We start from the raw sequence: 55,907 nt of genomic DNA, 5'->3' as shown, positions 1-55,907 counted from the left end.
TCCAGCAGGTTGTTGATGTTCAGCTGGGCGCTGAAGTTCTCGTTGAAGCGGTAGCCGCCGGCGAGGTTGACCAGGTAGAACGCGTCCTGGGTGATCCTGGCCTTGCTGCGGTCGGGTTTGGTGCTGGTGTTCCAGATGCTGCTCTGCCAGGTCACGCCACCACCCAGCCAGAAGCGGCCGTCGATACCGCCAGGGCGCCAGCTGGTGTTGAGCCGGAAGGTATCCTGCGGGGCGGTGGTCCGCTGCAGCACGCCGTCCTTGTTGCGGATGACGGTGTGGGCGAAACCGGTCGAGACGTTCCACTGCTCGCCGATGCTGCCCTGGGTTTCGATCTCCCAGCCCTTGACCTTGTTGCCCTTGCCGGTGGAGCGGTAGGCCTGGCTGCCGTCGGGCAGCGAGTTCACCGGCACCGAATCATCGATCTCGGCGACGTTGTCCTGCTTGCCCTCGAACACGGCGGCCGAGGCATTGAGCAGGCCGCCGAAGAACTCGGCCTTGACGCCTGCTTCGTACATGTTGCCGACCACCGGCTCCAGGTAGTTGCCATTGCGGTCGCGGTAGTTCTGCGGCTTGAAGATGTCGGTGTAGCTGACATAGCCGCTGAAGATCGAATTGAAGTCGAAGACCAGGCCGGCATACGGGGTGAGCATGTCGTCCGGCCTGTAGCCGGTGCGGGTGGTGCGATTGCGGTTGCCATTGGCATCGTAGCCATAGGCCCAGCTGCGGGTTTCCCAGCTGCCGTAGCGCGCGCCTGCCACCGCCAGCAGCGGGTCGGCCAGGCGCAGCCGCGCGGCAACGTAGGCTGCGCGCTGGCGCAGTTCATTCTGCGAAGACAGCCTGCCCAGGCGGGTCACCGGCAGCACCGGCACATTGCCGGTCCAGTGGCGCCAGTCCGGCACCACGGCATAGGCATCGTCGTAGTCGAAGTCCATGCCTTCCGACTCGCCCTTGCGCACCGACTGGCCCAGGCCGAACACCAGTTCGTGCTCGCGACCGAACAGCTGGAACGGGCCGCCGACGTTGACGTCGAACACGTCCATCGTGCTGTGCTCGTTGAAGTGAGAGATGTAGGCGGTGACGCCGGTTCCATCGGCACGCGGATTGCCGGCGGCGCCGTACCAGACGCTGCCGTCGGTATCACGCACGGCGTGGCTGATATTGCCCTTCACCGACCAGCCGTTGCCGAGCTGCTGCTCCAGCCGCGCGAAGCTGGTCTTCTCCACGATCGGCCAGGCGCTCCACGAGGCCGACAGGTTGGTCGAGCGAGGCAGGTTGGCTGGCGTGCCATCGGCGCCCCAGTACGGCACCACGCCCCAGGTCACGCCGGTGGTACGCGGCGACTGGTATTCGTAGCCCACTTCGAACAGCGTGCTGTCGCTCAGGTCGGCCTGCACGATGCCGTAGAACACATCCTTGTCGAGCGAATAGACATCACGGAATGAATCGCTCTGCTGCTTGGCCGCGACCACGCGCGCACGGATGCGGCCGTCCCAGGCAACCGGACCACCGAGATCGGCTTCCAGGCGGCGGTTGCCCCAGCGTCCCACGGTGAGGTTGGCGCCCATCTGGAAGGTGTCGGTGGGGCGCTTGCGGATCATGCTGATGGTGCCGGAGGGATCGCCGGCGCCGGTGGTCAGGCCGGTGGCGCCACGGATCACCTCGATACGCTCGTAGATCACGCTGTCGGTGTTGGTCTTGACCGAGCCACCGAACGTGTTGAGCATGCCGTCGATCTGGAAATTGTCGATGGTGTAGCCGCGCGAAACATAGTTGATGCGCTCGCTGTCGGTGACCGACACGCTGACGCCGGTCACCTGGCCCATCACGTCCGACAGCGAGAACAGGCCCATGTCGTCCAGGCGCTGGCGGGTGATCACGGTCACCGACTGTGGCGTCTCGCGCAACGACAGGTCCAGCCTGGTCGCGCTGCGCGCGTTCTTCACCGTGTAGCTGTTCGGAATCTCGCCATCGGCGGTCACCTTCACGGTGTCCAGCGTGCGCGCGGAAGATTCAGCGGTGCCGTCGGCGTGTGCCAGCGGAGCGATCATCAGTGCGGTCACGGCCAGGGCCAGCAGAGAGGGACGAGGAAGGTTGAGCGGCATTGCCATCGGTGCGATTCCATGCAGGACGAAACAGGCGATGGAATGCGCAGACGCAGCAACCGCGCGCTCCGCGCACGTCGCCCAGCGAGTCCCATCGACGGTGCGCCACCCGCGCAGTGCGGGCGACCCGGTAGTCGGGGGATGTACACGGGCGAAGGGGCGGGTGGGTGCGTGCTTCCGTGCCCCGCTTGGCTAAGCGTACAACCGATTAGCAAATGATAGGCATTCGCATTTAGTTAATCAAGCGTGACGGCACCCGCTCCCGTGCAGGGAGGCTTCAGAAGTGGAAAAGGACCGTCGCAGCGTGCAGCAGCAGGCCGATCAGCCCGCCGACCAGGGTGCCGTTGAAGCGGATGAACTGCAGGTCACGGCCCACGCTCAGTTCCAGCTGTTCGACCAGGTGCCGCTCGTCCCAGCCCTTCACGGTCTGCGCGATATGCGTGGTGACGCCCTCGCGCAGGCGCCCGGTCAGGCGCTGCGCACCTTCCATCAGATGCTGGTTCAGTGCCTCGCGCAGCGCCGGGTCGGCCTGCAGGCTGGCACCGAGCGAACCCAGGCTGCGCTGCAGGTGGCCGACCAGCGCCGAATCCTCGCGCTGCAGGTCCGCCCGCAGGCTGGCGTGGATGCGCGCCCACAGCCCCTGCACGTACTCCTGCAGGGCCGGGTGGTCGATCATGTCCTGCTTGAGCTGCTCGATGCGCTCGGCCAGCGCCGGATCCTCGCGCAGGCGCTGCACGTAGTTCTGCAACCAGGTCTCGTAGTCCTGGCGCAGCGGATGCTGCGGCTCGGCCAGCACCTGCTGCAGCTCTTCCAGCACCGCGCGGGCCAGGCGTTCGGCCAGGCTGTCGCCGATCTCGTCGATCGGCTTGACCCAGTTCACCGTGCTCGACAGCGTCGGCCATTCGCGCTGGATGTAACGCACGATCAGCTGCGAGGCGCGCTCCTTCACTTCCGGCTGCTCCAGCCAGCGTCCCAGGCGCTGCAGGCCCTCGTCCAGCACGCGCTGGTGGCGCCCATCGGCGGTCAGCAGGGCCAGCAGCTCACCGGCGGTGGCGGCGGCATTCCACTGCCGCAGCTGCTGCACCACAAAGGCGTGCAGCTGCCGGCGCACGGCGGTTTCGTCGAAGAAATCCAGCGCCTGCAGCGCCCAGCCGCGGGCCATGTCGGCCAGCATGCGCGAGCGTGCCGGGTCGGCCAGCCAGCTGCCGAGGCGGCTGGCCGGATCGAACACCTGCAGCTTGGCCAGCAGCACACCCGGCTCCAGGAACTGGTCGCGCACGAACAGCGCCAGGCTGTCGCCGATGCGTTCCTTGCTGCGCGGGATGATCGCGGTGTGCGGAATCGGCAGGCCCATTGGCCGCCGGAACAGCGCAACGACTGCGAACCAGTCGGCCAGCGCGCCGACCGCAGCAGCCTCGCAGAAGGCCGAAACCCAGGCCCAGATGCCGCGTTCGCCGTGCCAATGGCTGACCGCGAATCCGGCCAGCATCAACAGCAGCAGGCCCAGTGCGAGGGCTTTCAGGCGCCGCAGCTGGGCGCGGCGCGGATCGTGGGCAGGCGTCATTGCACGAGTCTAACCGCAGCCCGGTGATGCCTGCCTGTAGAGCCGAGCCCATGCTCGGCTGCCTTGCGCGCGGCAAACCGCAGCCGAGCATGGGCTCGGCTCTACATGAGAGGTTCGCGTTTTTTAAAGCGCTTCCAGCTGCTTGCGCAGCGCGGCCAGCTGCGCGCGCAGGGTGTCGTTCTCGCGGGTCAACGCGACCACGCGGCGGCGCAGGGCCGGGGCATCCTCGCCCAGCTGTTCCAGCGCCAACAGCACTTCGGCATCGCGGCTGGCGATCTCGTCCTCATTTGCCTCCTCGAAATCCATCTCGGCTGCTTCCGGCTTCGGCGCGCGCGGCTTGCGCTTGGACTCGCGCACGCGCTTGGCGGCCTGCTTCAGCTCGTCCTTGCCACCGGCGGCGGCAGCGCGCTGCTCCTCTTCGGGCAGGTCGGCCACGGCCGCAGCGGCGCTGATCGAGATCACGCCGGCCTTCACCGCCTCCACCACTTCGGGTGCAGCCTGGGCATGGATGCGCTCGATCATGCCGACCTGGCTGGTACTCAGCTTGGCTTCGCGGGCCAGCTCAGCACGGCTGAGCTTCGGGGCCGGCTCCCACGGCGGGCTGTCTTCGCCGCCTTCGTCGGTGATGTCCGCGGTGCCGTCGCTCTCGCGCTGCAGCTGCGCCTGCTCGATCTGCTTGCGGGCGGCCAGGATGTCGCGCTTGCGCAGCGCCAGCACGCCGCGCTGGAAGTCGGACACGCTGCGACGGCCCAGGTGCTGCTCGATCATCCACAGGTGCACGTCTTCCATGCTCTGGAAGCGGGTGTTCTGTACGGTGTTGAAGGGCAGGCCATGCTTCTGGCAGATGCCGAAGCGGTTGTGGCCGTCGACCAGTACGTTGCCCCACAGGACCAGCGCGTCGCGACAGCCCTCGGCCAGGATGCTGCGCTCCAGCGCGTCATGTTCGTCCGCAGTCAGCGGGTCGATATAGGCCTTGAGTTCTTCTTTGACGACGATATCCATGGGCACGGCAGCGAGCAGGAGCGGAACCGCCCATTGTACCCGCTCGCCGCCGCCGGCCAGGGCTCAGGCGGTGGCCCGGATCATCTCGCCCAGCGTGCCGGTGATCTGGTCGATCTGCGCCTTGTCCACGATCAGCGGGGGCGACAGCGCGATGATGTCACCGGTACAGCGCACCAGCAGCCGGCCATCGTGGAAGCAGCGCCGGAACACCTCGTAGCCGCGGCTGCCGGGCATGTCCCGGCGTGGCGCCAACTCGACCGCCCCGACCAGCCCGAAGTTGCGGATGTCGATCACGTTGGGCAGGCCCTGCAGCGCATGCAGCCGTTCCTGCCAGTATTCGCCCAGTTCGATGGTCCGCTCGAACAGGCGCTCCTCGGCGTAGACCTCCAGAGTGGCCAGCGCGGCCGCACAGGCCAGCGGGTGACCAGAGTAGGTATAGCCGTGGAACAGCTCGATGGCCTGCGGTGGCGCCTGCATCAGCGTAGCGTGCACCGCATCGCTGGCCAGCACGCCGCCCAGCGGCACCGCGCCGTTGCTGACCGCCTTGGCGAAGGTCAGCAGGTCGGGGGTGACCCCGAAGCGCTGTGCGGCGAAGGGCATGCCGACCCTGCCGAAGCCGGTGATGACCTCATCGAACACCAGCAGGATGCCGTGGTGATCGCACAGCTCGCGCAGGCGCTGCAGGTAGCCCGGCGCCGGCAGGATGACCCCGGCGGACCCAGCGATGGGCTCGACGAAGACCGCCGCGATGGTCGAGGCGTCATGCAGCGCGATCAGCCGCTCCAGGTCGTCGGCCAGTTCAGCGCCCTGGCGCGGCAGGCCCCTGCTGAATGCATTGCGCTGCAGGTCCAGGGTGTGGCGCAGGTAGTCCACGCCGCCCAGCTGCAGGCCGAACGCCCTGCGGTTGTTGGGCAAGCCGCCTAGTGCCATGCCGCCGAAGCCGACGCCGTGGTAGGCCTTCTCGCGGCTGATGAAGCGCGTGCGCTGGCCCTCGCCGCGCTGGCGGTGGTAGGCCAGCACGATCTTCATCGCGGTATCCACCGCCTCCGAGCCGGAGCTGGTGAAGAACACATGGTTCAGGGGCGTTGGTGCCAATGCGGCCAGCCGCTGCGCCAGCGCGAATGCCGGCGGCGAGCCCATCTGGAAGGCGGGCGAGTAATCCAGCGTGCGTGCCTGATCGACGATGGCCTCGACGATGCGCGGCCGCGCGTGGCCGGCGTTGCAGCACCACAGGCCGGCGGTACCGTCGAGGATCTGGCGGCCGTCGACATCCTCGTAGTGCATGCCCTCGGCACGCACCAGCACACGCGGCGCCGCCTTATACTGGCGGTTGGAGGTGAACGGCATCCAGTACGCCTCCAGTGATTCCGGGCGCTGGGTAGCAAGGTCGTGCAGGTCGCTTCCGGGACGCTTCATGCCAGCTCCGTCGGGTCCGATGGGGGAAATGTAGCGCAGCCACGTCACGGTGAAGTCGCGGTCGCGCCGGTATAACCGGGGAAACTGTTCCGTGGAGCCCGACATGGCCGACTTTCCCCACCGCAGCCACTGGCAGGCGTTGTCGCAGCAGCTTTCGATGCCCGGCCAGGCCTTCATCGATGGCCGCTACACCGACGCCGCCAGCGGCGCCCGCTTCGACTGCATCAGCCCCATCGATGGCCGTGTGCTCGCGGCGGTCGCCGACTGCGATGCACAGGACGTGGAGCGCGCAGTGCTGGCGGCGCGGCGTGCCTTTGATGCGGGCCACTGGTCGCAGGCCAGCCCGGCGCATCGCAAGCGCGTGTTGCTGGCGCTGGCCGCGCTGGTGGAGAAGCACGCCGATGAGCTGGCGCTGCTGGAAACCCTGGATATGGGCAAGCCGGTGCGCGACGCACGCCGTATCGACCTGCCCGGCGTGGTGCGCTGCCTGGCCTGGACCGCCGAAGCGGTGGACAAGCTGTACGGGGAAATCGCGCCGACCGGCCCACACGAGCTGGGGCTGGTCACGCGCGAGCCTGCCGGCGTGGTGGCGGCGGTCGTGCCATGGAATTTCCCGTTGCTGATGGCCTGCTGGAAGATCGCGCCGGCACTGGCGATGGGCAATTCGGTGGTCCTCAAGCCGTCCGAGCGTTCGCCACTGTCGGCGTTGCGGCTGGCGGCGCTGGCGGCCGAGGCGGGCCTGCCGGACGGAGTGCTGAACGTGCTGCCCGGCCATGGTGCGCGCGTGGGCGAGCCCTTGGCGCTGCACATGGATGTGGACGTGCTGGCCTTCACCGGTTCCACCGCCACCGGTGCGAAGCTGCTGGAGTATGCAGGACGGTCCAACCTCAAGCGGGTCTGGCTGGAATGCGGTGGCAAGAGCCCCCACCTGGTGTTCGCCGACGCGCCGGACCTGGACGCAGCGGCCAAGGCCGTGGCGCAGGGCATCTTCTTCAACCAGGGCGAAGTCTGCACCGCTGGCTCGCGGCTGCTGGTGCAGCGCTCGATCCGTGAGGACTTCGTGCACCAGGTGATTGCCTATGGCCAGCACATGCAGCCCCGCCATCCACTGGAGGCCGATGCACCGATGGGTGCGCTGGTCGACGCCGCGCACGTGGACAAGGTGCTGGCCGATATCGCCCGTGCCGAAGGCGAGGGCGCTCGTCTGCTGATGGGGGGCCATCGGGCCGAGGTGGAGTCCGGCGGCTGCTACGTGCAGCCCACGGTGTTCGACCAGGTGCGTCCGGACCACGCGTTGGCACGCGAGGAAGTGTTCGGGCCAATGCTGGCCGTGCTTGGTTTCGACGACGAGGTCGAAGCGGTGCGCGTGGCCAATGACAGCCGCTATGGATTGGCGGCGGGCCTGTGGACGCGTGACCTGGGCCGCGCCCATCGTGTCGCACGCCAGCTGCGCGCCGGCAGCGTCTGGGTGAACGGCTGGGACGGTGGTGACATGACCGCCCCGTTCGGTGGCTACAAGCAGTCCGGCAACGGCCGGGACAAATCGCTGCATGCGTTCGACAAGTACAGCGAGATCAAGGCCACCTGGATCCAGTTGTAACGACGCGCCCGCCGAGCGCTTTTCGTAGAGCCGAGCCCCACGCTCGGCTGCTGTTTGCTCTTTGTAGAGTCGAGCCATGCTCGACTGCTCTTCGCGAAATGCAGCCGAGCATGGCTCGGCTCTACAAAATGCGAAAAGCCGTCGAGCAAGCTCGACGCCACAGTAATGCGACTACCGGCAACGCGCGCTCACCTGCAGCACCGCCGCACGCAGCATGTCGCGGTCGGCTTCTTCGACGGCGTTCTGGAAATAGTCCATGTCCTGCTTGCCCAGCTCGCACGGGTCGACGATGTAGCCCGGTGGCCACAAACCCAGCAGTTGCGCGACGCCATGCACGATCTGCTCGGGGGTCATCTGCCGACGGATCGGGAAGTAGTTGCGGCGCGCCGCGAATGCCGGGTGTATCTCGCGGCGACCAATAAGACGCGGAGCGACACCCGCAGCGCTGATGCCGTCACCACCGTCGATGCTGCCCGCAGGCAGACTCAGGATCAGTGGCGCCACCGCAGCCGCGTTTTCCGCGGCAGGCTGGGCGCTGTCTGCCTGCGCAACCGGGGCAGGGCGGGGCATCACCGATGCGGCCGGACGCGTCATCTGTGCGGAGGGCAAGGTGGGCTGCTTGGCTACCGGCGTCGGCAGTTCCGGTGGCAGCCAACGCAGCAAGATCCGTGGGCCGTCGTCGCTGCGCAGTTCGATCCGGCCGCTGTCCAGCAGCCACAGAGCAAGCCCGCCATGCACCAGCAGTACCACCAGCCACGCCGCCATCCGCGGCAGCTTCGGCGAATCGGACCACGACAGCGCGACTGCAGTCATCGGCAAAGCGTCCATGCAGGGACCGGTGGCGCAGCCTAGCGGGTGGCCCGAAAAATTCCGTTGGCATCGGTGTCGGCTGAAACCATCGCCCCGTGCGGCCATCGGCCCGTGGCAGAATCGGGCGATCCGCCGTTACCCGTGTTGCCGATGTCGACGATCACCGCTGCCGCGCCGTCCGTGAATTCCCCCCGTCGTGTCCTGCTGGCCAGCCTGATCGGCACCACCATCGAATTCTTCGACTTCTACATCTACGCCACGGCCGCCGTGCTGGTGTTCCCGCACCTGTTCTTCCCGGACAGCAGCGAGCAGGCGGCGCTGCTGCAGTCACTGGCAACGTTCGCGGTCGCGTTCATCGCGCGCCCGGTGGGCTCGGCAGTGTTCGGCCACTTCGGTGACCGTATCGGCCGCAAGGCCACGCTGGTGGCCGCGCTGCTGACCATGGGCCTGTCCACGGTGCTGATCGGCCTGTTGCCCACCCATGCACAGATTGGCCTGTGGGCCCCCGCGTTGCTGGCGCTGTGCCGCTTCGGCCAGGGCCTGGGGCTGGGTGGCGAGTGGGGCGGGGCGGTGCTGCTGGCCACTGAGAACGCTCCGCCGGGCAAGCGCGCCTGGTACGGCATGTTCCCGCAGCTGGGCGCGCCACTCGGCTTCCTGTTGTCGGCCGGCATCTTCCTGGTGTTGGGCCGTTGCCTGAGCCAGGATGACTTCCTGCAGTGGGGCTGGCGCATTCCGTTCGTGGCCAGCGCGCTGCTGGTCGGCCTTGGCCTGTGGGTGCGCCTGAACATCCACGAGACCCCCGATTTCAGGCAGGCGCTGGAGCGCAAAGCACCGGTGCGGCTGCCGATGTGGACGGTGCTGCGTGACCACCCGGTGCCGATGCTGCTGGGTACCCTGGGCGCGTTCGCCACCTTCGTGCTGTTCTACCTGATGACCGTGTTCAGCCTCGGCCATGGCACGGCGGTGCTGGGTTACAGCCGCGAGCAGTTCCTGCTGATGCAGATGGCCGGCATGCTGTTCTTCGCGCTGGGCATCCCGCTGTCGGCGCGCTATGGCGACCGCTGGGGGACGCGCCGCACCATGATCGTCGCCAGCGTGCTGATTGTCGGCTTCGGCGTGCTGTTCGCACCGCTGTTCCAGCCGCACAGCCCATGGCTGGTCACTGCGTTCCTGTGCCTGGGATTGTTCCTGATGGGGCTGACCTACGGCCCCTGTGGCACCTTCCTGGCCGAAATCTACCCGGTGGAAGTGCGCTACACAGGCGCCTCGCTGTCATTCAACCTGGCCGGCATTCTGGGTGCGGCGCCGGCGCCGTACCTGGCCACCTGGCTGGCGGAACGCTTCGGCCTGGTCGCGGTCGGCTACTACCTGTGCCTGACTGCGGTAGCTACCCTGTGCGCGCTGGTAGCACTGCACAGGCGCGCCCTGCGGCTCAACCAAAGAAGCGCTTGAGCGTGCGCCCCAGCCAGCCGCCACCCTGGTGTTCGCGGGCAAAGTGGTTCAGGTGCGCCTTGACCTGTTCGGCATAGGCCTGGTCATCGCCGCGGATGTGGTTGAACAGCCAGCGCGAGAGCATGGTGCGCAGTTCATCGCTGATGTCCTCGCCGGCCTGGAAGCGCATGCGGTATTCCGATACCCGCTTGATGAAGACCTCGTGCACGCGCTTGTGCGCGGCACAGAACGGATAGCCCGCCTCTTCCATCAGCTCTTCCTCGAACGCGAAGTGCGACAGGGTGTAGTCCACCACTTCGTCGATCACTTCACCCACCGCCGCACGCTGCATGCTGGCCTGTGCCACGTGCAGGTGGTTGAGCATCTCGATGATGCGGCGGTGTTGTTGGTCGATCACATCGATGCCGATGTTCAGATCGTCCTGCCAAACCAGTAGTGCCATCCCCGGCTCCCCTTCATGCGTATGTCGGGGCCGACTGTAGAACTGCCGCGCGGGTGCGGCGTTGATCTGGATCAAAGCGGGCCGGTCAGGGCAGGGCAGGCTCGCGTGGGCGCAGCGGGCTGGCCACCGTGGTGCAGCTGACCCGGTTGCGGCCACCGGCCTTGGCCAGGTACAGCTGGCGGTCGGCCTCGGAGATCAACCGGTGCAGTGCATCACGCTGCGGGCGCAGGCAGCACAGGCCGATGCTCACGGTCATGCGCAGGGTGGCGGTGCCGATGTCCACTTCCAGCGCGGCGATGCGCTGGCGCAGTTCCTCGAAGTACAGCAGCGCCTCGTCCTGTTCCATGTCCGGCACCAGCAGGCAGAACTCCTCGCCACCGAAGCGTGCGATCAGGTCCTGGCTGCGTGCATGTGCGGCCACCGCGCCGGCCACCGAGCGCAGCGCATCATCGCCGGCCTCGTGGCCGTGCGTGTCGTTGATGTGCTTGAAGTGGTCGATGTCGATCATCGCCACCGCCACGCACTGGCCATGCAGCTGCAGCTGTGGCAGCTGGCGCTGGCTCTGTTCCAGGAAGAAGCGTCGGTTGGGCAGCCCGGTGAGGAAGTCGCGGGTGGCCAGATCCTGCAGAGTGCCGATCAGCTCCAGCTGGTCCACGTTCTGCGAGACGCGGCAGAAAAACTCCTCGCGCGAGAACGGCTTGCGCAGGAAGTCGTTCGCACCGTTCTTAAGGAAGCGTGGGATCAGCGAGGCATCGGTATTGCCGGAGATGCCGATCACCGCCACCTTGTCGCGCGAGCGCAGGGTACGCAGGCGGCGGGTGAACTCCACGCCCTGCATGCCGGGCATTTCCTGATCGACCACCGCCAGGCGGATTGCCGGATGCGCCTCGATCGCAGCCAGGCCCTCGTTGCCGTCGGCGGCTTCATGCACCTCATGGCCGTACATGCGCAGCAGGGCCGCAGCGTAGCCACGCGCAGACGGCGAATCGTCCACCACCAGCGCGGCGATGCGGCGGTTGCGTTCCAGCCGCTGCACCAGCCACACCAGGTAATCGATGCTGCCGGGGGTGTTCTTCAGCACGTAATCGATGATCTGCTGCTGCAGCACGCGCTTGCGCAGGTCCTCGTCGTACACGCCGCTGACCACCACCGTTGGCAGGTCGCGCTTGAGGAAGAACTCGACCACCGCATCACGGTCGCCGTCGGCCAGCACCAGCCCGGTCAGCACCAGGAACCAGCCGGCACCTTCGCTGAGCAGGCGATCGGCCTCGGCGAGGGTGGAAGCGATCACCACCGGCAGTTCCAGGCGCTGTTCGATGGCTTCGCGCAGCATGCCGGTGAACGCACGGGAATTTTCGACCAGCAGGATCCGCTGTGGCAGGGGATCGGCCAGGTCGCCATCGACGGCGGCCTGCGGCAGGACGGGCATGATGCGGTGGCTCACGAAGGAGGGCTCGGCACGGATAGCGGCGGTTTCGGGTGTAACTTTAGGACGAAAACGTCCGTGCTCGTCGTTTGGCCCATTGCTCAGATGGGAAGCGGTTAGTATCAGCTGGAGGTTCTCGATTTCAACTTCGACCTGGAGGTCACTGTGCGATTTTCATGTTTTGGTGCGGCTACTGGATTGCTGATGATTGCCGCTGCCCCGGCAATCGCGGGCGGTCCCTCGGATTTTCATGGAAAGCCATTGGCTACGGCTGGGTTGGGGCAGGCCAGTCCGGCTGCGGTCAATCTCAGCCAGGACCCCAGCTGGCAGCTGTATGGATTCCAGCGTGATGGCATTACCTATTTGCAGGTGAACGACCTCCTCGGAAACGTGCAGCTGATTATCGGCAACGCAGGGGGGACCTACTGGGTGCTGCCGGCAGGCAACAATGCGACCAAGGTTTCGCTGCCCCAGCAGAAGATCCAGATACCGGCAGGCGCCAGCCGCTCGCAGATCTACAGCGGCAGCGATTTTTCGCTGGTGCGTTATCGTAGTGGCGGCGAGGTCATCTGGTCGGTTGAAACACCGTAAAGACGTAGAAGTGCGCAGCGGTGTCGGGATATCCTGCGCCGCTGCGCTTGCCGCGATGAACGCGGCAGAGGGCGATTATTGTAGGGCCGGCCCTCTGGCGGACACCGGCAATCAGATCTGGGTCTGCGAGCTTCCCTGCCCGGAGGTGGTCACGTAATCCATAGCGCTGAACGATGCAATGCCGATGGCGGCGGAGTCACCCGTCTCCACCATCGCCATCCGTATCCGATTCCGATGGCACTGCACTGTTCCGCCATAGGCAATCGTGCGGCCAGCCAAGCGCTCGACCGTGGCGGTGACGGTTGACGGTGACAGGCTGCGGTATGAATCCAGCAGTGCGACCGTCATCAGGATGCCGCGGCGTCCTCCTCTCCTGCCGCAACGCACGCGGATGCTGATCTGACCGGATTCCCTGTTGATCAACAGCGAAACGGCATCGGTGAGGGCGCGATAGGCAGCCAGCTGCAGGCCGACACTGAGCTGACAGGGATCGCCGAGCAATCGAGGGCGCATCACGCGATGGCTCAGGTCCCAGGTTTCGCGTACGCCGCCGGCCTGCAGGGCGACGTAGAGCCCAAGATGTTCCAGTGCTGCGGGATAGACCATGCTGGTTTGTTCGCGGAACTGTCGCGAATGGACCGAAGCCATATGCAGGAGACTGTTCGCTATCGTGGGATGGCCATGCGCATTGAGCCAATTCACCACCTCGCTGAGCGAGGTGTCGATGCCGTCCCCCAGCTTCCTCAGGTGTCGCGCGCGCTCACGGAGATCAAGCTCGCTTGCCACCAGTGAATTGCGCGCGTGCTTGAGCGCATCCCTTTCACCCACTTCGCCCAATCGCGAACGGTGGTAGTAGTGGGTGATGCGCGACCCTAACACCAGCAGTGCAGCGCCGGTGACCGCCATGATCTGCTGGGTCGCGAACGCAGCTGGATCGAACGCACCCGTGTAGGGGCTTGGGGTGGTCAGGCCAATGATCAGGTTGAGCGACGGTACTCCGATCGCCGCACCTCGCCAGCCATACAGACAGGTGAGCACGACGACCGGCAGCGCCATCAGCAGCTGCATCGATGTCTTGGCGTTGGCTTCGTCCAAGGGCAGCTGTGCGGCATACAGGCCAATTATGGCCATCAGCGTCAGGGCAGCGAGTGCAGGCGGGGCGAAACCTGATGTCCAACGGGCGTTGCCGGTCCGGCGTGTCCACAGCAACGCAAGCGGTGCAAGGGTCAGTATGCCGATGAAGTCGCCAACGACCAGGCGCGCGATGCTCGCAAGCACCGGCATCTCCGGTGGTGTCGGCCACAGGAGATGTGCCAACATCAGATTGAGCGCCGTGACCACCAGTGCCGAAACCGCCGCGACTGAAATCAGCCATGCATTCTTCGTGGTCACCATCATTTTCCGGTGCAGATGCACGATCAGCATCACTGCAGGCATCAGCAGTGCCGAACCAAGCACTATCCAGGCCAGTCCATACTTCTCGATCATTGGCACGCGCATCTGCGCAAAGTAGGCGTATTCGCCCAGCAGCAGGTACGGCCACCATCGAGGCGGGAACAACAGCACCGCAGCCACGCGGACGCCGGCGGGCAGGTAGAACTGGTCGAGCGACAACTGGCGAGACGCCCAGCATGCGATGGCGTACAACAGTGCAAGGACCAGCCCCGCCGGGCGGATACGCAACTTCAACTGCAGGCCTTCATTCCACCAGTTCAATCGCACATCTCCCTCTAGTACGTTCCCTGTCAGCATCCATTCGCCGCGGGACCCGGTTCTGAGGGACGGTATCGGCATGAAATAGATAATGCAATTGCCGATGCGATCTGCCGATCAAATGAGAATTCCGTCACGCCCTTCTGGATGAGTGCTCTTCACATGCTGTGGAGGTCCGGGAATTGCCAGTTCTTCGGAATCTCTCCGTGTCAGCTCACTGTTTCACCACAACGCATCCCGCAGCTTGTACCACGACATCGCCGCCACCAGCAGTGGCGTGCGCAGCAGCCGGCCGCCAGGGAAGGGGGCATGCCGCAGGCGCTGGAACACGTCCAGGCGCTCACTCTGGCCTGCGATGGCGGCGGCGATCACCTCACCGGCCAGCCCGGCGGCGGCCACCCCATGGCCGGAGAACCCCTGCGCGAAGTACAGATTGCCGTCCAGCCGGCCCCAATGCGGGGCGCGGTTGCGGGTAATGTCCACATAACCGCCCCAGACCTGCTCCAGTGGCACGTCGGCCAGCTGCGGGAACACCTGGTGCATGCGCCGCTGCATCACTCCGCGCAGGCCGGGTGGGGGCAGTGCTGAATAGCTGGCACGGCCACCAAACAGCAGGCGATGGTCGTGGCTGAGACGGAAGTAATCCAGTGCCCAGGCGGTGTCGGCCACGGCCATGTTGTTGCCGATCAGGGCACGGGCGCGCTCGGCACCCAGCGGCGCGCTGGCCCCGATATAGGTGCCGACGGGCATGATCCGCCGTTCCAGCTCGGGCAGCAGGCCCTGCAACCAGGCGTTGCCGGCCACCACCAGATGCGCAGCGCGCACGCTTCCCTGCGCGGTATGCAGGGTGGGCTGCGGTCCGCGCTGCACGCGGGTCACTGCGGAGTTCTCATGGATCACCGCGCCGGCCGCACGCGCCGCATCGGCCAGTCCGCGGGCATAGGCCAGGGGCTGCAGATGCGCGCTGAGCGGATCGAACATCGCGGCGCGGTAGCGTGGGCTGTCCAGCTGTGCGCGCAGGGCATCACGGTCCCACCACTGCATGGGGTAGTCGTAGTGGCGTTGCAGATGCTCGCAGTTGGCCTGCAGGTCGCGCTCATGGCGTTCGCGGATGGCGACGCTGGCGTGGCCTTCCACCCAATGACAGTCAATGCCGTGCCGATCGATGCGTGCGCGCATCGCCTGCACCGCGTCGCGTGACCAGTCGAACAGGTGGCGCGCATCATCACGACCGAGCTGACGCTCCAGTTCGTCCACCTCGCAGCCATAGCCGACCAGCGCCTGGCCACCGTTGCGACCGGACGCGCCCCAGCCGATCCGCTGCGCGTCCAGCACCACCACGCGCTGGCCGCGCGTAGCCAGTTCCAGGGCTGCGGTCAGGCCGGTATAGCCGGCGCCCAGCACCGCGACATCGGCCTTCACATCCCCTCGCAACGAGGGCAGTGCGGGCGGTTCGGGCAGGCTGGCGGCGTACCAGCTGGGCGGGAAGGCGGCGCTCACCGCAGGCCTCGCGGGCGCAGTGCGGGAGGGGGGAGCGGGGGAGGACGATCAGCATTCACCCGCGTAGTTTCGCCGATGCGTGACAGCCATGGTGTGACGGCGACGACTTGCCGCCTTCGCCGGGCGACGGGTAACGTGTCGGCACGTCAAGGAGTTTTTCCATGCGCCGCCTGCCCTGGGTGGGCCTGCCCACCGACAGTACCGTGCTCGGCCATCACCGCTTCGCGGTGGCCGGCGACAAGTACGTGCGCGCGCTGGCCGAGGCCGCCGAAGTGACCCCGGTGGTACTGCCGAGCCTGCAGCCTGCTTTGCCGGCTGGCGACTGGCTGCAGGGGCTCGATGGCCTGCTGCTGACCGGTGCGGTCAGCAACATCGAACCGCAGCACTACGAGGGCGGCCGCAGCTGGCCGGGCAATCCGCATGACCCGGCGCGTGATGCCAATGCCTTCGCACTGCTGCGCGAGGCGCTGGCGCTGGACCTGCCAGTACTGGCGATCTGCCGCGGCTTCCAGGAACTGAACGTCGCGCTGGGTGGAAGCCTGCATCCGCAGGTACACGCGGTGCCTGGCCTGGCTGACCATCGCGAAGACCCGCAGGCGCCGGTGGAGGTGCAGTACGGACCGGCCCACGCGGTTACCCTGGCTGCCGATGGCTGGTTGGCGCAGTGGCAAGGCAGTGACCGGGCGCAGGTCAATTCGGTGCACGGGCAGGGCATTGCCCGCCTCGCGCAGGGTCTGCAGGTCGAGGCCGTGGCTGATGATGGACTGGTCGAGGCGGCGCGCAGCCTGCACCATCGTTTCGTGCTCGGCGTACAGTGGCACCCGGAGTGGCGTGTCATGCAGGCGCCGTTCTATCACGCTATTTTCCGTGCGTTCGGCCAAGCTTGCCGGCAGCACCAACAGAACCGACTGGATTCCCGATGAGTTCCCGAACGCGCCCGCGCAAGACGGCCACGCCCCCCGCACCGCAGGAAAGCAGCCTGCTGCGCTGGCTGAAGGAACGGCGCATCACCGAGGTCGAGTGCCTGGTGCCAGACATCACCGGCAACGCGCGCGGCAAGATCATTCCCGCCGACAAGTTCTCGCACGACTACGGTACGCGGCTGCCCGAAGGCATCTTCGCCACCACCGTCACCGGCGAGTTCCCTGATGACTACTACGAGCTGACCTCGCCGTCCGACTCGGACATGATGCTGCGCCCCGATCCGGACACGGTGCGCATGGTGCCGTGGGCGGCCGATGCCACCGCGCAGGTCATCCACGATTGCTACACCAAGAACGGTGAGCCGCACGAGCTGGCGCCACGCAACGTACTGCGCCGCGTGCTGGCGGCCTACGCCGAGCTGGGCCTGCGCCCGGTGGTGGCGCCGGAGCTTGAGTTCTTCCTGGTTCAGAAGAACACCGACCCGGACTTCCCGCTGCTGCCACCGGCCGGCCGCTCCGGGCGCCCGGAGACCGCGCGGCAGTCGTACTCGATCGACGCGGTCAACGAATTCGACCCGATCCTCGACCTGATGTACGACTACGCCGATGCGATGAAGCTGGACGTGGACACGCTGATCCACGAATCGGGCGCGGCGCAGCTGGAGGTCAACTTCACCCATGCCGATGCGATGGACCTGGCCGACCAGGTATTCCTGTTCAAGCGCACCATGCGCGAGGCGGCGATGCGCCACGGGGTGTACGCCACCTTCCTGGCCAAGCCGATGGAGAACGAGCCGGGCAGTGCCATGCACATCCACCAGAGCCTGGTGCGGATGAGTGACGGCAGCAACGTTTTTGCCGGTGATTCCGATGCCGAGGGCGAGTTCAGCCCAGTGTTCGGCCATTACCTGGGTGGCCTGCAGAAGTACGCGCCGCAGGCGATGGCGTTCTTCGCGCCGAACGTGAACTCCTACCGCCGCCTGGTGTTCGGCGAGGTCTCGCCGAGCAACGTGCACTGGGGCTTCGACAACCGTACCTGCGGGCTGCGCGTGCCGCTGGATACGCCGGAAAACATGCGCGTGGAGAGCCGTTTCGCCGGCTCCGACGCCAACCCGTACCTGGCAATGGCGGCGACCCTGGCCTGCGGCCTGCTCGGCATCCGCGAGCGGCTGGCGCCGGACGCGCCGGTGACCGGCAGCGCGAAGGAACTGGGCTACAACCTGCCGCGCTCGCTGGGCGAGGCGCTGGACGGGCTGGAGCAGTGCAGCGAGCTGCAGGCGCTGCTGGGCGAGCGCTTCTGCCGCGCCTACATCTCGGTCAAGCGCAAGGAATACGAGACCTTCTTCCGCGTCATCAGCTCGTGGGAGCGCGAGTTCCTGCTGCTGAACGTCTGAGCATCTGGAATAGAAAAATCCGCCGCCGGGGGGTAGGCTGGCACCCGTTGCCGGCCCCGCCGGCCCCCCTTTCCGCATTCTGGAGCACCCGATGAAGCTGCGTATCCTCACGCTCGGCCTGGCCTCCGCCATGCTTGCCGCCTGTGGCGGTGGCAACGGCGGCGCGCAGGACAGCCAGGTCCTGAACGTCTACAACTACAGCGATTACATCGCCGAGGACACCATTCCGACCTTCGAGAAGGAGAGCGGGATCAAGGTGACCTACGATGTGTTCGACAGCGATGAGATGGTCGAGACCAAGCTGCTGGCCGGCAACAGCGGCTACGACGTGGTGGTGCCGACGCTGAACTTCTTCGGCCGCCAGATCCAGGCCGGCGTGTTCCTGCCGCTGGACAAGAGCAAGATCCCGAACCTGGCCAACCTCGATCCGGCGGTGATGAAGCGCATCGCCACCCAGGATCCGGGCAACCAGTACGGCGTGCCGTACATGATCGGCACCACCGGCATCGGCTACAACGTGGACATGCTGAAGCAGCGCTTCGGTGGCAGCACCGACATCGCCAACAGCTGGGACCTGGTGTTCAAGCCGGAGAACATCAGCAAGATGAAGGACTGCGGCGTGACCATCCTGGACACGCCGGCCGACATGATCCCGATCGCGCTGCATTACCTGGGCCTGGACCCGCACAGCGGCGACCCGGCCGAACTGCAGAAGGCGGCCGACCTGCTGAAGTCGATCCGCCCGTACGTTCAGAATTTCCACTCCTCGCAGTACGTGGGTTCGCTGGCCAACGGCGGTACCTGCCTGGTGGTCGGCTGGTCCGGTGACATCATCCAGGCCCGCGACCGCGCCGAGGAAGCCAGCAATGGCGTGCACGTGGCTTATTCGATCCCGAAGGAAGGTGCGCCGCAGTGGTTCGACATGCTGGCGATCCCGAAGGACGCCAAGCACCCGGAAGCGGCTTACAGGTTCATCAACTACCTGCTGGAACCGAAGGTCGCTGCGGCCAACACCAACTTCATCCACTACGCCAACCCGATCCCGACCGCAACGCCGCTGGTGGACGAGGCGATCCGCACCGACCCGACCATCTATCCGCCGGCGGATGTTGCCGAGAAGATGTTCACCTACTCGATCAACACGCCGGAGACCGACAAGCTCTACACCCGGCTGTGGACCGAGGTGAAGACCGGCCGCTGAGCCGGTCTGGCGCCGTCGGGCCTTGCCCGGCGGCTCCCTTAACCTGCGCCGAAGCCGGTATTCCCGCTTCGGCCAAGGTGCCTCAGGATGGCCGGCAGCAGGTCGCGTGCATCGCGGCCGCCGTTGCACAGGAACGACGAACTCATCCGCTGCAGGTTGTGCATGCCGATGAAGAACAGGCCCGGTTGCGGGGAAACGCCAAACTCGCCCAGCGGATAGCCGTGGGCATCCAGCACGCCCTGCACGTCGAGCCAGGGCCACTCGGCGACGAAGCCGGTGGCCAGCACCACCGAGCGGATCCCCGCATCCTGCAGATCCAGCTCGCACGGGGACGGTTCCGGCTCCCAGTGCAGGTAGACCTCTTCGGGAATGTAGCGGGCATCGTCAGTGCGCGGCTCGGGCCGCGTGGCGTAGTACGCGCTGGCCAGCGAATCGAGATAGGCATATTCGGCCCGCGTCGCCTCGATCGCGGTATGCAGCTGCGGGCGGACATCGGCGAAGCGGGCGGTGTTTCCGCTGAATTCCTGCAACCGGCCCAGCAACCTGATGCCTGCGCGGTGCATCGCCAACAGGCTGATCGAACTGCCCAGGCCGGCGCTTCCCTTGCCGGATATCAGCGGGAACTCCGCAGTGCGGGCCTTGCGCAGCGCGTCCGGCCCACCCGCCAGTACTCCCGCCGATTCGCTCACGTGCTGGTGGATGCGCCCGGCCATGTCCCACCAGGTCATCGAGTCCTTGCCGCGCAGCCGGCGGGTGTGCGAATGCCGCTGGGCCAGTGACCAGTACACGCTGCGACCACCGTCGCGCAGGTCCTGGGCGATCTGCGCGCCGGACTGGCCGCCGCCGATGACCAGCACCGCGCCCTCGGGTAGCTGGCCGGGACTTCGGTAGTCGCTGGAGTGCAGCACGGTGAGGCCTGGTGCGGGCGCGAAGGGGGCCCGGGGCAACCGCGCCCGGCGGTATTCACCGGTGGCGACCACCACCGCCTGGGCATGGATCAGCCCCCGGCTGCTGTCGATGTCATAACCACCGGACTCGGGCCCGACCCGATGGACCACGCACCCTTCGCTGATCGGCAACGAGCGCTCGTCGGCATAGTCGCGCAGCCGTCGGATCACTTCCGGGGCCCCCATGAACCCTTCCGGGTCATCCCCGGCATAGGCATGGCCATGAAGGGCCATGGTCGCGTTGGCGGTGTTGGTCTGGAACGAATCCCAGCGCCGCCGCCAGCTGGCACCCACGGTTTCGGCCTCCAGCACGCGATGCTCGACGCCGGCCTCCTGCAGGAGCGCGCTGAGCGACAACCCGGCCTGGCCGGCGCCGATGATGACCAGCGGCAGCCGTGCAGGCAGGCAGCCCGGCAGGCGGGGCGGGAAAGGGGAGGGGCTGTCCGGGGAAATCACCAGGGTCGGTCCATGCAAGGCCTAGATCCGGGGCATTGCGCGGGGAATGCCCCGGGCTTTCAATGGATCCCGCTCTGAAAAATGTTGCAGATCGGGCCGCCGCCCGTGGTGCCTGGCCGGGACGGCCGTCCGGGCGTCGAGGAGAGCCCGGGCCTCCCGGCGCACAGGCCACCATGGCGGGGGAAAACCGACACACCTCGGGAGGCCTGGGCGCGCCAGCGGCCGCTTCCACCCACTGCCGTCATATCCCCTTCGGCCCCCGGCCGTTAGAATGGCCGCCGCTGTCCACCGCCCGCTCCCGGAGCCCCCATGCCCGTTGAAGCCCAGCCGGTAGCCGCCGTCGTCGACACGACCGGTGCGCCCGGCTATCTCTCCATTCGTGATCTGCGCAAGGAATTCGACGGATTCGTCGCCGTCGACGACGTCAACCTGGACGTGCGCAAGGGCGAGATCTTTGCCCTGCTCGGTGGCTCCGGCAGTGGTAAATCGACCCTGCTGCGCTGCCTGGGCGGCTTCGAGACGCCCACCAAGGGCAGCATCACCGTCGATGGCCAGCGCCTGGACGCGCTGCCGCCGTACCAGCGGCCGGTCAACATGATGTTCCAGTCCTATGCCCTGTTCCCGCACATGACGGTCGAGCAGAACATCGCCTTCGGCCTGAAGCAGGATGGCCTGGGCAAGGACGCGATCAGCAAGCGCGTCGGCGAGATGCTCGACCTGGTGCAGATGGGCCACCTGGGCAAGCGCAAGCCGCACCAGCTGTCCGGTGGCCAGCAGCAGCGCGTGGCGCTGGCGCGGTCGCTGGCCAAGGGGCCGAAGCTGCTGCTGCTGGACGAGCCGATGGGCGCGCTGGACAAGAAGCTGCGCTCGCAGATGCAGCTGGAACTGGTCAGCATCATCGAGTCGTCGGGCGTGACCTGCGTGATGGTCACCCACGACCAGGAAGAAGCGATGACCATGGCCACCCGCATCGCGGTGATGGATGCCGGCTGGATCCAGCAGGTCGGCAAGCCGGACGAGGTCTACGAGCAGCCGGCCAACCGCTTCGTCGCCGAGTTCATCGGTTCGGTCAACCTGTTTGACGGGGTGATCGACGAGGACCTGCCCGAGTACGTGACCGTGCGGTCGCCGCTGTTCCCGGCGCCGATCTACATTGCCCATGGCATCACCTGCTATGAAGGGCAGCCGGTCGCGTTCGCGCTGCGCCCGGAGAAGGTGATGATCGGCAAGGACGAGCCGGAAGGGCACACCAACAAGGCGCAGGGCGTGATCGAGGACATCGCCTACTTCGGCAGCCACTCGGTCTATCACGTGCGCCTGCCCAGCGGCGCCAAGGTGCTGGCCAACTTCGCCAACTCGCAGCGCTGGGCCAGTGATGGCTTCACCTGGGGCGACGAGGTGTGGGTGCACTGGCGCGACAACGACGGCGTGGTGCTCACCTCATGAGCGTCGCCGGCCTGAAGCGCTGGCTGCCGGGGCTGCGTGCCACGGTGATCGGCATTCCGTACCTGTGGCTGCTGCTGTTCTTCGCAGTGCCGTTCCTGATCGTGCTGATGATCAGCTTCTCGCTCAGCCGGGTCGGCTCGCCGCCGTATACCTGGCTGCTGCAGTACGCCGACGGCGGTTTCTCGCTGAAGCTGAACCTGGAAAACTACCTGGCTCTGTTCCGCGATTCGATCTATGCCCAGGCGTTCCTGAGCTCGATCAGGATCGCGGCGATCTCCACCTTCTTCACCCTGCTGATCGGCTATCCGATGGCCTATGCCATCGCGCGCCTGTCGCCCGCCGCTCGCAACGTGGCGATGATGCTGGTGGTGCTGCCGTCGTGGACCTCGTTCCTGATCCGCGTGTATGCGTGGAAGGCGATCCTGGACCGCAACGGCCTGCTCGACCAGTTCCTGCAGTTCACTGGCCTGCAGACGCTGATGACGTCGATGGGGCTGCCGAAACTGCAGCTGATCGATACGCCGACCGCCGCCTATATCGGCATCGTCTACTGCTACCTGCCGTTCATGGTGCTGCCGCTGTACGCCAACCTGGTCAAGCATGACCACCGCCTGCTGGAAGCGGCCTACGACCTCGGCGCCAAGCCGTGGCAGGCGTTCCTGCGCATCACGTTGCCGCTGTCGAAGGCCGGCATCATCGCCGGCTGCATGCTGGTGATGATCCCGGCGGTGGGTGAGTTCGTGATCCCGGAAATGCTCGGTGGTTCGGAGACGCTGATGGTCGGCCGCCAGCTGTGGAACGAGTTCTTCAACAACCGCAACTGGCCGGGCGCTTCGGCGATGGCGGTGGCGATGATCCTGTTGCTGCTGGTGCCGATCCTGCTGTTCAACCGTTCCCAGCAGCGCCTGCTGGAAGGGAAGCAGGCATGAGCCCGCGTACCGCCAAGGGCCTGGGGCTGGGCGTGCTGCTGCTCGGCTTCGCCTTCCTGTACCTGCCGATCCTGTTGTTGATGTTCTACTCGTTCAACAGCTCGCGGCTGGCGATGGTCTGGGCCGGGTTCTCCACCCGCGCCTACAGCGACCTGTTCGCCGACCGCGCGCTGATGGACGCGATGTGGACCAGCCTGGTGGTGGCGTTCTGGACCGCCTGTACCGCCACCGTGCTGGGTACGCTGGCGGCGATGGTGATGACCCGCTTCAAGCGATTCCGTGGCAAGCCACTGTTCGGCGCGCTGGTGACCGCGCCGCTGGTGATGCCGGACGTGATCCTGGGCTTCTCGCTGATGGCGCTGCTGGCATCGATGGGCGCGATTCCCGGCTTCCCGGCGCGTGGCCTGGCCACCATCTGGATCGCGCACGTGACCTTCACCCTCTGCTTCGTCACCGTGGTGGTGTCCTCGCGCCTGCAGGAAATGGACCTGTCGCTGGAAGAAGCGGCGATGGACCTGGGCGCCAGCCGGCTGACCGTGTTCACCCGCATCACCCTGCCGATCATCGCGCCGGCGCTGGTGGCGGGTTGGCTGCTGGCCTTCACCCTGTCGCTGGATGACGTGGTGGTGGCCAGCTTCGTGGCCACGCCGGGCTCGACCACGCTGCCGATGAAGGTGTTCGCGTCGGTGCGCATGGGCATCAGTCCGAAGATCAACGCGTTGGCCACGCTGCTGGTGTCGGCGGTGTCGATCGCTGCGGTGATCGGCTGGTACATCAACGCCCGCGCCGAGAAGCGGCGCCAGCGCGACCTGCAGCTGGCGCGGCAGGACAACGGCTGAGTACACGATCCGTCCACTGTGCCGGCAACACCCGGCTCACGGCCGGCGGCGCACAATGGGGGTCTTCCAGATGGAGATCCCCCATGACCGCCGAGATCGTCGACCCGGCCACCGGCCAGGTGACCTACCGCCATGAACTGATGGGCGCTGCCGACATCGAGCAGCGCCTGCAGGCCGCCGCCGATGCGTTCCCGGGCTGGGCCGAGCGTTCGCTGCAGGAACGCGGCGTGATCCTGCGCCAGATCGCGGCGCAGCTGCGCACGCGCCGCGACGACCTGCAGCAGGTGATGACCCACGAGATGGGCAAGCTCAAGGCCGAAGCGCTGGCCGAGGTCGACAAGTGCGCTGCCGCCTGCGAGTACTACGCCGACCACGCGGCCGACTACCTCAAGCCGCAGTTGATCGACACCGAAGCCCAGCGCAGCTACGTGCGCTACGAGCCGATCGGCTGCGTATTCGCGGTGATGCCGTGGAATTTCCCGATCTGGCAGGTGTTCCGTTTCCTCGCCCCGGCGTTCATGGCTGGCAACGTCGCCCTGCTCAAGCACGCCAGCAACGTGCCGCAGTGCGCCGACCTGATCCTGGCGGTGTGCCGTGACGGCGGCCTGCCTGATGGCGTGTTCGACGTGCTGCACATCGACAACGACCAGGCCGCCGACGTGCTGCGCGACGCACGGGTGAAGGCGGTGACGCTGACCGGCAGCGAGCGGGCAGGGCGCTCGATCGCCTCCAATGCCGGCAGCCAGCTGAAGAAGTCGGTGATGGAGCTGGGTGGCAGCGATGCCTTCGTGGTGCTCGACGATGCCGACCTCGACAAGACCGTGGCCGCAGCGGTGAAGTCGCGCTTCGACAACAGCGGCCAGACCTGCATCGCGGCCAAGCGCTTCATCGTGGTCGAGGCGGTGGCCGATGAGTTCACCCGTCGCTTTGTGGAGGCGGCGGGCGAGCGCCAGTACGGCGATCCCGATAAGCCTGGCACCACGCTGGCACCGATGGCTCGCGCCGACCTGCGTGACGAACTGCACAAGCAGGTGCAGGCCAGCGTGGCCAAGGGCGCGCGGGTGCTGATCGGTGGTGAGCCGATAGCCGGCACCCATGCCGGCTATCCGGCCACGGTGCTCGACCAGGTCGGCCCGGGCATGCCGGCGTATGACGAGGAGCTGTTCGGGCCGGTGGCCGCGGTGATCCGGGTCAAGGATGAGGCCGAGGCACTGCGCGTGGCCAACGACACCCGCTTCGGCCTGGGCGGCAGCGTGTGGACCGGCGATCCGGTACGCGGCGAGCGCTTCGCGCAGCGCATGGAATGCGGTGCGGCGTTCGTCAACGCCATCGTCAAGAGCGACGCGCGGCTGCCGTTCGGCGGCAGCAAGCAGTCAGGCTTTGGTCGGGAGCTGGCTGACCATGGCATCCATGAGTTCATGAACATCAAGACCGTCTACGTGGCTTGATCCTGAGCGGTAGTGCCGGTCGCTGGCCCGCATTGCCCTGATTGCCGGCCAGCGGCCGGCACTACCAGAAGCGGGTCATGTGCCACCACCAACGGTCGGGGCCTACCGGATTGCGGGGTATCGACGCCCCCCGTGCATGGTGGGTATCGACCGTTGGTCGATACGCGCTACAACCACTTCGCGCGCTTGAACAGCCGGTACAGCCCTACGCAGACGCCGCCCACGCCAACGATCATCAGTGGGTAGGCCCACGGTTGGCTCAGCTCCGGCATGTGGCTGAAGTTCATGCCGTACCAGCTGGTGATCAGCGTCGGCGCCGCCAAGAGTGCGGCCCACGCACCCAGCCGCTTGACCGTCTCGCCCTGCGCCAGTGTCACCAGCGAAAGGTTCACGCTCAGCGCGGTGCCCAGCATCTCACGCAGGGTGTCGATCACATCGCTGATGCGCACCGCATGGTCATGCACGTCACGCACGTACAGCTTCACTTCGTCCGGGATCAGTTCGCCCTGGTAGCGGCGCAGCTGCGCAAGCACGTCCTGCAGTGGCGCCACTGCCATGCGCATCTTGTTCAGTTCGCGCTTGAGCTCGTACAGGCGCACCACGGTGCTGCGCTTGTAATTCTCGGCGAAGATGTCCTTCTCCAGCAGGTCCAGGGTATCGCGGAAGCGGTGCACGATCGGCAGGTAGTTGTCGACCACGAAGTCGGTCACCGCATACAGGCAGTACGACGGGCCCATTTTCAGCAGCTGCGGCTCGCGCTCGACGCGTGCGCGCACTGGCGCGTAGGACAGCGAGGCGCCGTGGCGCACCGTCACCAGGAAGCGCGGGCCGAGGAAGGCATGGGTTTCGCCATACTGGATGCGCTCGTCGACCATCTGCGCGGTGGTCACCACCACGAACAGCGAATTGCCGTAGGTCTCGACCTTGGGCCGCTGGTGTGCGTTGCGCGCGTCTTCGATGGCCAGGTCGTGCAGGCAGAATTCTTCCTGCAGTTTCAGCAGCACATCGTCGTTGGGATCGTACAGGCCGACCCACACGAAGCCATTGCCACTGGCGATGACATCGCTGATGGCGTCCAGGCTGATGTCGTGGCGTTTGCCCTCGTCATCGTAGTGGACGCAGTTGATGACGCAGGTAGGGTTGGCCGAAGCCGGGGCGGAAGCGGAGGCGGGCAATGACATGCCCGCCATCGTGCGTCAGGGCCGTGTTTCGGACAAGTGAGGACGGCGCCCCAACACCCACGCCAGGGCCGCGTGCACCGGCAGCAGCAGCAGGATCCACTGCACGTTGTACTGGGCCTGCAGGCTCAGCCAGTGCAGCACCAGTGCGGCCACCGCCTGTACCGCCAGCAGCCACAACATGATGCTGAACATGCGTCCCGGCAGGCGCCGGCGCAGCAGCGCGATCGCACCGGGCAGCAGCAGCACGGCCAGCGGCGAAAGCAGCAGCAGGTTGCGGTTTGCCCACGCGGCGTAGTGGATGCTGAAGCCCCACAGGAACACCAGCACGCCACCCAACAGAGCGCACAGCAGCCAGAACGGCAGTGCCAGCCCGGCCAGCAGGCGCGGGCGGTTGCGCAGCGCCAGCACGCCAGCGGCGATCACCAGGCCGCACAGCAGCCACGGCCACCAGCGGCGTGCGAACTCCTTCGGCTCCGGATCGATGCGGTGCGGCAACAGTTCCTGTTCGGACTGCACCAGCGGCCGGCCATCGCTGTTGCGTGCCTGGCGCAGGGCATCGGCCAGGCGCATCGGGACGAACGCTTCCTGCCAGCGCGACAGCGGCTGGTCGGCGAACGGCCCCAGGCCCACATCGAAGCCCAGCCACATCCATGGTGCCGGCGAGGCCAGACGGACCGATTCACTGCGATAGGTGTTGCCACGCGAGCGCCCCGACAGCTGCGACTGCAGGCCACCACCCAACGCCTTGTCGAGGGTGTCGCGCACCATCGTGGCGCAATTGGCGGTGTAATAGTCGTAGTGGTAGCGCGCGTTTTCCGGCTTGGCCCGCTCGGCCAGGTCAGCGGCCAGCGCACGCGCCTGGTCCGGGCGCAGGTCCAGCCATTGCACGCTGGCACCGCGGCCGGTCTCGTCGTAGTACGACAGGTCCTGCTGCAGCGGCAGCGCCACCAGGTAATACATCATGTCGCCACGTGCGAAGCGGCTGATGAAATCGTCCTCGGAGGGGTCGAAGTAGCCGAAGTTGTACGAGGTTGCGTCGCCGCTGAGCGGATCGACCACCACGATGGCGTCATGGCCGAAGCGTTCGAAGAACACCGTGCCCGGCTGCATGGTCACCACGCCGATGCGCGGAGCAGGGGCTTCAGCGCTGGCCGCGGGCACGGCAGGTGTGGCCGGCGCCGGCTGCGCGAAGGCGGCCAGCGGCAGGGCCATGGCCAACACGTAGAGTGTCAGCCACACCATGAGGATCAGGCCGCGGCGCTTCAAGCGTCGTCCTGCACGTCCGGCGGCAGCACGGTCACGTGGAAGGCCTGTACCCGGCGCGCATCGGCGCGGGCCACGCGGAACATGAAGCGGTCCAGTGCCAGCTCATCGCCGACTTCCGGCAGATGGCCCACGGCCTCGGTGACCAGGCCACCGATCGTGTCGTAATCCTCGTCGGAGAACATTGCGCCGAAACGCTCGTTGAAGTCGCCGATCGGGGTCAGCGCGTCGACCACGTACTGTCCGTCGGACTGGATGGCGATCTGCGCCGACGGGTCCTCGGCCTCGTCATGCTCGTCGTCGATCTCGCCGACGATCTGTTCCAGCACGTCCTCGATGGTGACCAGGCCGGCGACACCGCCGTACTCGTCGACCACGATGGCCATGTGGTTGCGCGACAGGCGGAACTCCTTCAGCAGCACGTTGAGCTTCTTCGCCTCCGGAATCAGCACTGCCGGGCGCAGCAGCTCGCGTACGTTGGCCGGGCCGTTGTCGGCGACCACGCCGCGCAGCAGGTCCTTGGCCAGCAGGATGCCAAGGATGTCGTCCTTGTTCTCGCCGTGTACCGGGAAGCGTGAATGGCCGGATTCGACCACCTGCTTCATCAGTTCCAGGAAGGGCGCTTCAACCGGCAGCGAGACCATCTGCGAGCGCGAGATCATCACGTCGCCCACGGTCAGCTCGGCCACCGAAATGGCGCCTTCCATCATCTTCAGGGTATCGGCGGCGATCAGGCCTTCTTCCTGCGCGGTGTGCAGGACAGCGACCAGCTCGTCGCGGGTATGGGGTTCGCCGGAGAAGGCGGAGGTCAGGCGTTCAAGCCAGCCGCGCTTCTTTTCACTGTGCTCCGCAGGGGAGCTACTACTGTCGTCTTCTGACATCTCTGGAAAAAAGGCACCCGGCAGGCCGGGCGTTGACCCAAGTCTAGCAGGATGTGACGGCCTGTCAGTGACTGCCGGTGGCCGGGGCTGGGGCGGCCGCGGCCGGCTCCTCCTCGGGCAGGTCCAGGCTGTAGGTGCAGCCGGCCAGGGTCTTGCCCGGGTGGGAGGCCACGGTGGAGACGCTGAGGATGATCGACTCGATCTGGGCCTCGCCGGTCTTCGGGTCGGTCACGTCGCGGCTGACCAGCTCGCGGCCGGCCATGAACTTGCCGTCCTGGTCGTAGCCGGTCTCCAATTCCAGCCGTTTGGCCAGCGGGCGTGGGTCGGCCTGGTCGAGGACAGCCATGACGCTGGCGCCGGCCACCGCCACCCGATCGGTCTGTTGGCCGAAGACGGTGATCGGGCTGGCCAGCCGGAACTCGCTCATGAACTGGTTGCCCTGCGGCAGCGGCTGCAGGCCCTGGGCCACGGCCTTCAGCGGATCGGCCAGCAGCGGCGCCAGCGCGGCCTGCTCGGCCACGCCCTGGCGGCATTCGATCAGGGCCGGCAGGTCGACGCTGGAAGCGAAGGCGGATGGGACCGCAAGGGCACACAGCAGGGGCAGGCAGCAGCGCAGCGACACGGGCGGTTTCCGCAGGCGAAGGGCACCCATCATAGCTCCGGTGAGCGCCTGAACAGCCCGCTGAGAAGGCGCAGGAAACCGGTCATCGCCCTCCGCACGACCATCAGTGAGAGGGTAAACACGACCGCGAGCATGGTGATCTGCATCGATTGCCCCGCGATGCGCACCACCGCCGGCCACAGGCCCGGGCTGGTCAGCCAGGGCAACATTTCCGATGCGGCTGTCCTGGCCACTTTCACGTAGATCACGGCCAGCACGAACAGCACCAGCAACGAGGTGCGGCTGGCATGGAAGAACGGAAGCGCGTTGACCGGCCTGCCAAGCCGCTGCTGCAGCAGCGTTCGCCACAGCACCGGCAGGGTCAAGGCACCGACCAGTATCAGCACCATCGACGTTTCCCACAGCCCGGGCAGGTGGACGGGTTCTGCTCTACCCGTGAGGTGGGGGCCGATCATGCCGGTCGCCAGCCCGGCCAGCAGGCACAAGGGCGAGAGCAGGGCCAGGCTGCGCAGCAGCCAGTGCCTGCCGCTGGGGTCGCGGGCGCTGATGCGGCGCACGGTGTACGCGCCCAGCACCAGCAGGCCCGCGAACAGGCCCGCACTCATTGCAATCGCCGTGAAGCTGTTTCCCGAGGTCATCCTTGGTTTCCTTGTGCCGCCATGCCAGGCGGCAAACAATTGCGCAGCGCGCGGACCGGCACCTGCAGCCCGGCTGGGTCAGGGCGATCGGCGCTGCGATGCCGCTGGGTACCAGCGCAGCCTGACCGGGTAGCCCAGCAGCGCCTGCAGGTGGTCGCGCACGGTCGCCGCCGTTGCGCGCGCGCCAGCGGTATCCCGGAGTTCCAGCTCCAGTTCACCGGTCATGACGTCCAGGCCATAGCCGGTCAGACCGGGCAGCTGCGGGATGAACCAGCCCTGCTGCGCCTGAAGACGGCGCTGCATCTCCGCTTCGGTCATTGAAGCGCCGATGATATAGCGCACGCGTTGCGGGCCGTCCGCCCCTGGATGGGTCTCATCCGCCTCGGAGGCTGGGCCAGTCAATCGCACGACGACGGTCCAACCCGTCGCATTGTCCACCCACATGCCGGCCAGGCGTGCCGCGTGGCGCGCCCTCAAGCGTTCCATCAATGCGTGCTGCTGCGCCTCGGCGACCGCCTGGCGGGCCGTCTGTTGGCTGACGTCAAAGAAGGCCTGCACCTCGGCGACTTTGGCGGCAATGTCGGCCGCGCTGTCGCTGGCCGGGAACGGCGACGGTCGTTCCCGGTCGGGGTCGATGCCCGGGGCAGTGGTTACCTGCAGAAGAGCGGCGATGAGTGCGGGCAACAGCGCGATGGGGTTGTCCTCCGTGATGAACCCGGTGTGTGTGGTCGTCAGCGCTCGCCGGCGTAGGGATCGGCGATGCCGAGCTCGGCCAGGATGTCGCGCTCCAGCTGTTCCATCGCCTCGGCTTCCTTGTCGTCCTCGTGGTCCCAGCCAAGCAGGTGCAGCACGCCGTGCACGGTCAGGTGCGCGTAATGGGCGTTGAGCGCCTTGCCCTGTTCGTCGGCTTCGCGGGCCACCACCGGTGCGCAGATCACCAGGTCGCCGAGCAGTGGAAACTTGACGCCCTTGGGCAGGCCTTCGGGCACTTCGGCCGGGAAGCTGAGCACGTTGGTGGCGTAGTCCTTGCCACGGTAATGGCGGTTCAGCGACTGGCCTTCCTTGGCATCGACCACGCGGATGGCCAGATCGGCCTCGCGGATGCGGCCCTTCAACGCAGCGGCCACCCACTTGCGAAAGCTCACGGCCGCCGGCAGGCCGGCACGCGGCAGGGCATAACTGACGGCGACGTCCAGTCGCACGGGACCACGGGTCATGGCGTCGCTCCAGGCTGGATCTGATGCAGGTCGCGGCGGTCGTAGGCGCTGACGATGCGCGCGACCAGCGGGTGGCGGACCACGTCGCGGGATTCGAAGAAGGTGAAGCTGACGCCCTCGACTTCACGCAGCACATCGATGGCGTCGCGCAGACCGGATTTCACGTGCTTGGGCAGGTCGGTCTGGGTCAGGTCACCGGTGACCACCGCGGTGGAGCCGTAGCCCAGGCGGGTCAGGAACATCTTCATCTGTTCGATGGTGGTGTTCTGTGCTTCGTCCAGGATCACGAATGCATCGTTGAGCGTGCGGCCGCGCATGTAGGCCAGCGGCGCGATCTCGATGACGTTCTTCTCCAGCAGCTTGACCACCTTCTCCACGCCCATCATCTCGTACAGGGCGTCGTACAACGGTCGCAGGTAGGGATCGACCTTCTGGCTCAGGTCGCCTGGAAGGAAGCCCAGCTTCTCGCCGGCTTCCACCGCCGGGCGCACCAGGATCAGGCGCTGCACCCGCGATTCGTTCAGTGCTTCGACCGCGCTGGCCACGGCCAGGAAGGTCTTGCCGGTACCGGCCGGGCCGATGCCGAAGTTGATGTCGTGGGTGGCGATCTGGTGCAGGTAGCGGGACTGATTGGCGCCACGGCCACGTACCGTACCGCGCTTGACCTTGATCGCGACCTCCTGCGCTTCGTAGGAGCGTTCGGCGATCTGCTCGACATTGGCCTGCGCCAGGCGCAGATGGATGGCGTGGTTGTCGAAGACGGTCTCGCCGGCTTCGGCGTACAGCGCTTCAACCAGCTTCTGCGCCTCCACGATGGCTTCATTGGGCCCGCTGATGCGGAACACGAAGCCACGGTTTGCGATCTCCACGCCGAGCTTCAGCTCGATCTGGCGCAGGTGCCCGTCGAAGGGGCCGCACAGGTTGGCCAATCGCTCGTTGTCTTCCGGCGACAGGGTGAAGTCTCGATGATCGATGCTTTTCATTGCTTGGGGTGGGGCGGGTTCGCCGTCCACCGCGATGGACTTGGGATGACAAGGTTACGCGCGTACCGGGCATGCGGCCAGCAGCGGGCCGATACGCGGTTTTCCACACCCGGTGTGGACGGGGGGCGCGAAAACCTGTGGATAGGCCTTCGCATTGCTTGTGCCACAAGGCGTATGAGGCGGTGGTGAAAAAACCGTCACAGCCGGCCGGCTCCTGTGACGGCAGCGCATCTTCCGCTGCCAGGCACCCAGTACGGCCGCCCCCGTTCGGTTCTCCACACCAGCTGTGGAATGATGCTGAATCAAGCTGTGGATAGGTGGAGAGGAGCCTTGCAGCAAAAGGCTCGCCCGTACGTGGCGAAAAAACCGTCAGGGCTGATCGGAATCATTGAGGGTGCACGGGGCAGCTGGCACCGTGTCGCCGTCGCAGGAGGGGATGGTATGGGCATCGGCAACGGGATGCGTGGACTCGGGCTGGCGGCCATCGGCCTGCTGGCAGGCTGTGGGCAGTCAACGCCAACGGCGCTGGGCACACTGGAGTGGGACCGGATCACGGTGCCGGCGCCGGCGGCCGAGGTGATCGCCACGTTGGAGGTGCGCGAGGGCCAGCGGGTCAAGGCCGGGGCCGTGCTGATGCAGCTCGACCCCGCCCGCGGCGACGCGCAGTTCGCGGTGGCGCAGGCCGACACGGCGCGCGCGCAGGCCCAGCTGGAAGAGCTGAAGCTCGGCCCGCGGCAGGAACAGATCGCACAGGCCCAGGCACAACTGGCCGCGTTGCGCGCGCAGTCTGCTGAAGCCACTGCCTACTATCGGCGCGTGCAACCATTGGCACGCCAGCGCCTGATCGCCGCCGCCGAGCTGGACCGTGCACGGGCGGCCGCCGGCAATGCCGCGGCCAGCGTGCGTGCCGCCGAGCAGGCCTGGCTGGAACGGGTGCACGGCAGTCGCGCGCAGGACATCGCCCAGGGCCAGGCGGCCGCCGACGCCGCACAGGCGCAGCAGGTGGTGCAGGGCGTCAACCTGCAGAAGCTGCAGCTGCGCGCACCGCGCGATGGCGTGATCGATGCCTTGCCGTACCGGCAGGGTGACCAGGCACCGATCGGGGCGCCACTGGCGGTGCTGCTGGTTGGCGAGCGCCCCTATGCGCGCGTCTACCTGCCGCAGCCGCTGCGCCTGCAGGTCAAGGTCGGTCAGCCGGCGCAGATACAGCTGGAGGGAGGGCGCACCGTACTGAAGGGCCATGTGCGCGCGATCCGCAGCGAGCCTTCATTCACCCCGTACTACGCACTGACCGGCGATGACGTCGAGCGCCTGAGCTACCTCGCCGAGATCGAAGTGGATGAAGCCAGCGACATGCAGACGCTTCCGGCCGGGCTGCCGGTGCAGGTGCGCTTCTGAACACCGGTGCGGACATCGCAGTGCATGCGCAGGGCCTGACCCGCCGCTTCGGCGATCTGCTGGCCGTGGACAAGGTCGACCTGACCGTGCCCCGTGGCCAGGTCTATGGTTTCCTGGGCCCGAACGGGTCGGGCAAGTCGACCACCATCCGCATGCTGTGCGGCCTGCTGGAACCCAGTGCGGGGCAGATCGAGGTGCTGGGCCTGGCGGTTCCCGAGCAGGCCGAAGCACTGCGCCGGCGCATCGGCTACATGACCCAGCGCTTCTCGCTGTACGAAGACCTATCGGTACGCGAGAACCTGGAATTCCTCGCCGCCATCCAGGGCCTGCCGCGCAACCAGGCCCGGCAACGGGTCGATGCGCTGCTGCAGCAGTACCGGTTGCAGGACCGGCAGCCGCAGCTGGCCGGTACGCTCAGCGGCGGGCAGAAGCAGCGCCTGGCCCTGGCCGGCGCCGTGGTGCATTCGCCCGAACTGCTGTTCCTGGACGAGCCGACCAGCGCGGTCGACCCTGAGTCACGCCGCGACTTCTGGGAGGCCCTGTTTGAACTTGCCGACGCCGGTACCACCGTGCTGGTCTCGACCCACTACATGGACGAAGCCGAGCGCTGCCACCGGCTGGCTATTCTTGATCGTGGCGCGCTGGTCGCCGATGGCACGCCGGCCGAACTGTGTGCGCAGCTGGACGGCCGCACGCTGCAGGTCACGTCATCGCAGCCACGCCAGGCCAGCCGCGTGCTGGCCGAGCTGCCCGGCGTGCTGAGCGTGGCGCAGATCGGCACCCATCTGCGCGTGCTGTGCAATGAGGGCGTAGCGGATGTCACAGTGCTGCGGCGCGCGCTGGCCAGCGCCGACCCGCAAGCGCATATCGAAACCGTAGCGCCGAACCTGGAAGACGTGTTCGTCGCCGCCACCCGCGGCCGTGGCCGGGAGCCGGCGGCATGAACCTGCGCCGGCTGTGGGCGATCGTGCTCAAGGAGCTGCGGCAGCTGCGCCGCGACCGCATCACGCTGGCGATGATCGTCGGCATTCCGGTGATGCAGCTGCTGCTGTTCGGGTATGCGATCAACCTCAACCTGCGCCACCTCGATGCGGGTATCGCCGACCAGGCCAACAGCGCCGCCTCTCGCGCGCTGGTGCAGGACATGGTCGCTACCGGCGTGATCACGCCGCGCAGCGAGGCCTACACGCCGGACCAGCTGATGCAGGCACTGCGCCGCGGCGAGATCAGCGTCGGCATCGTGGTGCCGGCCGACTTCGAGCGTCGCCGCTTCGATGGACGCGAAGCGGTACAGGTGCTGGTCGATGGCAGCGACACCGTGGTGCAGAGTGCGGCGATCCAGCTGGCGCAGGTGCCACTGGATACGCGCCCGACCAGCAATACGCGGCCGCTACGCGAAGGCAGCATCGCAGGTGGTCCAATCAGCGTGACCAGCTTCTACAACCCGCAGCGGCGCTCGGCGGTGAACATCGTGCCCGGCCTTATCGGGGTGATCCTGACCATGACCCTGGTGATGTTCACGGCGGTGGCGGTGGTGCGCGAGCGCGAGCGCGGAAACATGGAACTGCTGATCGCCACGCCGGTATCGCGCAGCGAACTGATGGTCGGCAAGGTGCTGCCCTATGCAGCGATCGGCCTGCTGCAGACCACCCTGGTGCTGGCGCTGGGTACCTGGCTGTTCCAGGTGCCGATCCGCGGCAGCCTGCTGGACATCTACCTGGCCGCGGTCCTGCTGGTGCTGGCCAACCTGGCGCTGGGCCTGCTGATCTCCACGCGCGCGCGTTCGCAGTTCCAGGCGATGCAGATGACGCTGTTCCTGTTCCTGCCGTCGATCCTGCTGTCGGGTTTCATGTTCCCGTTCGCCGGCATGCCGCGGCCGGTGCAGTGGCTGGCCGAGGTGCTGCCGCTGACCCACTTCCTGCGCCTGGTGCGCGGCATCATGCTGCGCGGCGCCTCCCTATGGGAGCTGTGGCACGACGCGCTGGCGCTGCTGGCCTTCATCGTGGTGATGATGACCCTGGCGATCCTGCGTTTCCGCAAGCGCCTGGATTGAGGCCTGTCATTCGGTAGTGCCGGCCGCTGGCCGGCATCATTTCCGGTAGGTGCCGACCGTTGGTCGGCACACCTTATTCCGCCACCACGCGCCCACGCAGCGAGTTGGTAAGCGCTTCGGTGATCAGCACATCCACGAACTGGCCGATCAACCGCGCCGGCGCCGGGAAGTTCACCGAACGCATGTTCTCGGTCTTGCCGGTCAGTTCGTTCGGATTCTTGCGCGACGGCCCTTCCACCAGCACGGTCTGCACGGTACCGACCATCTTCTCCGAGATGCTGGCGGCGTGCGCATTGATGCGCTCCTGCAGCCGCGACAGGCGAGCGTGCTTCTCGGCATCGCTGATCGTGTCCTCCAGATCGGCCGCTGGCGTGCCCGGGCGGCGCGAATAGATGAAGGAGAAGCTGTGGTCGAAGCCGATGTCCTCGATCAGCTTCATGGTCTTCTCGAAGTCGGCATCGGTCTCGCCGGGGAAGCCGACGATGAAGTCCGAGCTGATCGAGATGTCCGGGCGCACCGCGCGCAGCTTGCGGATCTTCGACTTGAATTCCAGTGCGGTGTAACCACGCTTCATCGCCGACAGCACGCGGTCGCTGCCGGCCTGCACCGGCAGGTGCAGGAAGTTGGCCAGCTGCGGCACGTCGCGGAACGCATCGATCAGCGAATCGCTGAACTCCAGCGGATGCGAGGTGGTGAAGCGGATGCGGCCGACGCCGTCGATCTCGGCGATGGTACGGATCAGCAGGCCAAGGTCGGCGAATTCGCCGTCCCCATAAGGCCCTCGGTAGGCATTGACGTTCTGGCCGAGCAGGTTGATCTCGCGCACGCCCTGTGCGGCCAGCTGCGCCACTTCCACCACCACGTCCTCGAACGGGCGGCTGACTTCGGTGCCGCGGGTGTAGGGCACCACGCAGAACGAGCAGTATTTGGAACAGCCTTCCATGATCGACACGAATGCCGAGGGACCTTCGGCGCGCGGCTCGGGCAGGCGGTCGAACTTCTCGATCTCGGGGAAGCTGATGTCCACCTGCGGGCGCTTCTGCTCGCGGCGTGCGCGGATCAGTTCCGGCAGGCGGTGCAGGGTCTGCGGGCCGAACACCAGGTCAACGAACGGCGCGCGCTTGATGATCGCCTCGCCTTCCTGCGAGGCCACGCAGCCGCCCACGCCGATGATGACCTCGCGGTCCTTGTTCTTCAGGCCCTTCCACACGCCCAGCTGGCTGAACACCTTCTCCTGCGCCTTCTCGCGGATGGAGCAGGTGTTGACCAGGATGACGTCGGCGTCGTCCGGGCTGTCGGTCAGTTCCAGGCCATCGCTGGCGGCAAGTACGTCGGCCATCTTGGCCGAGTCGTACTCGTTCATCTGGCAACCGTGGGTCTTGATGTACAGCTTGCCCTTGACCTGGTCAGGCTTGCGCGGACCAGCGGGCAGGGCAACGAGCGGGGTACCGCCCGGCGTGACGGGCGGAAAGACGTCTGGCGTCCCGGTCATGGCGCTTAATCCATTCGGGTGGCGGGAAAGCGGGCAATTCTACCCGCATCCCGCGCCAGCCGCCGCGCCCTTGTAGAGCCGAGCCCACGCTCGGCTGCTCTTCCCGCTTCCCATGGGGCAGCCTGGCATGGCCTGGCTCTACTGAAGCCAGCCGAGCGTGGGCTCGGCTCTACAAGGAAAGCCGGCCGGCGCTGCTCCGGCGCTGCTTATGCCGCCGCCAGCTCCGCATCGATCTGCCGCGAACGGTCGAAGGCGGTCATCGCGCTCATCCGCGCAATGTAATCAGCCGTGGCCGGCGCAGGCTGCACCAGGCCGAAGGCCGTGGTCCAGGCCAGCGCATTGCCCCACAGCACATCGGCGGCACTCATCGTCCCGCCGAGCAGGTAGGGACCCTGTGCCAGCTGGGCCTCGACCACCTGCATCACGGTGTCCGCATCGTTGTACGGTGACATCAGGCGCGGCGGTGGCTCGCGGTGCATCGCCTTGTCGATCATCGCTGGCTCGAAGCAGGCGCCGTAGAAGGCCATCCAGCGAAGGTAGGGCCCGCGCAGGGCGTCGCCGATCGGCGGTGCCAGCCCGGCTTCCGGATACAGGTCGGCCAGGTACAGATAAATGGCGACCTGCTCGGTCACCAGTGCGCCGTTGTGGACGATGGCCGGCACCTTGCCCATCGGGTTGATGGCCAGATAGGCCGGAGCCAGGTTGGCGCCGGCTTTCAGGTCCAGCACCTGCATGCGGTAGTCGGCACCCAGCGCTTCGAGCAGAGCCACGGCGCCGCTCGAGCGGGATCGGGCGGCGTGATACAGGGTGATCTGGCGTGAGGTCATGGCATTGCTCCTTGCGGTGGGTGGTGAACTGGAAGCCATCCTGGGGCACTATTGCGGACGACTTCTGTCCTCGATTCTTCATGCGCCATACCGCCCATCGACTGCTGCGCCTGATCGCCCTGCTGCAGGCCCGCCGCCAGTGGTCCGGGGCTGAGCTGGCCGAGCGCATGGGCGTGGACCGGCGCAGCATCCGCCGCGATATCGAGCGCCTGCGCGAGCTGGGCTACCCGGTCCACGCCTCGTCAGGGGTGGGCGGCGGCTACCAGCTCGGGGCGGGGGCGCCGGTATTGCCGATGCTGCTGGACGAGGAGGAGGCAACCACCCTGGCCATCGCCCTGCGTGCCGCGTCTGCGACCGTCGCCGGCATCGACGACACTGCGCGGGGCCTGTTGTCCAAGCTCGACCCGCTGGTGCCGACCCGCCGCCGCCGGCAGGCCGGGGAGGTGCATGCGGCGACGGCCACCCTGGCCGACCTTCCGTCCACCGACGCACGCCTGCTCGGACGGCTGGCCCAGCACTGTCGGCAGGCGTCGCGGCTGGCCTTCGAATACCGCAGTGCGCAGGACGCGGTCACCCAGCGCGAGGTCGAGGCCCAGCACCTGGTCAATTACGGGCGGCGCTGGTATCTGCTTGCCTGGGACCTGGTGCGGCAGGACTGGCGCACTCTGCGCGTGGACCGCATGGGTGCCGTACGTGAGTGCTCCGAGCCGGGCCTGCACCGGCGCACGCCAGCCCCTCCGGACGTGATGGTGCGGCAGGCGGTCAGCCAGGCGCCGTTCGCACTGCAGGCCATCGTCCGCCTGGCCGGCAGCCGCACCGAGCTGGAAGGGCGCATCCCACCGTGGTGTGGTGTGCTGGAGGCTGATGGTGCCGGCCATTGCCTGTTGCGCATGGGCGCCGAGAGCCGCGGCATGATGCTGGCGCAGATCCTCAGCCTGGACCGGGTGCCGGTGGCGTTGTGGACCACACCGCCGGGCCTGCGCGATGAGCTGGCACAGCGTTTGGCCGGATTGGGCCAGGTGCTGGCTGTGCCGCCGGTCACAGGCTGAGCCACGTCGCTTGGCAAGCCCCGGCGAAGCTGGGACACTCGCGGCATGAAGGGGATACTGGGGACAACGGCGATCATCATCGCTGCGCTGACCGCTGCGCCGGCCAGCGCCGGCACCCTGTACAAGTGCCAGGGCGCCGACGGGGTCACCAGCTACGTGAGCAAGCGAGTGGCCGGCGCGCGCTGCAGCAGCATCAGCTACAGCCGCGATACCCGGCCGGCACCGCGCCCTGTGGTGGTCGCGCCGAAGCCTGCGCCGACCACCGTGGCCAGCATCGAACGCAATCCGGTCGCCGTGGCGGCCAGCGCCGCTGCGCCCACTGCGGTCGCGTCGACGCCTGCTGCCCCCGCGCCTGCTGCGGCACCGACGGCCTCGCGGGCCGGGCGGATGGTCAGCGGCCAGGTCTATTCCTTCATGAAGGATGGGGTGCGCCACTACACCAGTGCGCGGCCAACCCAGGTCGCCAACCTCGGCCCGGTGCGTACCATCCGCTACAGTTTCATGGAGCGCTGTTATGCCTGTGGCGTCAACCCACGCGTGGACTTCGGTTCGGTGCGCTTGAACACCACCGCGTTCCAGACCGAGATCACCTCGGCCGCACGCGAGTTCGGCGTCGAAGAAGCCGTGGTGCGCGCCATCATCCACGCCGAGTCGGCCTACAACCCGACCGCGCTCAGCCGCGCCGGCGCGCAGGGCCTGATGCAGCTGATGCCGCCGACCGCGGCCCGCTTCGGGGTCAGCGATTCCTATGATGCCGGGCAGAACATCCGCGGTGGCGTGCAGTATCTTGCGTGGTTGCTGAAGCGCTTCAATGGCGACCTGACCCTGGCTGCGGCCGGCTACAACGCCGGCGAGGGCGCGGTCGACCGCCACGGTGGCGTGCCGCCCTACAGCGAGACGCAGTACTACGTGCGCCGGGTCGGGCAGCTGGCCGAGCGTTACCGCACCGCCCTGAGTCACCAGTAGGTGCCGACCGTTGGTCGGCACTCCCTTGAACAGGTGGGTGCCGACTGTCAGTCGGCACTCCTTGCAAAGAGCGTTGTGTGGCGCGCGACGGTTCCGCTACACTCGACCGCGATTCAATGCGGCTCTGGCCCCCACCGGATCCGCTGGCAGCCTTAAAGCTACCTAATCAATATCGGAGTGCCGGATGGCCAACGATGGGGTACACGATCCAGTCAACACCGGACGTCGGCGTTTTCTTTCTGCCACCACAGCCGTGGTGGGCGCCGTCGGCGTCGGATTCACCGCCGTTCCTTTCATCAAGTCCTGGAACCCCAGTGCCCGCGCCAAGCTTGCCGGCGCACCGGTGGTGGCCGATATCAGCGCCCTGCAGGAAGGCCAACGCCTGATCGTGGAATGGCGTGGCCAGCCGATCTGGATCGTCAAGCGGTCCAAGGCCATCCTCGATGCGCTGCATGGGCTGGACGGCCGTCTCAAGGACCCCGAGTCCGGCGAGAAGGACCAGCAGCCGGACTACGTGCTGAAGCAGAACCCCGAACTGCGCTCGATCAAGCCGGACATCTCCGTACTGGTCGGCCTGTGCACGCACCTGGGCTGCTCGCCGGAAATGGTCGCCGAAATCCGGCCTGAGCCCTACGACCCGCAGTGGAAGGGCGGCTACTTCTGCCCCTGCCACAAGTCGCGCTTCGACATGTCCGGACGCGTCTTCAAGGACGTGCCGGCGCCGATCAACCTGAAGGTGCCCGCGCACCATTACCAGGACGACAACACCATCATCATCGGTGTCGATCCGCAGGGGGCTGCCTGATGGCCAATATCCTCAGCCGTACCGCCAGCGGCGTGGCCGACTGGGTCAATGCCCGCGCGCCGGGCCTGATGCCGGTCTATCGCAAGCATGTGAGCGAGTACTACGCGCCGAAGAACTTCAACATCTGGTACTACTTCGGTTCGCTGGCGCTGCTGGTGCTGGTCAACCAGATCGTCACCGGCATCTTCCTGACGATGCACTACAAGACCAGCGCCGCCGAGGCGTTCGGCTCCATCGAGTACATCATGCGGGACGTGGAGTGGGGCTGGCTGATCCGCTACATGCACTCCACGGGTGCCTCGCTGTTCTTCATCGTGGTCTACCTGCACATGTTCCGTGGCCTGCTGTACGGCAGTTACCAGAAGCCACGCGAGCTGGTGTGGATCCTCGGCATGCTGATCTACCTGGTGTTGATGGCCGAAGCCTTCATGGGCTACGTGCTGCCGTGGGGCCAGATGTCGTTCTGGGGCGCCAAGGTGATCATCTCGCTGTTCGGTGCCATACCGGTGATCGGCAACGGCCTGACCGAGTGGATCATGGGCGATTACCTGCCCAGTGACGCCACGCTCAACCGCTTCTTCGCGCTGCATGTCATCGCCTTGCCGCTGGTGCTGTTGCTGCTGGTGGTACTGCACCTGGGCGCGCTGCACGAAGTGGGTTCGAACAACCCCGATGGCGTGGAGATCAAGAAGGGGCCGAAGGGCAACCGCTGGTCGCCGAACGCTCCGGCCGACGGTATTCCGTTCCACCCGTACTACACGCTCAAGGATGGTGTAGGCGCCGGCTTCCTGCTGATCATCGCCGCCTTCATCATCTTCTTCGCGCCTGGTTTCGGCGGCCTGTTCCTGGAGCACGACAACTTCACCGAGGCCAACCGCCTGGTCACCCCGGAGCACATCAAGCCGGTCTGGTACTACACGCCGTACTACGCGATGTTGCGCGTGGTGCCGAACAAGCTCGGTGGCGTGCTGGTGATGTTCTCGGCCATCGCGATCCTGTTCCTGGTGCCGTGGCTGGACAAGGCGAAGGTGAAATCGGTGCGCTACCGCGGCTGGATCTCGAGGGTGATGCTGGGCGTGCTGGCGGTGTGCTTCGTGTGGCTGGGCGTGATCGGCTCCGGCCCGGGCACCGACGTGCATGAAACCTACATCGGGCGGGTGCTGACCTTCCTGTACTTCGCCTTCTTCATCACCATGCCGCTATGGACACGGTTGGACAAGACCAAGCCGGTACCGGAGAGGGTGACCACGCATGACTGAGCGCTGGATGGTCCGGCTGGCCCTGGCGGCCACCCTGATGCTGGGCAGTTTCCTGGCCTCCGCCGCCGAGGGCGGCACCAAGCTGCTGCAGGCAGGCAACGATCTGGGTGACCGCGCCTCGCTGCAGCGCGGCGCACAGTTGTACATGAACTACTGCTCCGGCTGCCATGCGCTGAAGTACCTGCGCTATTCGCGGATGGCGCAGGACCTGGGCCTGACCGAGGAAGAGGTGATGAACAACCTCAACTTCACCGGCTCGGCGATCGGCGACCCGATCCCGGTGGCGATGCCCAAGGAGAACGCGGAGAAGTGGTTCGGCAAGATGCCGCCGGATCTCAGCCTGATCGCGCGCGTGCGCGGCAGCGACTGGGTCTACACCTACCTCAAGTCGTTCTACCTGGACAGCAGCCGGCCGCTGGGCTGGAACAACGCGCTGTTCGCCAACGCCTCCATGCCGAACCCGCTGTGGGAGATGCAGGGCCTGCAGCACGCCGTGCATGGCAAGGCCGAAGGCCCCGGCATGGACCCGCCGGTGACCGGCCTGAAGATTGAAACGCCGGGATCGGTCGATGCCGGACAGTACGACCAGGCCGTGCGGGACATCACCAACTTCCTCGAATACGCCGGCGAACCGGCCGCGCTCAAGCGCCAGCAGCTGGGCGTGTGGGTGATCCTGTTCCTGGCCCTGCTGACCTTCCTGCTGTACCTGCTGAAGAAGGAATACTGGAAGGACGTCCACTGATTCGGCCGCCGGCCATCGCACGGGCCTATTGGCTTTTGTGATGGTCGGTTGCACACTCGGGGAGGAGTCGACCGTCGGCACGGTGCCGGCGGCGCCGATGCGGCAGGCGGTCTCCTGTCGTGGGAGAGCCTTTGATGGCGGCGAGCGTACGCATGCGCAATACACTGACGCTGTTTTCCTCGAACGACGATGTGCTGTGCCACCGGGTGCGCCTGGTCCTGGCGGCCAAGGGCGTCACCTTCGACTTCGTTCCGGTCGATCCGCAGAACCCGCCCGAAGACCTGATCGATCTCAATCCGTACCACTCGGTGCCGACCCTGGTGGAGCGCGAGCTGGTGCTCTACGCCGCGTCGGTGGTGAGCGAGTACCTGGACGAGCGCTACCCGCATCCGCCGCTGATGCCGGTCGATCCGCTGTCGCGTGCGCGCATCCGCCTGGCGATGCTGCGCATCGAGCACGACTGGGTGCCGCAGGTGCAGGCCATCCAGCTGGGCAACAAGACCCAGGCCGAGGCCGGGCGCAAGCGCCTGAAGGAACTGCTGACCGCCTCGCTGCCGCTGTTCAAGGCCAGCAAGTTCTTCCTCAACCCGGAAATGAGCCTGGCCGACTGCGCCATGGCCCCGATCATCTGGCGGCTGCAATCGCTGGATGTGCCACTTCCGAAGGATGGCAAGGCGATTGAGGACTACGGTAACCGCATCTTCCGCCACCCCGGTTTCGTCCGCAGCCTGACCGAGCAGGAAAAGAAGCTGCGCGACCTGCCGGCCTGATCCGGCCCGTGTTACCCGTCTGCACGCCGACCGGCGTGCAGGCGATCCGCCCCGGCGGGGCGCCGGGCGCGTACACTTCACGCATGACCGAAGACTTCTTCCACATGACCAGCCACCGCCCGTACCTGCTGCGGGCGCTGGTGGAATGGATCAACGACAACCAGCTGACCCCGCACATCCTGGTCGACGCCGGCGTTCCCGGCGTGCAGGTGCCGCCTTCGGCGGTCAAGGATGGCCGGGTCGTGCTCAACATCGCCGAACGTGCCGTCGTACGGCTGATGATCGACAACGAGATGGTGAGCTTCTCGGCGCGCTTCTCCGGTACCAGCTACCCGGTGCAGGTGCCGATCAGCGCCGTGCTGGCGGTCTATGCCCGCGAGACCGGGCAGGGCATGGCGCTGCCGGATGATATCCCGGGCAGCGAAACCGCGCCGACCAGCGACGAACTGCTGCACGAGGAAGGCACGCCGCCGGACGATACGCCGCCAGCCAGCCCGCCGCCGAAGGGGCGGCCGAACCTGCGCGTGGTCAAGTAACCAAGTAACGGTGGGTGCCGACCGTTGGTCGGCACTCCTTCAGCCCTTACACATCCTCGGCATCCTCCGCATCCGGCCGGATCTGGCTGATCCGCGCCGCGCCGGGGCCGGTGAACGAGATCAACTGGTCGCCACGCAGCACCATGCGACCCACGTGGCGATCGATGCCATCGTAGGAATACTCGAACTTGAAGGTGCGCTCGAACCCAAGCCGGCCATCCTCGCCGCGCGACAGGCGCAGGCCGGTGGCGTGCACCGCCTGATCCAGCCATTGCACATCAGCTGCGCGGCAGGCATTGCGGCCCAATTCAACGGCGCGCTCTGCGGCCGAGCGTGCCGCGTTCCAGAAGAAGTAGATGATTCCGCCGGCAATCAGCAACAGCAGCAGGGTAGGCATGGCGTCAGCCGTCAGAGGTCGATCCCGCAAAGATGGCGGCGAACGCGCGCTGGATCAAGCGCCGCACTCACCGCCGCGGCTGCGGTTCGCTGGACACCGGCTGCGCGGGCACGATGATCGGTTGCGGTGCCGGAGTGTGCTGCATCGGCGTCGCAGTGGGCGAGGGCATCACCAGCGGTGAGGTTGCAGTCAGCTGCAGCAGGGCTGCCCAGTCCTGGCGGTTGAAGCTGCATTCGTCCTCGCGCCCTGGCGTGCAGCTCGGGTCGATGCCGGTGCTGTTGCGTTCGCGCGCCGGTGGCAGCTTGATCAGCCCGGTGCGGTCCAGCGGCAGCAGCCGCATCGCTACGGTGTTCATCACGTTGCCACCGACCAGGTACAGGGTCTGGTCGCCCCCCAGGTTGGCGGCCACCACCACTTCGCAATGCGACTTCCAGTGGCCCACCGAGCCGTTGCCCAGCGCCTGCACCAGCCCGCTGTAGCTGAGCGTGGTGCTGCGGTCGCGCAGGAAGCACAGCAGGTCGCCCGGCGCGGGTTTGGCCGTGGCCGGGTCGACCAGCCGGTACGGCACGCCCGAGGGGCCGCCCTGGTATGCGGCACGGATGTAGTCGATGTGGCGAGGCGAGGTATTGAAGCCGGGAACGCCGGACTGCACCATTACCCAGGAGATGAACGCGGCCGACCACGGGTTGTCGATCAGGAACGCGCGGCAGTCACTGTCGGTGTAGCGCGTGCCCAGCGGTGCCAGGCAGCTGCTGGCGCCGGCGATGCTGCCCATCGCGTTGAGCGTGCCGCTGTTTCGCCAGTAGCCAGCCACGCGCTGCCAGGCGATCAGTCCGTTGTCGGCCAGGTGATCGCTTTCGGCCTCGGTGACGCTGAGGCTGGCGGCACGGCCTTCACGATCGATGAAGGGCCGGTACCAGAGCCGGTGCTCATTGCAGGCGGTGTTGCGGATGGCCACCGCCAACGGACTCAGGCCAAAGCGGGGCGGTACGTCGCAGGCTTCGGCGGCCGCTGCGGACAAGGGCGCTGCGGCCAGCAGCAGGCAGGCAGGCAAGAGCATCCGGCGCATGCGCGGCTCCTGTGGGGGGTGCCCGCAGCGTCGCAGAGGCGGCCGTAGCCGAGCCGTGAAGGCGTTCCGGTCGTGCAGAGCCGAGCCCACGCTCGGCTCATCGCGCAAAGCGGGTGCAGGGCGCGGCGCAGATCGAGAAGCAGCCGAGCGTAGGCTCGACAACGTCCCGCAGGCCTCAAGCCGGAGGCGGGCCCAGCTTCAGCGACAGATCGATGGCCTGCACATGCTTGGTCAGCCCGCCGATGGAGATGCAGTCCACGCCGTCTTCGGCGATCGAACGCAGGCCGCCCAGGCCGACGCTGCCGGAGACTTCCAGTGGAATGCGGCCGGCCGTGATGCGTACGGCTTCGCGACGCAGGTCGGGGCTGAAGTCGTCCAGCAGGATGCGTTCGCACCCGGCTTCCAACGCCTGGCGCAGCTGCGCCAGGTCTTCGACCTCCACCACCAGCGGCAGCGCAGGCCACTGCCGGCGTGCGGCGGCCACCGCTGCGGCCAGCGAACCGGCGGCACGGATATGGTTCTCCTTCAGCATCACCGTGTCGTACAGGCCGAAGCGGTGGTTCTCGCCACCGCCGCAGCGCACCGCGTACTTCTGCGCCAGGCGCAGGCCGGGCAGGGTCTTGCGGGTGTCGAGGATGCGCGTGCCGGTACCGGCCACTGCCGCTACGTAGCGGGCGGTGGTGGTGGCGGTGCCGGACAGCGTCTGCAGGAAATTCAGAGAGGTGCGCTCGGCACTGACCAGACTGCGGCTGCGCCCGTGCAGCAGGGCCAGCACGGTGCCGGCAGTGACCGGGTCACCTTCGGAGACACGCCATTCGATGCGCACCTCCGGGTCGAGTGCGCGGTGGGTGGCGTCGAACCAGGGGCGACCGGCGATCACTCCGTCCTGCTTGCACAGCAGGTAAGCGCTGTCGGCCTGGTCGGGCAGCAGCGCAGCGGTGACGTCGCCGCTGCCCAGGTCCTCGGCCAGCGCACGCGCGACATCGGCGGCGACAACGGCCGCGTCCGGCGTCGGCAGCGCGCTCATGCGGCCGGGAAGTCGGCGATCTGGGCGGTGGGAATGGCTTCCTCGGCCAGCAGCACCGGAATGCCATCGTCCACGCGGAAGACCTGCTTGCGGTCGCGGGTGACCAGTGCCTCGCGCAGCGGCTGCGCCAGCGGGTTGCCATCGGCCTTGGTCACCGCGCCGGCGGAAATGGCCTTGTTGAGGGCTTCCAGGCCCTTGCCATCCAGCAGGGACAGGGGCTGGCGGGTGTCCGGCGACACCAGCAGGTCGAGCAGCTTGCGATCCATGGTTCTTCGTCTTGCGTGGAAGATGGCTAGAATACGTCTTTAAGGCAGGTGACGGCCAATGACCCCCAACCCGATCGCGCCGCTTGTCGGCATCGTCATGGGTTCCCGTTCCGACTGGGAAACCATGCAGCACGCCGCCCAGAAGCTTGAAGCCCTGGGTGTTCCGTTCGAAGTGAAGGTGGTGTCCGCGCATCGGACGCCGGATGTGTTGTTCAGTTACGCCGAGCAGGCGGGCCCGCGTGGCCTGCGGGCCATCATCGCCGGTGCAGGCGGGGCCGCGCACCTGCCGGGCATGATCGCGGCCAAGACCGCCGTGCCGGTGCTGGGTGTGCCGGTGCAGTCCAAGGCCCTCAACGGCATGGATTCGCTGCTGTCGATCGTGCAGATGCCGGCCGGTATCCCGGTCGCCACCTTTGCCATCGGCAACGCCGGCGCCTCCAACGCCGCGCTGTTCGCCGCTGCGATGCTGGCCAGCGACCAGCCGGCGATCGGCCAGGCGCTCGATGCCTTCCGTGCACGCCAGACCGAAGACGTGATGGCCCACGACGATCCGCGCCAATGAGTCTGACCGTCGGCATCCTGGGCGGCGGCCAGCTCGCCCGCATGATGGTCCTGGCCGGTGCGCCGCTGGGGCTGCGCTTCGAACTGTATGACCCGGCCGCTGATGCCTGCAGCGGCCCGCTGGCGCCGCTCACCGTGGGCGCCTTCGATGACCGCCAGGCCCTGGCGGACTTCGCTGCCAAGGTCGATGTGGTCACCTTCGATTTCGAGAATGTGCCGGCCGACAGTGCGCAGTGGCTGGCCGACCGCGTGCCGGTCTACCCGCCGCCGTCGGCGCTGGCTGTCGCACAGGACCGGCTCAGCGAGAAGACCCTGTTCCAGCAGCTGGGCATTCCGCTGCCGGCCTTCGCCGATATCCGCAGCCGCGACGAACTGGCCGCCAAGGCCGCCGAATTCGGCCTGCCGTGCATCCTCAAGACCCGTCGCCTCGGCTATGACGGCAAGGGCCAGTTCCGCCTGCGCAACGAGGCCGACATCGATGCCGCGTGGGATGCGCTGGGTGCACAGGTCGAGCGTACCGGCCTGATCCTGGAAGGCTTCGTGGCCTTCCAGCGCGAAGTCAGCGTGGTTGCCGTGCGTGGCCGCGATGGCAGCTTCGAGGCTTGGCCGGTCACCGGCAACTGGCATGTCGACGGCGTGCTGTCGGCCAGCGTGGCCCCGGCCGTGCTGTCCGACACCGAGCAGCAGGCCGCGATCGGCTATGCCCGCCGCGTTGCCGAGCACCTGCAGTACGTCGGCGTGTTCGCGCTGGAGCTGTTCTGCCGCGATGGCGAACTGCTGGCCAACGAGATGGCGCCGCGCGTGCACAACTCCGGCCACTGGACCATCGAAGGCAGCGAAACCTCGCAGTTCGAGAATCACCTGCGCGCCGTGCTGGGCCTGCCGCTGGGCAGCACCCGCATGCTGGGTCACGCCTGCATGCTGAACTGGCTGGGCGTGATGCCCGACCCGGCACCGGTACTGGCCCAGGCCAGCGGCCACTGGCACGACTACGGCAAGGAGCCGCGCGAGGGCCGCAAGGTCGGCCACGCCACGTTGCGCGACGATGATGCCGCTGCATTGGCCGATGCGCTGGATCAGGTTGGCCTGGAACTGGACCGCCAGGCCCAGGTGGCGCCGGCGGTACACGCGCTGCGCAATAGCTGAGCCCGGGCGTGCCGGCCAATGGCCGGCACAACCTTGTATGCCTGCAACGGTGTGGCGCGCCGGTGCAGGCATCGGCGCACCATTGCCGGTGGTAGCGTGGAGCTCCTTTCACAGGAGTCACGACCATGCTCGACTGGAATGCCTACCGCAAGGAACTGAAGGGCCGCATCGGCGAGATCGGCAAGCTCTCGCCGGACACGGTCAAGGGCTACGCGACCCTGGCCAATGCCGGCGCCCAGACCAACCATCTGGATGCCAAGACCCGCGAACTGATCGCGCTGGCAGTGGCGGTGACCACCCGCTGCGATGGCTGCATCACCGTACATGTGGATGCAGCGCTGAAGCATGGCGCCAGCCGCGAGGAAATCGCCGAAGCACTGGGCGTGGCGGTGTCGCTCAATGCAGGCGCCGCGCTGGTGTATTCGGCACGGGTGATGGACGCGGTGGCCGCGCACGAGAACGCGTGAAGCGTGATCTGTAGAGCCGAGCCCATGCTCGGCTGGCCGGACAGCAGCCGAGCATGGGCTCGGCTCTACAGGGGTCAGCGCAGCTGGCTTTCGGCGAATTCCCAGTTGACCAGCTGCCAGAAGGCATCCAGGTAACGCGCCCGGTCATTCTGGTACTCGGTGTAGTAGGCGTGCTCCCAGACATCGCAGCACAGCAGCGGGGTGCTCTCACCGGTCAGGGGTGTGCCGGCGTTGCGGGTGGCCTGGATGCCCAGCTGCCCGCCCGGATGCTGCACCAGCCACACCCAGCCCGAGCCGAACAGGCCCAGCGCGGCGCGGTTGAACTCCTCGCGCAGGCGCTGCGCGTCACCGAACTGGCGCTTGACCAGCTCGCCCAATCGGCCCTGCGGCTCGCCGCCGCCGCGCGGCCGCAGGCACTGCCAATAGAAGCCGTGGTTCCAGGCCTGGGCGGCCGCATCGAACAGCCTGCCCTGGGCGTGGCGGACGATCTCATCCAGCGACGCTTCCTCCCACTCGGTGCCGAGGATGCCGGCGTTGACGGCATCTACATAGCCGCGATGGTGGCGGCCGTGGTGCAGTTCCACGGTCTGTGCGGACAGGTGCGGCTGCAGGGAGCCGGGAAGGTAGGGCAGGGCAGGCAATTCAACAGGCATGGACAGGTTCGTGGCCAGAGGGGCGGCGGCAGCCGGTTCCATCCGCTTACAATGGCGGCTACCGTGGGCAGTCTAGCCGACCACCGCGGTCGGTTTGTCCGGCGAAGCAAGGAGTGTGGTTGTGGCGGTAATGCAGCAAATCCAGGCCGAGGTCGATCGTTACCCGCTCGTGCTGTTCATGAAGGGCACCCCGCAATACCCGATGTGCGGCTTCTCCAGCCGCGCGGTACAGGCGTTGATGGCGGCCGGCGCGGTCACCCTGCGCACCGTCAACGTGCTGGAAGAACCCGAGATCCGCGCCAACCTGCCGCGCTTTTCCAACCTGCCGACCTTCCCGCAGCTGTTCATCAACGGTGAGTTGATTGGTGGCTGTGACATTGTCCTGGAGTTGTTCGAAGCCGGCGAGCTCAAGCGCATCGTCGAAGAGGCGACCCAGGGATGAGTGCCTGGCCATCGACGTCACCGGCCGACGGGGCGCTCGATGGCCGCCCGTTGCAGGATCGCGTAGTGCTGGTCGCCGGTGCCGGTGGCGGATTGGGTAGTGCGGCGGCAGTGGCTGCTGCGGCCGCCGGTGCCACCGTGGTCCTGCTGGGCCGCAAGCCGCGCCGCCTGGACCGTGTCTACGCCCAGGTGCAGGCGGTCGGCCCGGAGCCGCTGCTGTATCCACTGGACCTGGAAGGCGCGGGCCCCGACGACTATGCCGAGCTGGCCCAGGCCCTGCAGCGCGAGCTGGGGCGATTGGACGGCCTGCTGGTCTGTGCCGCTCACTTCCCTGGCCTGACCCCGTTTGAACTGGCCGACCCGGCCAGTTTCGCCCGCGCGGTGCACGTCACCCTGACCGCGCCGGCCTGGCTGGCCCAGGCCTGCCTGCCGCTGCTGCGGCAGCGTGAAGATGCGGCGCTGGTGTTTGCGGTCGATGCTCCCGAACGGGTGGGGCAGGCTTACTGGGGCGGTTATGGCGTGGCCCAGCATGGCCTGCGTGGCCTGATCGCCAGCCTGCACGACGAACTCGGCCGCAGCCCGGTAAGGGTCAGTGGCCTGTACCCCGGTCCGCTGCGCACAGCCCTGCGGGCCCGGGCCTATTCCGTTGATCAGGACCCGGCCGCCCAAGGCCCGGAAGCCGCAGCGGCAGCGGCGGTGACCCTGTTGTCCGGCGCTGGCGCCGCCTGGCGGGGCAAGATTCTCGATGCCAGCGAGGCGCCCCCTGCGGAGTGAGTGCCGGGGAAAGACGGAGTGAAGAGCCCGTCACGATTGCGTTGCGAACCGGTGCCGTTTGTCGCACAACCGTCACATTGATGGCGTAGCGTGTTAATCTAGTGTTAACCGTTAGGGCTGCCTTCAGCCGAGCGGTAGGGAACCCCAGATAACTCTCCGATCAGCCACCCGCAGGGCTGCTTGGATGCGCTTTTTTTCCGCCATCGCCAACTCGCATCGAGGCTACCGAAAAATGACCCACCCACTCCGGATGTCCAAGCTTACCCTTGGTCTCGTGGCTGCACTTGCTGCCGCTCCCGCCTTCGCCCAGAGCAGCACCTCCGCCGGTGTCGGCGGCCAGGTGATGTCCGCCGCAGGCCAGCCTGTTGCCGGCGCTGAAGTCACCATCACGCACACCGAGTCGGGCACTGTTTCGCGTGCCACCACCGATGCGTCGGGTCGCTACAACGCGCGCGGCCTGCGCGTGGGTGGTCCGTACACCATCACCATCACCAAGCCCGGTGAAGGCACCAAGACCGAAGAAGGTGTCTACCTGAACCTGAACCAGGTCAACACCGTCAATGCCAACCTGGGCGGTGATCTGGCTGCGACCAACCTGGACGCGGTTAACGTTGTCGCCACTGCCGGCGGCCTGGACCTGTTCAGCGCCAACAAGATGGGCACCGGCACCAACGTGACCCGCGAAACGATGGATGCATTGCCGTCGGCCAGCCGCAACATCCAGGACTACGTCCGCCTGGATCCGCGCATCTCGCAGGTCAGCAAGGCTGACGGCGCGATCTCGGCCGGTGGCCAGAACACCCGTTACAACGCCATCCGCATCGACGGCATCAGCGCCTCCGATCCGTTCGGCCTGGGCTCCAACAACCTGCCGACCGAGCGTCAGCCGGTGTCGATGGACGCCATCCAGGAAATCAACATCGACCTGGCCAACTACGACACCACCATCGCCGGTGGTACCGGTGCGGTGATCAACGCCGTGACCAAGTCGGGCACCAATGAATTCCACGGCACCGTGTACGGCTCGTACCGCGACAAGGACATGGTCCGTTCGCGCCTGGAAGGTGACAAGCAGGACTTCAACGGGTTCGAGGACGAGAAGACCTACGGCATGACCTTCGGCGGCCCGATCGTCAAGGACAAGCTGTTCTTCTTCACCAACTACGAAAAGTACGAGCGCTCGGCCGCCGGCGTCGCGCTGAGCGACACGCCGATCGGCCGTGGCACCATCACCCAGCAGCAGATCACCGACGTCCAGAACTTCCTGGGCAAGCTGGGCTACGATCCGGGCAGCCTGACGGCGCCGAACAGCAAGACCGAGATCGAGGAGTATGCGGTCAAGCTGGACTGGAACATCAACGAGAACCACCGTGCGGCCCTGCGCTACAACAAGATGGAGCAGAACGTCGTTCGCTTCCCGCAGGTCAGCAGCAGCGCCATCTCGCTGAGCAACTTCTGGTACCAGCAGCCCACCGAGTACGAAACCTGGATGGGCGAACTGTTCAGTGACTGGTCCGAGAACTTCTCGACCGAGTTCAAGGTCTCGCACAAGGATTACTCGGCCAACCGCGTCCCGCTGGTCGACATGCCGCAGATCCGCATCAAGTCGGGCAACGATTCGCTGTACGTCGGTACCGAACAGAACACCCACGTCAACATCGTCGAGTCGAAGGAACTGAGCGCCTTTGGTGCCGGTATCTGGTACATCGGTGACCACACCGTCAAGTTCGGCTTCGATTACTCGAAGAATGACCTGATGAACTTCTACGGCCGCAACCTCAACGGCGTGTACGAATTCAACAGCGTCAACGATTTCCTGGCGGGCAAGGCTTCGCGCTACCAGCTGCGTGCTCCTCGCGCCGATGGCAGCCGCAGCGACATCCCGGCCGACTTCACCCTGAAGAACACCGGCGTGTTCGTGCAGGACACCTGGGCGATCAACTACAACCTGAACCTGATGTTCGGCGTGCGCATCGACATGCCTGACTTCAGCACCCAGCGCCTGTACAACCCGCGCATCGAGCAGCTGTACGGCTTCAACAACACCAAGCTGGTCGACAAGAACCTGGTGCAGCCGCGCGTCGGCTTCAACTACACCTTCGACAGCGATCGCCCGACCCAGCTGCGCGGTGGCGTGGGCCTGTTCGGCGGCGCCGCCCCGAACGTGTGGCTGGCAGGTGCCTACCAGAACACCGGCCTGAACTACATCGAGTACGACGAGCGCAGCATCCCGGCCGGTGCCTTCACTCCGGACGGCAACAACCCGTACATCCCGGCCGGTGGCCCGGCTTCGGCCCGTCAGAACGTCGACATCATCGCGCCGGGCACCCGCCTGCCGTCGGTGTGGAAGGCCAACCTGGCGTTCGACCATGAGCTGCCGTGGTACGGCATCGTGGCATCGGCCGAAGTGCTGTTCACCAAGGTCAAGGACGGCATCTACTTCGACCGTCTGGACGTGTCGGCGCCGACCGCCTTCGGTCAGGATGGCCGCGCGATCTACTGGAACGATGCTGGACGCAACTCGGCGAACACTCGCATCGATAAGGGTGTCGACTACGGCATTTCGACCGGTACCAAAAATGCGGTTGATCGTTTCAACCGTCCGAAGGACATCGGCGACGTTCTGGTCCTGCGCAATACCGACAAGGGTCGCGGCACCCAGGCCACCTTCTCGCTGGCCAAGCCGCTGACCGAGAACTGGGGCTGGTCGCTGGGTTACACCTACACCAAGTCGACCGAGGTCAGCCCGCTGTCCAGCTCGCAGAACACCTCGAACTGGAACAACACGCTCATCTTCAACGCCAATGAGAACGTGGCCTACAATTCGCGTTACGCGATGAAGGACCGCGTCACCGGCACCCTGGAGTGGAAGCACAACTTCTTCGGTGACAACGCCACCCGCGTGGGCCTGTTCTACGAAGGTCGCTCGGGCCGTCCGTACAGCTACATCTTCTACAACGATGCCAACGGCGACGGTGCCACCACCAACGACCTGTTCTACGTGCCGAAGGGTCCGGGCGACGTGCTGTTCACCGGCGGTGCCGCAATGGAGAAGCAGTTCTTCGACTGGCTGGCGCAGAACCCGGAACTCGATGCCTACCGTGGCAGCGTGGTCCCGGCCAACCGCCACCGCGCCTCGTGGGTCAACAGCTTCGACGTCCGCGTCAGCCAGGAATTCCCGGGCTTCATGAAGGGTCACAAGGGTGAAGTCGCCCTGGACATCATGAATGTCGGCAACCTGCTGAACAAGAAGTGGGGCCTGATCGACGACTACGGCTTCTACTCGACCCGTCGCGTTGCCAACTACGCAGGTATCGATCCGGCCACCGGCAAGTACGTGTACTCCTTCACTGGTTCGACCGACAACCCGTCGGTGCAGGAAAACAACAACGACAAGGGCAACACCGCCGTGTCGCGTTGGTCGATGCAGCTGACCCTGAAGTACAAGTTCTGATCCATCAGCGCTTGAAGTGGTAAGTGGAAACGGCCGGGGAAACCCGGCCGTTTTCCGTTCAGGCGAAAGTCCTTGCAGGGCGTGGGGCAACGGCGTAGCATCCAGAAATGTGCGCGGTGCCAACGCCGCCGATGCGGTCCCGGAATGGCGGACGCGGGCGGCACACATCCAACGGTCGGGCTTCCCGGCCGTTTTGCTTTTTAAGGGGGCGGCAGTACAGTCGGAAACCTTGAAGGAAGCGAAAAATTGGATATGACCACGAACGAAAAATCAGCCCGCGCACTGCCGGTGCAGGACGCGCGGATCTACCCGCGCGGTGGGCTGGATGTGCTGTCGCGGGCCGAAGTGGCACGCCTGCGCGATGCCTCCGCCGGCGGCATGCATGAGCTGCTGCGCCGCTGCGCGCTGGCCGTGCTGACCAGCGGCAGCGCCTCCGACGATCCGCGCGCTGCGCGCGATCTCTACCCTGATTTCGACATCCAGGTAGCGCAGCAGGATCGCGGCGTGCGCATCGATCTGGTCAACGCACCGGCGATGGCCTTCGTTGACGGCGAGATCATCCGCGGTGTCGCCGAACTGCTGTTCGCCGTCGTGCGCGACCTCGCCTACATGGCCATCGAAATGGGCCCGGCCTACGCGGCCGAGCTGGAGTCATCCGAGGGCATCACCAACGCGGTGTTCGGCCTGCTGCGCAACGCGCGCATCCTCAACCCGGGCGATCCGAACCTGGTGGTGTGCTGGGGCGGCCATTCGATCTCGCGCGACGAATACCTGTACACCAAGCAGGTGGGCTATGAACTGGGCCTGCGCGGCCTGGACATCTGCACCGGCTGTGGCCCGGGTGCGATGAAGGGCCCGATGAAGGGTGCCACCATCGCCCACGCCAAGCAGCGCCGTACCGTGACGCGTTACATCGGCCTGACCGAGCCGGGCATCATCGCCGCCGAGTCGCCGAACCCGATCGTCAACCACCTGGTGATCATGCCGGACATCGAGAAGCGCCTTGAGGCCTTCGTCCGCATCGGCCACGGCATCATCGTGTTCGCCGGTGGCGTCGGTACCGCCGAAGAGATCCTGTACCTGCTCGGCATCCTGCTGCGCGAGGAGAACAAGGACCTGCCGTTCCCGCTGATCCTGACCGGCCCGACGGTAGCGGCACCGTACTTCGAGCAGATTGATCGCTTCATCCGCCTGACCCTGGGCGATGCGGCTGCCGAGCGCTACGAGATCATCATCGGCGACCCGGTGGCGGTTGCGAAGAAGATGGCCACCGGCATCAAGCGCGTGCGCGAGCACCGCCTGGCGCAGAAGGACTCGTTCTTCTTCAACTGGTCGATCGAGATTCCGTGGGAGTACCAGCAGCCGTTCGTACCCACCCACGAAGCGATGGCGGCGCTGGACCTGCACCACGGGCGTGCCCCGCACGCGCTGGCGGCCGACCTGCGCCGCGCGTTCTCGGGCATCGTCGCCGGCAACGTGAAGGAAGACGGCATGCGCCGCATCGAGCAGTTCGGGCCGTTCCAGATCCACGGTGACCCGGACATGATGCAGGCGCTGGATGCGCTGCTGCGCGCTTTCGTCGAACAGCGCCGGATGAAGATCTCCGGCGAATATCAGCCCTGCTACCAGGTGCTGGCCTGAGCCTGCGCGCGGGGGCGGGGGGGGGGGCCGCGCGCGGGGGGGGGGGGGGGGGGGGGGTGTGGGGGGGGGGGGGGGGCGCCGCCGCGGGGGGGGGGGGGGGGGGGGGGGGGGGTGGCGGGGGGGGGGGG

General features: G+C 66.7%; 52 protein-coding genes (1 of these 52 running past the window's edge). 27 read left to right on the top strand and 25 right to left on the bottom strand.

Going from position 1 to position 55,907, the window contains the following annotated elements:
* The 4 genes from ROV95_RS15420 to ROV95_RS15405 all read right to left on the bottom strand — a co-directional run.
* Positions 1-2,108, bottom strand: partial view of a TonB-dependent siderophore receptor gene (locus tag ROV95_RS15420; protein ID WP_155029219.1) — the 5' portion only. It extends 91 nt beyond the left edge of the window; only the first 2,108 of its 2,199 coding nucleotides appear in the window; its start codon is at positions 2,106-2,108; its stop codon lies beyond the left edge, outside the window.
* Between the two features lie 271 nt (positions 2,109-2,379).
* A complete protein-coding gene (locus tag ROV95_RS15415) occupies positions 2,380-3,666 on the bottom strand; it encodes a DUF445 family protein (RefSeq protein WP_312545195.1) in 1,287 nt (428 codons plus the stop codon).
* A gap of 123 nt (positions 3,667-3,789) precedes the next feature.
* Complete coding sequence (locus ROV95_RS15410) at positions 3,790-4,668, bottom strand: plasmid replication/partition related protein (RefSeq protein WP_155029220.1); 879 nt, start codon at positions 4,666-4,668, stop codon at positions 3,790-3,792.
* A 63-nt stretch (positions 4,669-4,731) separates the two neighbouring features.
* Positions 4,732-6,084, bottom strand: coding sequence for an aspartate aminotransferase family protein (locus tag ROV95_RS15405; RefSeq protein WP_312545190.1), 1,353 nt, complete (start codon positions 6,082-6,084; stop codon positions 4,732-4,734).
* A gap of 103 nt (positions 6,085-6,187) precedes the next feature.
* Between ROV95_RS15405 and ROV95_RS15400 the strand changes: the two genes are divergently transcribed.
* Entirely contained in the window at positions 6,188-7,684 is a 1,497-nt protein-coding gene (locus tag ROV95_RS15400) for an aldehyde dehydrogenase (RefSeq protein ID WP_312545189.1), read from the top strand.
* A 171-nt stretch (positions 7,685-7,855) separates the two neighbouring features.
* Here the strand turns inward: ROV95_RS15400 and ROV95_RS15395 are convergent, their stop codons facing one another.
* Positions 7,856-8,497 carry a hypothetical protein gene (locus tag ROV95_RS15395; RefSeq protein ID WP_058979502.1) on the bottom strand — a complete coding sequence of 214 codons (642 nt, stop codon included), beginning with the start codon at positions 8,495-8,497 and terminating at the stop codon, positions 7,856-7,858.
* A 147-nt stretch (positions 8,498-8,644) separates the two neighbouring features.
* Here ROV95_RS15395 and ROV95_RS15390 point away from each other — a divergent pair, with 147 nt between their 5' ends.
* Entirely contained in the window at positions 8,645-9,946 is a 1,302-nt protein-coding gene (locus ROV95_RS15390) for an MFS transporter (protein ID WP_019659058.1), read from the top strand.
* Here the strand turns inward: ROV95_RS15390 and ROV95_RS15385 are convergent.
* Together ROV95_RS15385 and ROV95_RS15380 are read right to left on the bottom strand one after the other, a co-directional pair.
* On the bottom strand, positions 9,927-10,388 hold the full coding sequence (locus ROV95_RS15385; protein ID WP_021203550.1) for a bacteriohemerythrin: 462 nt from the start codon (positions 10,386-10,388) through the stop codon (positions 9,927-9,929). The two genes, ROV95_RS15390 and ROV95_RS15385, sit on opposite strands and share 20 nt — an antisense overlap.
* Positions 10,389-10,473: 85 nt before the next feature.
* A complete protein-coding gene (locus ROV95_RS15380) occupies positions 10,474-11,817 on the bottom strand; it encodes a diguanylate cyclase (protein ID WP_312545427.1) in 1,344 nt (447 codons plus the stop codon).
* 201 nt (positions 11,818-12,018) lie between these two features.
* Between ROV95_RS15380 and ROV95_RS15375 the strand changes: the two genes are divergently transcribed.
* The gene (locus tag ROV95_RS15375; protein ID WP_227199817.1) at positions 12,019-12,405 is read left to right on the top strand and encodes a hypothetical protein; all 387 of its coding nucleotides are present in this window, start codon (positions 12,019-12,021) and stop codon (positions 12,403-12,405) included.
* A 111-nt stretch (positions 12,406-12,516) separates the two neighbouring features.
* Here the strand turns inward: ROV95_RS15375 and ROV95_RS15370 are convergent, their stop codons facing one another.
* A complete protein-coding gene (locus ROV95_RS15370; protein WP_312545186.1) occupies positions 12,517-14,127 on the bottom strand; it encodes an MASE1 domain-containing protein in 1,611 nt (536 codons plus the stop codon).
* Positions 14,128-14,340: 213 nt separating this feature from the next.
* Entirely contained in the window at positions 14,341-15,579 is a 1,239-nt protein-coding gene (locus ROV95_RS15365) for an FAD-binding oxidoreductase (RefSeq protein ID WP_227853913.1), read from the bottom strand.
* Positions 15,580-15,779: 200 nt separating this feature from the next.
* On the opposite strand from ROV95_RS15365, the gene ROV95_RS15360 reads away from it, so the two are divergent.
* From ROV95_RS15360 to ROV95_RS15350, 3 genes are all read left to right on the top strand, one after another.
* Positions 15,780-16,541, top strand: a complete 762-nt coding sequence (locus ROV95_RS15360; protein ID WP_155029225.1) for a gamma-glutamyl-gamma-aminobutyrate hydrolase family protein — start codon at positions 15,780-15,782, stop codon at positions 16,539-16,541.
* Positions 16,538-17,935 carry a glutamine synthetase family protein gene (locus ROV95_RS15355; RefSeq protein WP_312545184.1) on the top strand — a complete coding sequence of 466 codons (1,398 nt, stop codon included), beginning with the start codon at positions 16,538-16,540 and terminating at the stop codon, positions 17,933-17,935. Before ROV95_RS15360 ends, ROV95_RS15355 begins: the two co-directional genes overlap by 4 nt.
* 91 nt (positions 17,936-18,026) lie before the next feature.
* Complete coding sequence (locus tag ROV95_RS15350; protein WP_019659050.1) at positions 18,027-19,136, top strand: polyamine ABC transporter substrate-binding protein; 1,110 nt, start codon at positions 18,027-18,029, stop codon at positions 19,134-19,136.
* Between the two features lie 38 nt (positions 19,137-19,174).
* Here the strand turns inward: ROV95_RS15350 and ROV95_RS15345 are convergent, their stop codons facing one another.
* Entirely contained in the window at positions 19,175-20,557 is a 1,383-nt protein-coding gene (locus ROV95_RS15345) for an NAD(P)-binding domain-containing protein (RefSeq protein WP_312545182.1), read from the bottom strand.
* A 291-nt stretch (positions 20,558-20,848) separates the two neighbouring features.
* On the opposite strand from ROV95_RS15345, the gene potA reads away from it, so the two are divergent.
* From potA to ROV95_RS15325, 4 genes are all read left to right on the top strand, one after another.
* On the top strand, positions 20,849-21,985 hold the full coding sequence (gene potA, locus ROV95_RS15340) for a polyamine ABC transporter ATP-binding protein (protein WP_005415926.1): 1,137 nt from the start codon (positions 20,849-20,851) through the stop codon (positions 21,983-21,985).
* Positions 21,982-22,914: an ABC transporter permease subunit gene (locus tag ROV95_RS15335; protein ID WP_021203561.1), complete on the top strand. Its 933-nt coding sequence runs from the start codon at positions 21,982-21,984 to the stop codon at positions 22,912-22,914. The genes potA and ROV95_RS15335 overlap by 4 nt, the downstream gene beginning before the upstream one ends.
* Positions 22,911-23,753, top strand: a complete 843-nt coding sequence (locus tag ROV95_RS15330) for an ABC transporter permease subunit (protein WP_005415928.1) — start codon at positions 22,911-22,913, stop codon at positions 23,751-23,753. Before ROV95_RS15335 ends, ROV95_RS15330 begins: the two co-directional genes overlap by 4 nt.
* Positions 23,754-23,836: 83 nt before the next feature.
* Complete coding sequence (locus tag ROV95_RS15325; RefSeq protein WP_312545180.1) at positions 23,837-25,201, top strand: NAD-dependent succinate-semialdehyde dehydrogenase; 1,365 nt, start codon at positions 23,837-23,839, stop codon at positions 25,199-25,201.
* A gap of 167 nt (positions 25,202-25,368) precedes the next feature.
* On the opposite strand, the gene ROV95_RS15320 is transcribed toward ROV95_RS15325, so the two are convergent.
* From ROV95_RS15320 to ROV95_RS15285, 8 genes are all read right to left on the bottom strand, one after another.
* Positions 25,369-26,391: a magnesium and cobalt transport protein CorA gene (locus ROV95_RS15320; protein ID WP_019659045.1), complete on the bottom strand. Its 1,023-nt coding sequence runs from the start codon at positions 26,389-26,391 to the stop codon at positions 25,369-25,371.
* 6 nt (positions 26,392-26,397) lie between these two features.
* The gene (locus ROV95_RS15315; protein WP_312545178.1) at positions 26,398-27,648 is read right to left on the bottom strand and encodes a DUF4105 domain-containing protein; all 1,251 of its coding nucleotides are present in this window, start codon (positions 27,646-27,648) and stop codon (positions 26,398-26,400) included.
* Positions 27,645-28,526, bottom strand: coding sequence for a transporter associated domain-containing protein (locus ROV95_RS15310; protein WP_180832778.1), 882 nt, complete (start codon positions 28,524-28,526; stop codon positions 27,645-27,647). The genes ROV95_RS15315 and ROV95_RS15310 overlap by 4 nt, the downstream gene beginning before the upstream one ends.
* A gap of 64 nt (positions 28,527-28,590) precedes the next feature.
* Positions 28,591-29,178, bottom strand: coding sequence for a hypothetical protein (locus ROV95_RS15305; RefSeq protein WP_021203565.1), 588 nt, complete (start codon positions 29,176-29,178; stop codon positions 28,591-28,593).
* Positions 29,178-29,786 (bottom strand): hypothetical protein, encoded by a 609-nt coding sequence (locus ROV95_RS15300; RefSeq protein WP_058979531.1) that lies wholly within the window; start codon positions 29,784-29,786, stop codon positions 29,178-29,180. The genes ROV95_RS15305 and ROV95_RS15300 overlap by 1 nt, the downstream gene beginning before the upstream one ends.
* Positions 29,787-29,864: 78 nt before the next feature.
* Entirely contained in the window at positions 29,865-30,470 is a 606-nt protein-coding gene (locus ROV95_RS15295; RefSeq protein WP_019659040.1) for a hypothetical protein, read from the bottom strand.
* A gap of 47 nt (positions 30,471-30,517) precedes the next feature.
* On the bottom strand, positions 30,518-31,003 hold the full coding sequence (gene ybeY, locus ROV95_RS15290; protein WP_019659039.1) for an rRNA maturation RNase YbeY: 486 nt from the start codon (positions 31,001-31,003) through the stop codon (positions 30,518-30,520).
* Complete coding sequence (locus ROV95_RS15285; protein ID WP_019659038.1) at positions 31,000-31,986, bottom strand: PhoH family protein; 987 nt, start codon at positions 31,984-31,986, stop codon at positions 31,000-31,002. The genes ybeY and ROV95_RS15285 overlap by 4 nt, the downstream gene beginning before the upstream one ends.
* Positions 31,987-32,427: 441 nt before the next feature.
* Here ROV95_RS15285 and ROV95_RS15280 point away from each other — a divergent pair, with 441 nt between their 5' ends.
* The 3 genes from ROV95_RS15280 to ROV95_RS15270 are packed head-to-tail and all read left to right on the top strand — an operon-like array spanning position 32,428 to position 35,437.
* Positions 32,428-33,384 carry an HlyD family efflux transporter periplasmic adaptor subunit gene (locus ROV95_RS15280; protein WP_021203568.1) on the top strand — a complete coding sequence of 319 codons (957 nt, stop codon included), beginning with the start codon at positions 32,428-32,430 and terminating at the stop codon, positions 33,382-33,384.
* A gap of 20 nt (positions 33,385-33,404) precedes the next feature.
* Positions 33,405-34,328: an ABC transporter ATP-binding protein gene (locus ROV95_RS15275; RefSeq protein WP_312545174.1), complete on the top strand. Its 924-nt coding sequence runs from the start codon at positions 33,405-33,407 to the stop codon at positions 34,326-34,328.
* Positions 34,325-35,437 carry an ABC transporter permease gene (locus ROV95_RS15270; RefSeq protein ID WP_312545172.1) on the top strand — a complete coding sequence of 371 codons (1,113 nt, stop codon included), beginning with the start codon at positions 34,325-34,327 and terminating at the stop codon, positions 35,435-35,437. Before ROV95_RS15275 ends, ROV95_RS15270 begins: the two co-directional genes overlap by 4 nt.
* A 73-nt stretch (positions 35,438-35,510) precedes the next feature.
* Here ROV95_RS15270 and miaB read toward each other — a convergent pair whose 3' ends face one another.
* Positions 35,511-36,929 carry a tRNA (N6-isopentenyl adenosine(37)-C2)-methylthiotransferase MiaB gene (gene miaB, locus ROV95_RS15265; RefSeq protein ID WP_312545171.1) on the bottom strand — a complete coding sequence of 473 codons (1,419 nt, stop codon included), beginning with the start codon at positions 36,927-36,929 and terminating at the stop codon, positions 35,511-35,513.
* 206 nt (positions 36,930-37,135) lie between these two features.
* Positions 37,136-37,756 carry a glutathione S-transferase gene (locus ROV95_RS15260; RefSeq protein ID WP_312545170.1) on the bottom strand — a complete coding sequence of 207 codons (621 nt, stop codon included), beginning with the start codon at positions 37,754-37,756 and terminating at the stop codon, positions 37,136-37,138.
* An 80-nt stretch (positions 37,757-37,836) separates the two neighbouring features.
* Here ROV95_RS15260 and ROV95_RS15255 point away from each other — a divergent pair, with 80 nt between their 5' ends.
* From ROV95_RS15255 to ROV95_RS15225, 7 genes are all read left to right on the top strand, one after another.
* Entirely contained in the window at positions 37,837-38,805 is a 969-nt protein-coding gene (locus ROV95_RS15255; protein ID WP_312545169.1) for a WYL domain-containing protein, read from the top strand.
* A 45-nt stretch (positions 38,806-38,850) separates the two neighbouring features.
* Positions 38,851-39,771 carry a lytic transglycosylase domain-containing protein gene (locus tag ROV95_RS15250; protein ID WP_019659031.1) on the top strand — a complete coding sequence of 307 codons (921 nt, stop codon included), beginning with the start codon at positions 38,851-38,853 and terminating at the stop codon, positions 39,769-39,771.
* 184 nt (positions 39,772-39,955) lie between these two features.
* Positions 39,956-40,576, top strand: a complete 621-nt coding sequence (gene petA, locus ROV95_RS15245) for a ubiquinol-cytochrome c reductase iron-sulfur subunit (RefSeq protein WP_004151998.1) — start codon at positions 39,956-39,958, stop codon at positions 40,574-40,576.
* Positions 40,576-41,835 carry a cytochrome bc complex cytochrome b subunit gene (locus tag ROV95_RS15240; RefSeq protein WP_019659030.1) on the top strand — a complete coding sequence of 420 codons (1,260 nt, stop codon included), beginning with the start codon at positions 40,576-40,578 and terminating at the stop codon, positions 41,833-41,835. The genes petA and ROV95_RS15240 overlap by 1 nt, the downstream gene beginning before the upstream one ends.
* The gene (locus ROV95_RS15235) at positions 41,828-42,577 is read left to right on the top strand and encodes a cytochrome c1 (protein ID WP_058979545.1); all 750 of its coding nucleotides are present in this window, start codon (positions 41,828-41,830) and stop codon (positions 42,575-42,577) included. The genes ROV95_RS15240 and ROV95_RS15235 overlap by 8 nt, the downstream gene beginning before the upstream one ends.
* Positions 42,578-42,711: 134 nt before the next feature.
* A complete protein-coding gene (locus tag ROV95_RS15230; RefSeq protein WP_021203577.1) occupies positions 42,712-43,347 on the top strand; it encodes a glutathione S-transferase N-terminal domain-containing protein in 636 nt (211 codons plus the stop codon).
* A gap of 83 nt (positions 43,348-43,430) precedes the next feature.
* The gene (locus ROV95_RS15225; RefSeq protein WP_019659028.1) at positions 43,431-43,883 is read left to right on the top strand and encodes a ClpXP protease specificity-enhancing factor; all 453 of its coding nucleotides are present in this window, start codon (positions 43,431-43,433) and stop codon (positions 43,881-43,883) included.
* A 46-nt stretch (positions 43,884-43,929) separates the two neighbouring features.
* On the opposite strand, the gene ROV95_RS15220 is transcribed toward ROV95_RS15225, so the two are convergent.
* From ROV95_RS15220 to ROV95_RS15205, 4 genes are all read right to left on the bottom strand, one after another.
* Positions 43,930-44,280: a DUF3301 domain-containing protein gene (locus tag ROV95_RS15220; protein WP_049423257.1), complete on the bottom strand. Its 351-nt coding sequence runs from the start codon at positions 44,278-44,280 to the stop codon at positions 43,930-43,932.
* Positions 44,281-44,347: 67 nt separating this feature from the next.
* Complete coding sequence (locus tag ROV95_RS15215; RefSeq protein ID WP_019659026.1) at positions 44,348-45,349, bottom strand: DUF2272 domain-containing protein; 1,002 nt, start codon at positions 45,347-45,349, stop codon at positions 44,348-44,350.
* Between the two features lie 175 nt (positions 45,350-45,524).
* Positions 45,525-46,376: a carboxylating nicotinate-nucleotide diphosphorylase gene (gene nadC, locus ROV95_RS15210; protein WP_021203580.1), complete on the bottom strand. Its 852-nt coding sequence runs from the start codon at positions 46,374-46,376 to the stop codon at positions 45,525-45,527.
* Positions 46,373-46,642 carry a Trm112 family protein gene (locus ROV95_RS15205; RefSeq protein ID WP_019659024.1) on the bottom strand — a complete coding sequence of 90 codons (270 nt, stop codon included), beginning with the start codon at positions 46,640-46,642 and terminating at the stop codon, positions 46,373-46,375. The genes nadC and ROV95_RS15205 overlap by 4 nt, the downstream gene beginning before the upstream one ends.
* Positions 46,643-46,700: 58 nt before the next feature.
* Between ROV95_RS15205 and purE the strand changes: the two genes are divergently transcribed.
* The 3 genes from purE to ROV95_RS15190 all read left to right on the top strand — a co-directional run bounded on the left by purE (position 46,701) and on the right by ROV95_RS15190 (position 48,816).
* Positions 46,701-47,204 (top strand): 5-(carboxyamino)imidazole ribonucleotide mutase, encoded by a 504-nt coding sequence (gene purE, locus ROV95_RS15200; protein ID WP_005412808.1) that lies wholly within the window; start codon positions 46,701-46,703, stop codon positions 47,202-47,204.
* On the top strand, positions 47,201-48,349 hold the full coding sequence (locus tag ROV95_RS15195) for a 5-(carboxyamino)imidazole ribonucleotide synthase (RefSeq protein WP_134734910.1): 1,149 nt from the start codon (positions 47,201-47,203) through the stop codon (positions 48,347-48,349). The genes purE and ROV95_RS15195 overlap by 4 nt, the downstream gene beginning before the upstream one ends.
* A gap of 125 nt (positions 48,350-48,474) precedes the next feature.
* Positions 48,475-48,816 (top strand): carboxymuconolactone decarboxylase family protein, encoded by a 342-nt coding sequence (locus tag ROV95_RS15190; protein ID WP_019659022.1) that lies wholly within the window; start codon positions 48,475-48,477, stop codon positions 48,814-48,816.
* 74 nt (positions 48,817-48,890) lie between these two features.
* Here the strand turns inward: ROV95_RS15190 and ROV95_RS15185 are convergent, their stop codons facing one another.
* The gene (locus tag ROV95_RS15185) at positions 48,891-49,469 is read right to left on the bottom strand and encodes a superoxide dismutase (RefSeq protein ID WP_312545163.1); all 579 of its coding nucleotides are present in this window, start codon (positions 49,467-49,469) and stop codon (positions 48,891-48,893) included.
* 121 nt (positions 49,470-49,590) lie between these two features.
* On the opposite strand from ROV95_RS15185, the gene grxD reads away from it, so the two are divergent.
* The 4 genes from grxD (at position 49,591) to ppnN (ending at position 55,779) form a co-directional block, all read left to right on the top strand.
* Entirely contained in the window at positions 49,591-49,911 is a 321-nt protein-coding gene (gene grxD / locus ROV95_RS15180; protein WP_005408852.1) for a Grx4 family monothiol glutaredoxin, read from the top strand.
* Positions 49,908-50,684: an SDR family NAD(P)-dependent oxidoreductase gene (locus ROV95_RS15175; RefSeq protein ID WP_111097902.1), complete on the top strand. Its 777-nt coding sequence runs from the start codon at positions 49,908-49,910 to the stop codon at positions 50,682-50,684. The genes grxD and ROV95_RS15175 overlap by 4 nt, the downstream gene beginning before the upstream one ends.
* A gap of 232 nt (positions 50,685-50,916) precedes the next feature.
* Positions 50,917-54,138, top strand: coding sequence for a carboxypeptidase regulatory-like domain-containing protein (locus ROV95_RS15170; RefSeq protein ID WP_312545160.1), 3,222 nt, complete (start codon positions 50,917-50,919; stop codon positions 54,136-54,138).
* 252 nt (positions 54,139-54,390) lie between these two features.
* Positions 54,391-55,779: a nucleotide 5'-monophosphate nucleosidase PpnN gene (ppnN, locus tag ROV95_RS15165; RefSeq protein ID WP_019659018.1), complete on the top strand. Its 1,389-nt coding sequence runs from the start codon at positions 54,391-54,393 to the stop codon at positions 55,777-55,779.
* Positions 55,780-55,907 lie beyond the last annotated feature (128 nt).

The organism is Stenotrophomonas maltophilia group sp. msm1 (assembly GCF_032025805.1).
GTDB classification, from domain to species: domain Bacteria; phylum Pseudomonadota; class Gammaproteobacteria; order Xanthomonadales; family Xanthomonadaceae; genus Stenotrophomonas; species Stenotrophomonas hibiscicola.
The sequence above is the reverse complement of the archived record's forward strand: the minus strand, read 5'-3'. Positions and strand labels throughout refer to the sequence as shown.

Bases quoted from the DNA above. Each gene is read 5' to 3' on its own strand.
- purE (WP_005412808.1), top strand. From the start codon at position 46,701: ATGACCCCCAACCCGATCGCGCCGCTTGTCGGCATCGTCATGGGTTCC.
- ROV95_RS15170 (WP_312545160.1), top strand. From the start codon at position 50,917: ATGACCCACCCACTCCGGATGTCCAAGCTTACCCTTGGTCTCGTGGCT.
- nadC (WP_021203580.1), bottom strand. From the start codon at position 46,376: ATGAGCGCGCTGCCGACGCCGGACGCGGCCGTTGTCGCCGCCGATGTC.
- ROV95_RS15395 (WP_058979502.1), bottom strand. From the start codon at position 8,497: ATGACTGCAGTCGCGCTGTCGTGGTCCGATTCGCCGAAGCTGCCGCGG.
- ROV95_RS15300 (WP_058979531.1), bottom strand. From the start codon at position 29,786: ATGACCTCGGGAAACAGCTTCACGGCGATTGCAATGAGTGCGGGCCTG.
- ROV95_RS15310 (WP_180832778.1), bottom strand. From the start codon at position 28,526: ATGTCAGAAGACGACAGTAGTAGCTCCCCTGCGGAGCACAGTGAAAAG.
- ROV95_RS15270 (WP_312545172.1), top strand. From the start codon at position 34,325: ATGAACCTGCGCCGGCTGTGGGCGATCGTGCTCAAGGAGCTGCGGCAG.
- ROV95_RS15350 (WP_019659050.1), top strand. From the start codon at position 18,027: ATGAAGCTGCGTATCCTCACGCTCGGCCTGGCCTCCGCCATGCTTGCC.
- ROV95_RS15195 (WP_134734910.1), top strand. From the start codon at position 47,201: ATGAGTCTGACCGTCGGCATCCTGGGCGGCGGCCAGCTCGCCCGCATG.
- ROV95_RS15320 (WP_019659045.1), bottom strand. From the start codon at position 26,391: ATGGCGGGCATGTCATTGCCCGCCTCCGCTTCCGCCCCGGCTTCGGCC.
- ROV95_RS15385 (WP_021203550.1), bottom strand. From the start codon at position 10,388: ATGGCACTACTGGTTTGGCAGGACGATCTGAACATCGGCATCGATGTG.
- ROV95_RS15175 (WP_111097902.1), top strand. From the start codon at position 49,908: ATGAGTGCCTGGCCATCGACGTCACCGGCCGACGGGGCGCTCGATGGC.
- ROV95_RS15410 (WP_155029220.1), bottom strand. From the start codon at position 4,668: ATGGATATCGTCGTCAAAGAAGAACTCAAGGCCTATATCGACCCGCTG.
- ROV95_RS15375 (WP_227199817.1), top strand. From the start codon at position 12,019: ATGATTGCCGCTGCCCCGGCAATCGCGGGCGGTCCCTCGGATTTTCAT.
- miaB (WP_312545171.1), bottom strand. From the start codon at position 36,929: ATGACCGGGACGCCAGACGTCTTTCCGCCCGTCACGCCGGGCGGTACC.
- ROV95_RS15360 (WP_155029225.1), top strand. From the start codon at position 15,780: ATGCGCCGCCTGCCCTGGGTGGGCCTGCCCACCGACAGTACCGTGCTC.
- ROV95_RS15250 (WP_019659031.1), top strand. From the start codon at position 38,851: ATGAAGGGGATACTGGGGACAACGGCGATCATCATCGCTGCGCTGACC.
- ROV95_RS15405 (WP_312545190.1), bottom strand. From the start codon at position 6,084: ATGAAGCGTCCCGGAAGCGACCTGCACGACCTTGCTACCCAGCGCCCG.
- ROV95_RS15280 (WP_021203568.1), top strand. From the start codon at position 32,428: ATGGGCATCGGCAACGGGATGCGTGGACTCGGGCTGGCGGCCATCGGC.
- ROV95_RS15330 (WP_005415928.1), top strand. From the start codon at position 22,911: ATGAGCCCGCGTACCGCCAAGGGCCTGGGGCTGGGCGTGCTGCTGCTC.
- ROV95_RS15185 (WP_312545163.1), bottom strand. From the start codon at position 49,469: ATGCCTGTTGAATTGCCTGCCCTGCCCTACCTTCCCGGCTCCCTGCAG.
- ybeY (WP_019659039.1), bottom strand. From the start codon at position 31,003: ATGACCCGTGGTCCCGTGCGACTGGACGTCGCCGTCAGTTATGCCCTG.
- ROV95_RS15335 (WP_021203561.1), top strand. From the start codon at position 21,982: ATGAGCGTCGCCGGCCTGAAGCGCTGGCTGCCGGGGCTGCGTGCCACG.
- ROV95_RS15255 (WP_312545169.1), top strand. From the start codon at position 37,837: ATGCGCCATACCGCCCATCGACTGCTGCGCCTGATCGCCCTGCTGCAG.
- ROV95_RS15325 (WP_312545180.1), top strand. From the start codon at position 23,837: ATGACCGCCGAGATCGTCGACCCGGCCACCGGCCAGGTGACCTACCGC.
- ROV95_RS15260 (WP_312545170.1), bottom strand. From the start codon at position 37,756: ATGACCTCACGCCAGATCACCCTGTATCACGCCGCCCGATCCCGCTCG.
- ROV95_RS15355 (WP_312545184.1), top strand. From the start codon at position 16,538: ATGAGTTCCCGAACGCGCCCGCGCAAGACGGCCACGCCCCCCGCACCG.
- ROV95_RS15190 (WP_019659022.1), top strand. From the start codon at position 48,475: ATGCTCGACTGGAATGCCTACCGCAAGGAACTGAAGGGCCGCATCGGC.
- ppnN (WP_019659018.1), top strand. From the start codon at position 54,391: ATGACCACGAACGAAAAATCAGCCCGCGCACTGCCGGTGCAGGACGCG.
- ROV95_RS15215 (WP_019659026.1), bottom strand. From the start codon at position 45,349: ATGCGCCGGATGCTCTTGCCTGCCTGCCTGCTGCTGGCCGCAGCGCCC.
- ROV95_RS15220 (WP_049423257.1), bottom strand. From the start codon at position 44,280: ATGCCTACCCTGCTGCTGTTGCTGATTGCCGGCGGAATCATCTACTTC.
- ROV95_RS15230 (WP_021203577.1), top strand. From the start codon at position 42,712: ATGGCGGCGAGCGTACGCATGCGCAATACACTGACGCTGTTTTCCTCG.
- petA (WP_004151998.1), top strand. From the start codon at position 39,956: ATGGCCAACGATGGGGTACACGATCCAGTCAACACCGGACGTCGGCGT.
- ROV95_RS15415 (WP_312545195.1), bottom strand. From the start codon at position 3,666: ATGACGCCTGCCCACGATCCGCGCCGCGCCCAGCTGCGGCGCCTGAAA.
- ROV95_RS15285 (WP_019659038.1), bottom strand. From the start codon at position 31,986: ATGAAAAGCATCGATCATCGAGACTTCACCCTGTCGCCGGAAGACAAC.
- ROV95_RS15380 (WP_312545427.1), bottom strand. From the start codon at position 11,817: ATGCCCGTCCTGCCGCAGGCCGCCGTCGATGGCGACCTGGCCGATCCC.
- ROV95_RS15400 (WP_312545189.1), top strand. From the start codon at position 6,188: ATGGCCGACTTTCCCCACCGCAGCCACTGGCAGGCGTTGTCGCAGCAG.
- ROV95_RS15225 (WP_019659028.1), top strand. From the start codon at position 43,431: ATGACCGAAGACTTCTTCCACATGACCAGCCACCGCCCGTACCTGCTG.
- ROV95_RS15305 (WP_021203565.1), bottom strand. From the start codon at position 29,178: ATGGGTGCCCTTCGCCTGCGGAAACCGCCCGTGTCGCTGCGCTGCTGC.
- potA (WP_005415926.1), top strand. From the start codon at position 20,849: ATGCCCGTTGAAGCCCAGCCGGTAGCCGCCGTCGTCGACACGACCGGT.
- ROV95_RS15240 (WP_019659030.1), top strand. From the start codon at position 40,576: ATGGCCAATATCCTCAGCCGTACCGCCAGCGGCGTGGCCGACTGGGTC.
- ROV95_RS15235 (WP_058979545.1), top strand. From the start codon at position 41,828: ATGACTGAGCGCTGGATGGTCCGGCTGGCCCTGGCGGCCACCCTGATG.
- ROV95_RS15205 (WP_019659024.1), bottom strand. From the start codon at position 46,642: ATGGATCGCAAGCTGCTCGACCTGCTGGTGTCGCCGGACACCCGCCAG.
- ROV95_RS15390 (WP_019659058.1), top strand. From the start codon at position 8,645: ATGTCGACGATCACCGCTGCCGCGCCGTCCGTGAATTCCCCCCGTCGT.